We start from the raw sequence: 55,542 nt of genomic DNA on the forward strand, positions 1-55,542 counted from the left end.
ACTTACCGCTGTGCACCGCGACCAGCAGCACGGGGCCGGCGCCGGTGGGGGTCAGCCGCCACTGCTGGTTGGCCTGACCGTGGCACGGGAACTGTTGCAACCGCGCGCCGTCGTCACCGCTGCCGCCCTCGACATCGAGGCACTGCCCGTGGGCGGCGTTGGTCATCGTCACCGCTCCCGTCGCTACCGGGTTGACCACCCACTGCTGCTCCGGGCCGCCGGTGCAGGCGGCCAGTTCGGCCTCGGCCTTCTCGTCGTCGCCGTCGAGCCCGAGGCACAGCCCGGTGGGCGACCGCAGCACGTGGGCGCCGCTGGTGGGAACGGCCGGGGTGGCCGACGGGGTCGGCGACGGCTCGACCGAGGGCGTCGGGGTCGGCTCGGCCGCCGGGGTGGTCGGCTCGGCGGCGCTGGACGGCGTGCCGACGGCCGCCGGCACCACCGGCTCGTCGTCCCCGTCGAGCAGGCCGGTGGCGAAGACCACACCGAGGAGTACGCCCACCAGCCCGACCGCCAACGCCACCCGCAGCAGCGGGTCGGCCAGCGGGCCCGAGTTGGCTCGGCGTCGGCCGCCGTAGACGGTGCCGACGGGGTCGGGGCGTTCCTCGGGGGCGGGCATAGCCGCCATCCTCACCCACGGCGGCGGGCCGGAGCCAGCCGGACGACGGCAGCGGCGGAGTTTCAGCGGGTGGGCTGCGGGTCGGTGACGTCGGCCACAGTGGCGTCGAGGGCGGCGATCGCGGCGTCGGCGTCGACCGCCACGGCGAGACCCCGCTCGCCCGCGCCCAGGGTGATCTGCCGGCCCCGTAGCCGCTCGTCGGCGATCACCGGCCAGGCCGTGCTCGCGCCGAACGGGGTGATGGTGCCGCGCTCGTACCCGGTGGCGGTCAGCGCGCCCGCCGCGTCCGGCATGGAGATCCGCTGCACCCCGAGCAGGGCGCGCAGCTTGGGCCAGGAGATGACCCGGTCACCAGGGGTGAGCACGAACAGGTGGTCGTCCGCGCCACGGCGGACGACGATCGTCTTGACCACGTCCGGGATGGCCACACCACGGGCGGCGGCGGCCTCCGCGAGGCTGCCGACCGCGCCGTGACTGACCAACCGGTACGGCAGTCCGGCGGAGTCCAGGGCGGCGATCGCGGGCGACGGCATGTCCGCCACGGTAACCGTCGGGCCTGCTGTCGGACGGGAAACGGCAGGCGAGGACATCCCACGATTTCCCGGGTGCAGGCGTAAGGTGATCACATGCGCGCTGAGCGTGTGGATCACCCAATTGACCATGATCAAGCGGTGGACACGTTGCGGCGGTCGTACGCCGCGGTGCCCACGGGCGAGCCTGTCCGGCTGGCCAAACGCACCTCCAACCTGTTCCGCCCCCGATCCGCTCCCCGCACCCCGGGCCTCGACGTGAGTGGCCTGAACGGGGTGCTCTCGGTCGATCCGGCCGGGCGTACGGCCGACGTGCAGGGCATGTGCACGTACGAGGACCTGGTCGACGCGACGCTGCCGCACGGGCTGATGCCGCTGGTGGTGCCGCAACTGCGCACCATCACCCTGGGCGGCGCGGTGACCGGCCTCGGGATCGAGTCGACGTCCTTCCGCAACGGACTGCCCCACGAGTCGGTACGCGAGATGGACATCCTCACCGGCTCCGGCGCGATCGTCACCGCCCGTCCGGACTCCGAGCACGCCGACCTGTTCCGCGCGTTCCCCAACTCGCTGGGCAGCCTCGGCTACGCGACGAGGCTGCGCATCGAGTTGCAGCCGATCGGCCGGTACGTGGCGTTGCGCAACATCCGGTTCACCCAACTGGAGGCGCTCACCGACGCGATCGCCGAGGTGAGCGCCACCCGGTCGTGGGCCGGCCAGCCGGTCGACGTGCTGGACGGCGTGATGTTCAGCCCCGGTGAGGCGTACCTGGTGCTGGGGACCTTCACCGACACCGCCGATCCGCCCAGCGACTACACCGGCCAGGCGATCTACTACCGGTCGCTGCGTCAGCGCACCCGCGACGTGCTGACCGCGTACGACTATCTGTGGCGCTGGGACACCGACTGGTTCTGGTGCTCGGCGGCGTTCGGCGCGCAGCACCCGGTCGTGCGCCGGCTCTGGCCGGCGCGCTACCGACGCAGCGACGTCTACCACCGACTGGTCCGCCTCGAACACCGGCACCAGGTGGCGGCCCGGATCGACCGGCTGCGGGGCCAGCCGGCCCGGGAGCGGGTCGTGCAGGACGTGGAGATCCCGCTCGACCGCATGGCCGACTTCCTGCGCTGGTTCGCGGCCGACGTGGGGATGACCCCGGTGTGGCTCTGCCCGCTGCGGTTGCGCGAGCCGGAGGGGCCCGGTTCCGCGCGGTCGTGGCCGCTGTATCCGCTCCACCCGGGGCAGGACTACGTCAACATTGGTTTCTGGGGGAGCGTGCCGATCGCGTCCGGCGCCGCCGACGGCGACGTCAACCGCACGATCGAACGCAGGGTGTCGGAGCTGGGTGGGCACAAGTCGCTCTACTCCGACGCGTACTACGACCGGGACGCCTTCGATCGCCTCTACGGCGGCGAGACCTGGCGCGCGGTGAAAGACCGCTACGACCCGGACCACCGGCTGACGGGACTGTACGAAAAGGCGGTAGCACGAGCATGAGCCTGACCGACCGAGATCAGGGGGCGGCGAGCGTCCCCGCCACCCCGCCGGCGGGGGGCCGGCGCACCGGCCCGACCGTCGCGGACGTCGTCCGCGCGGTCACCGCCGGGCCGTTGCCGATCCGCATCACCGGGTACGACGGCAGCGCCGTCGGCCCGACCGATGCCGGCATCACCCTGGCGATCCGTACCGAGCGGGGTCTGTCGTACCTGCTCACCGCCCCCGGCGACCTGGGCATGGCCCGGGCGTACGTGAGCGGCGACCTGGCGTTGCAGGGGGTGCACCCGGGTGACCCGTACGAGGCGTTGCGGGTGCTCAAGGACGAGTTGCGGCTGCGCCCGCCGTCGGTGGCCGACGGCGTCGCGCTGGTGCGGGGGTTGGGTTGGGAGCGGCTGATGCCGCCGCCGGCGCCTCCGCAGGAGGCCCAGCCGCGCTGGAAGCGGGTGATGAACGGGCTTCGGCACTCCCGGGTCCGCGACAGCACGGCGATCTCGCACCACTACGACGTCTCGAACGCCTTCTACGAGAAGGTGCTCGGCCCGTCCATGACGTACACCTGTGCGGTCTTCCGGTCCCCGAGCGACACCCTGGAGCAGGCCCAGGCGGCGAAGTACGACCTGGTCGCCGGCAAGCTGGCACTCAAGAAGGGCATGCGGCTGCTGGACGTGGGCTGCGGTTGGGGCGGCATGGTCCGGCACGCCGCGCGCGAGTACGGGGTCAAGGCGCTCGGGGTGACCCTGTCGAAGGCGCAGGCGCAGTGGGCGCAGGCCGCGATCGAGCGGGAAGGGCTGAGCGAGTTGGCCGAGGTGCGACACCTCGACTACCGGGACGCGCCCGCGGAGCAGTTCGACGCCATCTCCTCGATCGGGCTGACCGAGCACATCGGCGTGCGCAACTACCCGTCGTACTTCGGGGCGCTGCGGTCGCGCCTGCGCACGGGTGGACGGCTGCTCAACCACACGATCACGCGCGCCGACAACCGGGCGCCGCACCGTTCGGGCGCGTTCATCGACAGGTACGTCTTCCCGGACGGCGAGCTGGCCGGCCCGGGTCGGCTGATCAGCGAGGTGCACGACGCCGGGTTGGAGGTGCACCACGAGGAGAACCTGCGCCAGCACTACGCGCTGACCCTCGCCGCCTGGTGCCGCAACCTGGTGGAGCACTGGGACTTCTGCGTCTCGGAGGTCGGCACCGGGACGGCCCGGGTGTGGGGTCTCTACATGGCCGGTTCGCGGATGGCGTTCGAGCGCAACGGCATCCAACTGCACCAGGTGCTGGCCACCCACAACGGCCCGGACGGCGTGAACGGCTATCCGCTGCGACCGGACTGGTTGCCCTGATCATCCGCTGAGCGTCGCCTGAGGGTGAGCGTCGCCTGAAGCTGAGCGTCGCCGGAAGCCGCGTCGAGAAAGTCGGCGCGGCTTCTCGCGAAGCGATTGACAAACAAGTTTTGTACGTACAAACTGATTTTGCCATGAGAGACGTCCTGTACCTGGAGCAGATCGAGCAGGCCGAGGTCCTGCTCAAGCCGCAGCGCGTGGAGGTGCTGCGGCAACTGGCCGAGCCGCGCACCTGCACCGAGGTCGCGGCCCGACTCGACCAGACGCCGCAGCGCGTCTACTACCACGTCAAGCAGCTCGTCGCGGCCGGCCTGGTCGAGCTGGTCAACGAGCGCAAGGTTCGCGGGATCACCGAGGGCATCTACCAGGCCGCCGCCCGGTCCTACTGGCTCTCGCCGCGGCTGGTCGGCCGCATCGGGCTGCGCCGGGCCCGCGACGAGCTGAGCCTGGGCTACCTGCTCGACCTGATGGAGGAGGTCCAGGCCGACATCGCCGCCCTGGACCGGGCGGCGCCCGAGCTGCCCTCGATCGGGGTCTCCGGCGAGATCCGGGTGCCCGCCGAGCAGCGCCAGGAGTTCCTGCACGACCTGCAAACCGCACTTCAGGACCTGTTCACCCGCTACGGCGGCAGCGAGGGAGATGCCTTCAAGCTGGCCGTCGCCTGCTATCCGAAAGGGAACGACAATGAGTGAACCGTTGAAGGTGCAGGCCCGCCTGACCGCCCCCGTGGCGCGCGTCCGCCAGGCCCTGACCGACCCGACCGAGCTGCGCCTCTGGCTGGCCGAGCACGCCGAGGTCGAGCTGCCCGAGCGGTACGAGTTCTGGGGCCGCTACACGCCCGAGGGTGACGCCCCGCACCAGCGGCTCCTGCACGCCGACGACGACTCGCTGCGCTTCGGTTGGCTGCTCGACGGGGTCGAGACCACCACCGAGTTCCAGCTCGCCGCCGATGGCCCGGACGCCACGGTGCTCACGCTGACCCAGAGCCACTTCGACTTCGCCGAGGCGATGGACGGCTCCAGCATTCGGGGCGTGCTCCAGACGTACTGGGCGCTGTCCATCGCGAACCTGGCCTCCCACCTGGAGGGCAAGCCGCTGCTGCCGCGCACCGACTTCACCTCCGCGGAGCTGCGCGGCGAGCTGGTCATCGCGGTCCCCGCCGACAAGGTCTGGGAGTCCCTGACCGACTCCGAGCAGGCCAGCGCCTGGTTCGGCTACCCCATCGGGATCGAGCCCTGGGTCGGCGGCCGGTACGCCATGGGTGGCTTCGAGCACGGCTACGCCGCCAAGATCGTCGACCTGGAGCCCGGCCGGCGGATGTCCGTCGACTGGGGACCGACCGGCGTCACCAGCTGGGAGCTGGCCGAATCCGGTGGCCGCACCACGCTGACCTTCGTACAGAGCGGCTTCGACGAGACCAACCCGCCGTACGCTGCCTGGTCCGGCTCGGTGGCCGGCCTGTTCGAGCTGCGCCGCTTCCACGAGATGGCGGCCTGGCAGCCGATCTGGCTCGCCGAGGAGGTCCCCGGCCTGGAGCCCCAGCCCACCCTCTGACCGTCCCGCCGTGATCGTGCTCGATCAAGGATTTAGTGGCCTCGTTCGCACCTCGAAGGCACTACATCCTGGATCGAGCACGATCTTGTGCGTGGGGAGAGGGTCCTGCCCGCACGCTCACGCGATGGCTGCGATATCACCGTCGTCGAAGTAGATCGCCTGGTGCAGTCGACCGCCGAGGGCGACGGCGTATCGGGCCACCACCTCCTGGCCGGAGATCCGGCCCTGCTCGATCTGGGACACCCGACCCTTCGTGACACCCATGCGCTCGGCGATCTGCTGCTGAGTGAAGCCGCGGGCTCGTCGTACCTCGGCGAGTCGGTGCCCGACGACCTGCGCGAGCAGTTCCTGCTTTCCGGCTTCGACGGCCTCCTCGCCACCGGCCCGCTGTACGTACTCCGACCGAATGTCCGACCACCGCACATGCCCACTCATCGTTGGCCCCCCTCCTGCTGCGCGCGTTCCTTCAAGTAGATCTCGTAGCGTTGCTCGGCGAGCGGGATGGCCTGTTGATACCAGCTCTGCCACTGGCCTGCCTTGTCGCCCGCGACCAGCAGAATGCTTGCGCGCCAAGGGTCGAAGACGAAGAGGATGCGGACGGTGCCAGGTCGCAGCTCCTTGAGGTTTGCCAGTGCCGACCCGCTGATCGTGTCGACCAGAGGGCGGCCCAGTCCGGGTCCTGCCTCGGCGAGCGCGTCGATCGCCTGGACGACCCGGACGAAAGTCGCCTCGTCCAGGCTGTCGATCCAGGCGCGGACCTCGTCGACGACGAAGACCTCCCACTCATCCTGCGGCATCCGGGGAGTATATCAATCGCTATACCGCCTTGTGCGGATCTTGCAGCTCGTGGGGCGGGTTCGGTGACTTTTCGGGGTGGAGTGGGTACTGCCGTGCGATGTTCCTCATCTTTGGTCTGCGTACCAAGGTCGACCGGTCCGGTGTCGTGCAGGAGGTCTGCCGTCACTGCGGCAACCACGCCGCACAGGTGATCACCCGCCGGTCGACGAAATTCACCCTCTTCTTCATCCCACTCATCCCGATCCGCACCCGGTACGCGCAGCAGTGCACGTTCTGCGGGGCGCAGTACGAGGTCGCCAAGTCCGACGCCCAGCGCCTCCCGGTCCGCTGAGCCGCAGATGGCCCGCTTCCTGTGCTGGCTGATCGGCCGACCCCCGTCGGCCGGATCCGTCGTGTACACCGCCACCCGCCCGCCGTGCACTCCCGGCCGGCGTAAACGGCGACCCGTCCGCCGTCCGCTGGCCGGCACCGCCTTACCCCGCTCACCCTGGAACCGCTCCGCCGGCCGCTGACCCGACCTGTCGCCGGCACCGGACACCGACCGCCAGGACAGCCCGGGGAGACCGCATCGGCCTGGATGTTCGGCCCTGGCGGCGTTCCCGGGCGCTGGCTAGGCTTTCGAGGTTTGCCGTGGACCGGTCCGCCCGACTGTGCACACCCGACGAAGAGCCGGAGCGACCGTGTCGCGACAGGACGTGAAGCAGGCCGCGGGGCAGCTCAAGCCCATCGGCCCGATCGTCGCGATCGCGGTCCTGGTCGTGGAGGCCGGCTGGTTGGCCGCCGCGCTGCCCGGCGCGGCGCTGGTCAGCGACGTGGGCGCGCTCCTGGTCGCCGGCTGGGCGACAGTCGCCTGTGCCGGCGTGGCCCGTCGACACCCGGCCCCGTTGCGCCGGTTCTGGACGCTGCTCGCCGTCACCATGGCGCTCGCCGCGCTGGGTCGGGGAATCTGGACGGCGCAGCGGCTCGTCGGCGACGACCTGCCGCACAACGCGCTGATCGGGGTCGTCTTCAGCGCCGGCATCCTCACCGGCACCGCCGCGCTGCTCAGCTCCCCGTCCGGGCCACGCACGGCCGTCGGGCGGGCCCGGACGCTGCTGGACGGCGTGATCGTCGCGCTGGCACTGGTGCCGGTCGGCTGGGTGCTGGTGTTCCGAGGGGTGGCCTCCGCCGAGCTGGCCGATCCGGCGCGCACGCTGGGGCTGCTCTACCCGATGTTCGACCTGATGCAGCTCACCATCCTGGTGGCGGTGGCCGGTCCGGCGCGGCCCCGGTGGCGGCCGATGCGCGTGCTCGCGGCGAGCCTGACCATCCGGGTCGTCGCCGACGTGGTGTACGTCTCGCTGGTCGCCCGGGGGGACTACGCCGCCGGCCACCCCATCGACCTGTGCTGGCCGCTGAGTTACCTCCTGATCGGGCTGGCCACCGCCAGCCGACCGCCGCCGGACTGCGACGGCACCGACGAGACCGCCGAATCCCCGCTGCCGCCGTGGTGGCGGGTGGCGCTGCCGTACCTGCCGGTCGGCGGGGCGATCATCGCGGTGCTGCTGGCCCGCCGGCCGACCGGCCAGACTCCACCGCTGGTCTTCGTGACCATGATGACCCTGCTCGCCGCCCTCGCCGTACGGCAGGGGCTGGCCGCCAACGAGAACCTGCGCCTGGTGGCGCGACTGCGCCGGCTCGCGTACGGCGACCAGCTCACCGGGCTGCCGAACCGGCTGCTGTTCAACCGACTGCTGCGGCTGGCCCTGCGGGACGGTCGGCCGGTGGCCGTCCTGCTGCTCGACCTCGACGGGTTCAAGCAGGTCAACGACCGGTTCGGGCACGCCACCGGCGACGCCCTGCTGACCGGGCTGGCGGCCCGGATGCGGGCTGCCGTGGACGGCGACGGCACGATCGCCCGCCTCGGCGGCGACGAGTTCGCGGTGCTGGTCGAGGGGGACCGGCCGGTGTCACCGGAGCACCTGGCCGAACGCCTGCTGGACGCGCTGCGCCCGTCCGAGGGGGAGGAGGACGTGGGTGTGCACCCGTCGGCGAGCATCGGCATCGCCGAGTACGGGCCGCAGCACGCCTCCCACTCCGACCTGCTGCGCGACGCCGACATCGCGATGTACGCGGCGAAGGCCGCCGGCAAGTCCGCGTACCGGACCTGCACCCCGGCGCTGCGTGAGTCGGCCGTGTCCCGGGCGGAGCTGATCGCCGATCTGCGCCGGGCCGTCGACGAGGAGCAACTGCACCTGGAGTTCCAGCCGATCGTCGACCTCGCCACCGGTGCGGTACGCAGCGCCGAGGCGCTGGTGCGCTGGCGGCACCCCCGACTGGGGATGTTGCCCCCGGCGCGGTTCCTGCCGCTGGCGGAGGAGACCGGCCTGATCCTCCCGATCGACCGTTGGGTGATCCACGAGGCGTGCCGGGCGGCGGCGACCTGGCGGGCCCGCGCGCCGGAGGCGACGGTCGCGGTGAACATCGCCGCCGCCCACCTGCGCCGGCCCGACCTCATCGCCACGGTCACGGCGGCCACCGCCGGCGCCGGGCTGGCACCCCGGGCGTTGACGCTGGAGCTGACCGAGTCGGCGTTGATCGAGGGGACCGACGCCGTGCTGGAACGGCTGCACCAGCTCCGGGAACTGGGCATCCAGATCGCCATCGACGACTTCGGCACGGGCTACTCGTCGCTGAGCTACCTGCACCGCATCCCGGCCACCGAGTTGAAGATCGACCGTTCGTTCGTGGCCCGCCTCGGCACGGACGACCGGGCGTACGCCACGGTGGAGATGGTCACCCGGCTGGCCGGCGCGTACGACCTGGCGGTGATCGCCGAGGGGGTGGAGACCGAGCGTCAGCACGACGCGGTCACCGCCATCGGCTGCCCGCGCGGCCAGGGCTTTCTGTACGGGCGTCCGGACAGCCCCGCCACGGTGGGTCAGAATCGGGCTTGACCCTGACGTAGCGGCAGGTAGGAGCCTGGTTTCCGGAAGGGAGGGGAACCATGGCGTACACGGTGGGTCAGGCGGCGAAGATCGCCGGCGTGACGGTACGGACGCTGCACCACTACGACGAGGTTGGTCTGCTCTCGCCGAGCGGCCGGACGTCGACCGGCTACCGCCGCTACGACGACACGGACCTGCAACGGTTGCAACTCGTCCTGTACTACCGCGAGCTGGGTTTCCCGCTTGAGGAGATCACCGCGATCATCGACGACCCGGCGGCCGATCCGGCCGCCCACCTGCGTCGTCAGCACGAACTGCTGACGGTACGGATCAAGCGGTTGCAGGAGATGGTCACGGCGATCGAGTTCGCGATGGAGGCGAGCAAGTTGAACATCCAGCTGACACCCGAGGAGCGGTTCGAGGTCTTCGGTGACTTCCGACCGGAGGAGTACGAGGCCGAGGCGGAGCAGCGTTGGGGAGGCACCGACGCGTACCGGGAGTCGAACCGCCGGGCCTCCCGTTACGGCAAGGAGGACTGGCTGCGGATCAAGGCGGAGAACGAGGACTGGGGTCGACGGATCGTCGCGCTGATGGCCTCGGGCGCGCCGGCCGACGGCCCGGAGGCGATGGACCTGGCCGAGGAGCACCGGCAGATCATCAGTCGCTGGTTCTACGAGTGCTCGTACGAGGTGCAGACCGGGTTGGCCGACATGTACATGGCCGACGAGCGGTTCACCGCGTACTACGAGAAGATCGCCCCGGGGTTGGCCGCTTACCTGAACGAGGCGATCCACGCCAACGCGATCAGCCGGGCCTGACCGGGGCTCACTCCTCGACCGCGCCGCCGGATGGGGTGACCAGGAAGTCGTAGACGGTCCTGGCCATCCGGCGGACGGTCTCGTCCCCGGTCGCCATCGGCCCGGCGGTGAGGAACGCGACGGCGGTCTCCGTGCCGGGGATCAGGTAGTAGCCGACGTCGTGGGAGGCGTCCGGCAGGTCACCGGTCTTGTGGGCCACCGGGACGCCGGGTGGCAGCGCCGCCGGGATCTTGGTGTTCAGGGTCTGCTCCCGCATGAAGCCGATCATCAGGTCCCGGGAGGCCGGGGTGAGGACCTCGCCGTCCCAGACCGCGCCGAGCAGCGACACGACGTCGTCCGGGCTGGTGTAGTTCTCCTCGCCGCGCTGCGCTGCCGCGCTGTCGAGCATCCGCCGGGCCAGGATGGTAGAGCGCTGGTTCATCGAGTCGATCAGCGCGTTGACCGGGGCGAACCCACCCAGGTAGGTGATCAGCACATTGGCCGCGACGTTGTCGCTGTACTTGATCAGATAGCGTGCGAGCCGGTACAGCGTGACCACCTGCGGGAACGTCTCGAACTGGAGCTGGCCGGTGCCGCCCACCACGTCGGCCGGCGTGACCAGCACGCCGTCGTCGAGAGACACCTGTCCACAGTCGACCCGGCGCAGGAGTTCGACCAGGATCCAGAGCTTGATGACGCTCGCGGCCTTGGGACGCAGCGACCCGTTGACCGAGACCTGCTGGTCCCCGTACCGGCCGGAGAGGTCCCGGACGGTTGCGCCAGCGGGGTTGAGGCTGGCGTCGGCGACCACCCGGGCGAGCTGTCCGCTGAGCGGGAACAGCCGTGCTCCCGCGACCGGGTCGGTGGGCGGCTGCGGGCTGGTGACCACCACTCCGGTGAGCGTCGTCGGCGGGCGGTGCCGCTGGATCACCTCAAGCGTGCCCTCGCTGCGCCCGACCAGCGGCACCCGGTAGCGGTAGGCGGTCCCTTCGACGACGACCGCCCCACTGGCCACCCCGGCGGCGACCCGCATGTCCGGGTCGGCGACCCGGCCGGTGTCGCCGTCGCAGGCCCGGTACCGCACGGTGTGCCCGAGCGAGTCCACCGCGAACGCCCCGCCAGGGAACGACAGCCAGGACACCTCGCTGGTCGGCGCCCGCTCCGGCGTCGGCTCCACGCCCGGCTCGTCGCTCCGCCCGCCCGTGTCGTTCGGCCCGCCCGTGTCGCTCCGCCCGCCCGTGTCGTTCGGCCCGTCCGTGTCGCTCGGGCCGTCCGTGTCCTTCGGCCCGGTGTCGGCGGTGGGTCCGTCGGCTGCGTACCCCAGGGTCGTTCGGTGGTTCGGGCCGGGACCGTCGGCGGTGGCCGGGCCGGTCGTCGCCGCGACGACCAGCGCGATCGCCGCCGCGAGCAGGGAAGATGAGCGCTTCTTGTCGCTTTTCCTCACGTTTGTACGATAAGAAGCGTTGGCGGCGGATGGGGCTGCCGGGGCGTGAGTCACCCGTCCGGGAGACCGCGCCCGCGAGAGCGTGATGCCTCAGTGGCATCAAGATGACTCACCGGCATCACGCTCAACGATGACTCACCGGCATCACGCTCAACACCGAACGGCCAGCCCCGCGCCGAGCCCGCCGCCGGTTGAGTCGCCCGCCGGTCGCGTCGCCCGCCGGTCGCGTCGCCCGCCGGTCGAGCCGGTCGCCGGTCGCGTCGCCCGCCGGTCGAGCCGGTCGCCGGTCGCGTCGCCCGCCGGTCGAGCCGGTCGCCGGTCGCGTCGCCCGCCGGTCGAGCCGCCAGCCGGTCGAGCCGGTCGGCGGTCGAGCCGGCTACATCGGCGGTCCCGGGGTGGGTGGCTCGGCGGGCAGGCCGGGTGCCAGGCGACGCATCGACGTGAAGGTCGGCACCAGCGCCTCGTACAGCTCGGCGAAGAGGGGCAGCAGCGCCGCGTAGGTGGCGGCGGCGGCCGGGTCGGGACGGATGGTCTCCTCCATCTGGACCAGGTCGGCGGCGACGTCGATGCTGGGGATCAGGCCCAGCGCCTGCATGCCGAGCAGCGCCGCGCCGAAGCTCGACCCCTCGCGTCCGGCGGGGAAGCTCACCGGCATGCCGAGCACGTCGGCGAGCATCTGTCGCCACAGGCCACTACGGGCGAAGCCGCCACCGGCGCGGATCTCGCGGACCTCGTTGCCGGCCGCGCGCACCGAGGTGAGGACCAGTGCGAGTTGCTGGCAGACCCCCTCCATGGCGGCCCGGACGAGGTGTTCGCGGCGGTGCCCGTGGGTCAGCCCGACGTACGCGCCGCGGGGCAGGGCGCTCCAGTGTGGAGCGCGCTCGCTGTGCAGGTAGGGCAGCATGATGAGCCCGCCCGAGCCGACCGGCGCCCGGGCTGCCAGGGCGACCAGGTCCTCCTCGGGATGCTCGCCCAACTCCGGCGCGAGCGCGGCGCCCGCCCACTTGAGGACGATGCCGCCGTTGTTGATCGCGCCGCCGACCGCCCAGCGGTCCTCGGTGAGCGCGTAGCAGAACACTCCGCCCAGCGGGTCGACGCCGGGGCGCTCGACCATGACCCGCATCGCGCCGCTGGTGCCGATCGAGCAGGCGACCATGCCGGGGTGCACCGCGCCCAGACCCAGGTTGGCCAACGGCCCGTCGCCCGCCCCGACCACCACCGGCGTGCGCCGCGGCACGCCGATGGCGTCGGCGGCCCGCGCGGTGAGGCCGGGCAGGACGGCGGTGGTGGCGACCAGTCGGGGCAACCGCTCCCCGGTGACGCCGGCGATGGTCAACGCCTCGGCGTCCCACTCGAGGGTGTGGATGTCCATCAGGCCGGTGGCCGAGGCTATCGAGTGGTCGGTGACCAGTTCTCCGCAGAGTCGCAGCAGCACCCAGTCCTTGATGCCGACCCAGTGCGTGACGCGTTCGAAGAGCTTGGGTTCCTGCTCGGCGAACCAGAGCAGCTTGGGCAGGGGCGACATCGGGTGCATGGGCGTACCCGTGCGCCGGTGCAGCGCCAGCCCGGACGGCACCGCCCGCAGCCGCTCGGCCTGCCGGGTGGCCCGGGAGTCGGCCCAGGTCACCGACGGCGTGAGCGGGTTGCCGGCCGCGTCGAGGCCGATGAGGCTGTGCATGGCGGAGCAGAACGCCAGGCCGGAGATCGGTGCGGCCAACTCGGCCACCACGGTCCGGAGCGACTCGACGACGGCGGCGAGGATCACGTCCGGGTTCTGCTCGGCGTACCCGGGGTGCGGGTCGTCGAGGGGATAGCCGACGAAGTGGCTGGCGATCAGCCGCCCGTCGGTGTCGTACGCCATGGTCTTGGTGCTCGTGGTGCCGATGTCGATCCCGATCACCACACCGGGCGGGGTAGCTGGCGGCATGACCGTCAGTATCGCCCTATCGTCCGGGTTGATCCGCCGTTCGGGTAGTTCGCCCGTCTTGGCGTGTCCCGGCCGACCGTCACAACTGTTAATCCGAGTGCACCCCAGATTGGTGGCCTACGCGGCGAAGGAGTCGGCGTGGCAAAGACTGATTCGACGGGTTCCACATGGCGGTACCGCTGGGCGCAGCGGCAGAACGTGCGGCGGATCAGCACGTACCGCGGCGCGGAGACGGCCTGGCGGCGACGCGACGACGAGTTACGGCGGCTGCGCGCCCTGGCCGCCGACTTCCACGGTTCCGCCGCGGCCGGCGCGGGCCTTCCACTCGAACTCGTCGACGACGAGGTGGTGCTGTGGGCGCTGCCCGCCGCGCAACTGGTCGAGGTGCGACACACGGCCGTGCTGCCCGCGCCGGACCTCACGGTCGCCGTGCCGGCCGCGCCGCTTCGTCCGCGCCGACCCGACGGCGTACGCGTCACCGACGCCGGCATGGCCGTCATCACCAGCCGCCGGTTGGTGCTGCTCGGCGGGCGCGGTCGGCGCGACTGGGCGTACGGCCGGATCACCGGCTTGACCCACGACCCGGTGGGGCCGGTGACCCTGATCCAGGTGCTGGACCGGCGTCGTACCTCCGGACTGTTGCTGCCCACCGACGCGGCGGCGGACTTCCGGTTCAAGCTGACGCTGGCCTTCGCCGACTCGATCGAGCAGCGAGCCGCGGTGCTCGCCCAGCTCGACGAATTGATCGCGGAGCACGACCAGCTCAAACCGTTCCGGCCGGCGGTGGCCACCCCGGCGCAGGCCCGGCTCTCCGCGGTCGTGCCCGGCGGTCGCCGGTCCATCGCGGTGGCGGCGGCGGTCGCGCTGCTCGTACCGGCGGCGCTCTTCGAATCGAACCCGTCGGACCCGACCGGGGGCGCGGAGGTCGCCGTGGCGGCCACGCCGGCACCGGCCGCCAGCGGGCCTCCCGCGCTGCTGCGGCCGGCGGTCCCGCGGCCCGCGCGCACCACCACGCCCAAGCGGAAACCGTCGCCACGCCCGTCGCCGAGCGCGACGTCCGGGCCGCGCTGCGGGGCGCCGGAGAACCCCCTGGGGTACGACTTCTGCGGCGGGACGAGGATTCGCCGGCCCGCCGTCGAGGTGTGCGACTGGTTCGACTGCGTGCCGCAGTTCTGGGCGGGCCGGGGCTACCTCGTGCAGTGCCGGGACGGCTCGGTCAGCCTCGCGGGTGGCCGGGCGGGCGCGTGCGCCGAGCACCGGGGCGTCCGGCGGACCGTCACGAAGTAGCGCGTTTTGACCCGAACGCTCGTTCAGGTCAGTCAGAATGATCGAGTGGAGATCCGTTCCGACGACGGTGCCCGGGTGCGGATCCGCCCGGTCGGCTACCAGCCCGGCATCGACCCGCCCGACGACCCCGAGTTGGCGGCGCCGGGCTGGCAGGACTGGCTGCTCATCGAGGTGGACGCCCGCACCGCCGACGGTCAGCTCTGGTCGCACCACTACCCGAGCCTGCTCGTCGAGGAGGCCCGCGCGCTGGGCAGTTGGCTGCACGGCCAGGCGGCGGCGGCCGGCGGTCCGAACCCGCCACCGGCGATGGTCCGCTTCACCGAACCCAACCTGGCGCTGCGTACCCGGGTTATCCGTCGACGTCGGCTGGAACTGATCGTCGAGTTCTCCGCCGAGTCGCTGCCCCCGTGGATGCGCCGGCCGGCCACCGCCATCTACCCGCTGGTGCTCACCGTTTCGGCCGACGCGCTCGCCGTCGCCGCCGCCCAGTGGGTCGGGCACTGCGAGGCGTACCCGCCGCGTACGCGATCGCGGTTCCCGGCCGACGATCCGCTGCTCGGCGCCCTGTCGCGTCGGCGACGAGCGGGCTGACCCCTATTACATCAAATCAGTTTGATGTAATCTGCGGGAGTGAGGTCATCCGGCACCAGCGCGCCACCGGGGTTCGTGACCGCCGCGGGGCACCCCGTGCGGTGGGGCCTGCTCAGCGAACTGGCCCGTGGTGACCTCGCCGTACGCGAGCTGACCGCCCGTCTCGGCCAGCCGCAGAACCTCGTCTCGTACCACCTCGGCAAGCTCCGTAAGGCCGCGCTCGTGACCGCCCGGCGCAGCAGCGCCGACGGGCGAGACACCTACTACTCGCTCGCCCTGGCCCACTGCGCCGGCCTGCTGTCGGACGCTGGCGCGGCCCTGCATCCCGGGCTGCGGCTCGCCCCGCCGTCGCCGGCCACCTCGGTGACCGGCCGGGTGTTGTTCCTGTGCACCGGCAACAGCGCGCGCTCGCAGATGGCCGAGGCGCTGCTGCGGGAACGCACCGCCGGCGCCGTGCAGGCGTACAGCGCCGGGAGCCGACCGAAGCCCGTCCACCCGCACGCGGTGACCGTCATGTCGGCGCGCGGCATCGACCTGCGCTTGGCCCGACCCACGCACCTCGACGAGTTCACCGGTCAACCGTTCGACGCCGTGATCACCCTCTGCGACCGGGTCAAGGAGGTCTGCCCCGACTTCCCCGGAGGCCCGCGCAGCGCGCACTGGAGCATTCCGGACCCGGCCGCGGACCCCGACGGGCTACCCGCGTTCGAACGGGTCGCCGACGACCTCGCCCAGCGGATCGACTTCCTGCTGCACACGCTCGCCACCCCAGGAGAGAGGGCATCATGACCAGCCCCATCGATGACAGCACGGTCAGCGTGCGGTACCTCGTCGACGACGTGGCCGCCGCGATCGACTTCTACACCGTCCACCTCGGCTTCACCTCGGCCAGCGCCTTCCTGCCCGCGATCGCCGACGTGCGGCGCGGCAACCTGCGGCTACTGCTCTCCGGTCCGGCCAGCTCGGCGGGCCGGGCCCTGCCCGACGGCCGCCGTCCCCGGCCGGGTGGCTGGAACCGCATCCACCTGATCGTCGCCGACCTCGACGCCGAGGTTGCCCGGCTGCGTACGGCCGGAGTGGGTTTTCGCAGCGACGTCGTCAGCGGCCCGGGTGGCCGGCAGATCGTCCTGGACGACCCCTCCGGCAACCCGGTCGAGCTGTTCGAGCCCGCTCAGGTACGGTGATCCCCGTCAGCGACGAGAAGGAGGTGAGCCCCGTGAACACCCGTTGTCACGCCTGGGCGCCCTTCTCGTCCGTCCCCCTCAGCTGACGCCTTCGGGTCGGGGAGCGCGCCCTCCCTTATCGGAGGATCAATGTCTGTCTCCCCGTTCCGCATCGACGTGTCCGATGCGGTCCTCGATGACCTGCGGGCTCGACTGGCCCGCACCCGCTTCACCGACCGCACCGGCCACCGACCGTGGCAGGGCGGCGTCGATCCCGACTACCTGCGGGACCTGGTGTCCTACTGGCACGACGAGTTCGACTGGCGTGCCCGGGAGGCCGCGCTCAACGCGTACCCCCAGTATCTGACGCTCGTCGGCGGCCGGAAGCTGCACTTCGTGCACGTCCGCGCGGACCGTCCGGCGGGTACGCCCGCACCGCCCCCGTTGCTCCTGAGCCACGGCTGGCCCAGCAGCTTCGTCGAGATGCTGCCCCTGGTCGACCGGCTGACCAGCCCGCTCGGGGGCGCGTTCGACGTGGTGGTGCCGTCCCTGCCCGGCTTCGGCTACTCGGAGCTGCCCGACGAGCCGCTGACCCGGGCGGTCCTCGCCCGGACGCTGCACGAGTTGATGACCGACGTGCTCGGCTACGAGCGCTACGGTGCCTTCGGCGGCGACGTCGGCGGGGTCGTCACCGGTTGGCTCGGTGCCCGGTATCCGGAGCGGGTGGCCGGCATCCACATGATCCATCCACCGTTCCCGGCCAGCTTCGACGACCGACCGCTGTCGGCGGCCGAGCAGGCGTTCCTGGACGCCGAGGCCGCGTACGACGAGACCGACGGCGGCTACAGCGCCATCATGGGCACCCGTCCGGACACCCTGGCAGCGGCGCTCGCCGACTCACCCGCCGGGCTGGCCGCGTGGCTCGTCGACAAGTACCGGGACTGGAGCGACAACCACGGTGACCTGGCGAACAGCATCGACCGGGACACCCTGCTCACCATCATCACGCTGTACTGGGTGACGGGCACGATCGGCTCGTCGTTCCGGCAGTACGCCGACTTCGACCACAACACGCCACGACCCGACATCACCGTGCCCGCCGCGTTCACGGTGAGCACCGAACCCTCGCAGGCGAACTTCCCCCGTTCGATCGCCGAGCGGGCCTGCACCGACATCCGGCACTGGAGCGAACCGGGCCGGGGCGGGCACTTCATGCCGCTGGAGGAGCCCGATCTGCTCGCGGCTGAGCTGAGGGAGTTCTTCACCTCGCTGCGCTCGTAGGGCTGCCCCGGCGGCTGCTCCGGTTCTCTGCCGGAGCAGCCGCCGGCAGCGGGCTACGCGCTGCGTTCCGTCAATACTCTTCTTTCGGGCGCAACGGGATACATCGATCCCGGTCGCGTTGCCTGTCACGTACGTGAGCGGTTGTAACGCGTGTGACCGTGACCTCTGTGGCCCACGTCCCCTGGCGGACCGCCTGGGCCGAGCGCGAGAACGAGCGCCGGCAGCGCGCGTACCGGCACGCCACCGACGCCTGGCAGCGCCGCGACGACCACCTGGTCCGGCTCCGCATCGAAGCCGCCAGCTTCATCGGGTGTACGCAGCCCCGCACCGGCCTGCCGGTAGAGCTCGACGACGACGAACTCGTCTTCCGCGTCCTTCCCGTCGCCACGCTTGTCGAGGCCGAGGCGCGGCACGTCCCCGGGCTGCCCACGCCGGGTTCGTGTTCCTTCGCTGAGCCGTCTTCCGAGGCGCTGCCGCCGGGCCTGCGGGCGGTCGACACCGGCATGGCCGTGGTGACCAGCCGACGGGTGGCCTTCGGCGGTCGGGAGCACCGGCGCGAATGGCGGTACGACGACCTGGTCGGCCCCGCCCACCACCCCGACGCCCCGGTCACCCTGCTGCCCGACCGCAGCCGACTGGACGGGCTGCTGGTCCCGTCCGGTGCCGTGGTGAACTTCCGCTTCTATCTCACCCTCGCGACCAGCGAGGATCGCGCCGCCGTCGTCGCCCAGATCGACGAACTGCTGACCGCCCACCGGGCCGCTCCGCCCACGCCTCCTCTGGTGGTAGGGCCCGACGACGCGCCGCTGACGGCGGTACGCCCCGACCGGCGCGCGGTCAGTGCCGCCGCCGTCGCCGCAGTGGTGTTCGTGACGCTCGGACCGGGCGCTCTGGGCCCTGGCGCGTCAGGTCCCGTCGGCCCGGTGCCCTCGGCGAAGATCGTCGCGATGGACCTGCCGAGGGCTGGGGCGGTGCTCGTGCCGCTCGGGCCCGTCGGGCCGGTGCCAGCCAGGACGCGGGTCGGCTCGGCCGTCAGTGCCGTATGGACCGCCCCGCCCGCCTCGACTGTCCGGCCGTCGGCCCCGACAGATGTCTCTACAGCGGTGCCCCCTGTCGTAGCGGTGGCCCTGCCACCGGTCGCCGCGCCGCCCGTCGTCCCGACCCGTTCGCCGAGTCCGGTGCCGACGCCGGTCCCCAGCACGGACCCGCCCGCGTCAGCCCTGCCGACGCCCCCCGTCGCGTCGGCCTCACCGACGCCGACCCCGACTCTGACGGCTACGCCCTCACCGAATCCGGAGTTGCTGGCTGTCTGTCTGGACCCTCTTCAACTGCCGGTGCTGGACCCGCTGCTCTGCCCGTCCCCGGCACCATGATCGGCGTCTTGGCTGTTTGCCGCCGCTTGCTCAGTCCATGGCGCTGAAGTCGGGGACGGTGAGGGAGCCGTCCTCCGCAAGGGCGAAGCCCGGGTTCCAGGCGATCTCCCAGAGGTGACCGTCCGGGTCGGCGAAGTAGCCGGCGTAGCCGCCGTAGAAGGTCTCCTCGGCCGGCTTGGTCACCGTCGCGCCTGCCTTGGTCGCGGTGGCGATCACCTCGTCGACCTCGGCTTCTGAGCGGACGTTCTGGGCGAGGGTCACCCCGCCGAAGCCGTCGGTGCCCAGGTCGTCGATGCCCGCGTCGGCGGCCAGCTTGTCGCGGCCCCAGAGGACGAGGGCCAGGCCGCCGGCCTGGATGAAGACCGTCCCCTCGACCTCCTGGCCCCGCCAGCCGAGCTGCTCGTAGAACGCCTTCGCGCGGGCCACGTCCGCGACTCCCAGGGTGATGAGGCTGATCCGCTGTTCCATGGTCTTCAACCTAACGCGCAGTTCCGCCGCCGGTTAGGCAGGCGGCCCCGACGATGTGGCCGCCCGAGCGGCCAGGGCAGCACCGAAATCATCGCCAACACGCGTTTGATGGAGTTCGGTGAGATCGACTTAACCCATAGCATCGATGCTATGGGTTGGGGTAGCGTGGAGCTGAAACCAGAGGTCCGAGACTGGCTGGAGGAACTATCAACTGCCGACTTCGCTCGAGCGGCGTTCTACATCGATCTTCTGGCCGGCCGAGGCGTCTTGCTCGGAGAGCCGCACAGCAGACAGCTTGACGGCAAGCTGCGTGAGCTGCGGTTTTATCTGGAGCGCGACGCAGTCCGCGTGACCTACTGGATTGCCTCCGACCGGAGGATCATCCTGCTCACGGTGTTCCGCAAGACGCGGATGCGGGAGGACCGGGAAGTCGAGCGGGCTCGCCGCGCATTCGAGCGATGTGTGGCGGAGCGGCACATCGTGGACGAGAGGGCAGAGCGATGAGTGATCGCCTGGACTGGAACGACCTGCGTGAGCACCGGATGGCGGAGCCGGGGGCGGCCGAGACGTACGAGGCCACCCGGATCGCCTTCGAGCTTGGCCAGGAGGTGCGCAACCTGCGCGAAGGGCACGGCTGGAGTCAGAGCCAGTTGGCGCAGGCCGCCGGCATGACGCAGTCCGCGGTGGCACGCTTCGAGGCGGGCGGGACTGTGCCGACCCTGCCGGTCCTGGAGAGGTTAGCCCGGGCTCTGGATCGACGGTTGGACGTCAGGTTCGCCTCAAACGCGGACGCAGCTTGACCAACCGCCGGTGAGGGCTAAGCGGCGATTGTTCGGGCGGTGGCGTAGACGTCGGCGGGTAGGGCGTGGTGGAGCTGCCACAGGACACGCATCGGCCGGTCACCGGTGTGCGACTCGTACGTCATGGTGCCGGCGTAGAGGTACGGCGGTGCGCCCAGGTCACGGTCGGCGATACGGGTCTCCCGAATGAAGAGGTGCACTGTCGAGCCGCCCGACGTATAGCGCCGCCCGGTCGCCGACGCCGCCGACGTGGTGCTCTGCGACTCCCACTGGAACAACGTGTCGGTGATGGCCCGGTCGGCGTACATGGTGGTGGGGGAGTAGTGCGCCTCCGACTTGACCAGGGTGACGAAGAACAGGTCGGCCTGGGCGTCCGGCAGCCACTTCACCCCCTCGCGCAGCGAGCCCGGATTGGGCATTCCGAAGGCGGCGCACGCCTCGTTGCGGCTGTACCGGGCGTGCACCCGCAGCGGCACCGCCCCCGCCGCGAGCGCGGGCGTGACCCGGTGGATGCGGTCCCGCAGCACCTCGGCGACCTGCCGCAACTCGGCGCAACGCGCCGGCTCCTTCCACAGTTGTGCCAGCCGTTCGCCGCGCGTCGCCAGCGGGGCGTTCGGCCCCCAGAGGCTGAAGTGCAGCATGTCTAGTAGTCGGCTGCTGCCTGCGTACCCCTGCTGACCTGGCGCGGGTGGTCCGGCCGCGACCTTCGTTAGTAGCTCTAGCCGGTCGGTGTCGTCGATGTGCAGCATGCGACCGATGGCGCGGCCCAGCTCGCGGTCGTTGGGGCCGGGCGCGGTCGTCTCGACGCCGGCGAGCCGCCGCAGGCCGGTCCAGCCACCGACGCTGGCCGATCGGTACACGTCCTCGATCTCCAAGCCGGTCTCGTGCAGGAACGTCGCCAGAGTGACGTCGCCGAGTTGCCGCAGCTCAGAGACCAGGCCAGCCTTCGAGGTGGGCAGTGCGCTCTTCAGGTTGGCGAGGACGAGATCCTTTGCCACCCGGTCCAGCTCGACGTGGCAGCCGCTGGGCAGACTCGGGAAGTCGTCGCGAACCGCCTCGGTGATCGCCCGCCGGCTCACCCCCGTCAGGGCACGCCAGCGCAGATCGAAGCGGAAGTTGGCGTTCTGCCCGCCGATGAAGTCGAGCACGGTCAGGCAGGGCTTGTCGTCGTCCAGTCGCAGACCACGGCCGAGTTGTTGCAGGAAGATCGTGGCGCTCTCGGTGGGTCGCAGCATCAGGATCGTGTCGACCATCGGCAGGTCGACGCCCTCGTTGAACAGGTCCACGGTGAAGAGCACCCGAAGCTTGCCGGCCTTGAAGTCCCGCAACAGCGTGGCCCGATCAGTGCCGGCTCGCGACGTCACTGCCGCAGACGCCACGCCGTGGTCGTTGAACCACCTGGCCATGAACTCGGCGTGCCCGATGCTCACGCAGAACCCGAGTGCCCGCATCCGCCCGACGTCCACCTTGTCGCTGACCGCACGCAACACCGACCGCGCCCGTGCGTGGTTGCCGGTGTAGACGACGTCCAGGTCGGCCGGGTCGTAGCCTTGGCCGCGCTTCCAGGCGAGGTGCGACAGGTCCACGTCGTCGTGCAGCCCGAAGTACTGGAACGGCGACAACAACTGCCGCTCCAACGCGTCCCACAGGTGCAGCTCAACGGACGCGCGCCCGTCGAACCACCGGCGCACGTCGCCGCCGTCGGCCCGGTCGGGGGTCGCGGTCAGTCCGAGGAGTACGCGGGGACGCAGCCGCTCCAAAAGCCGGGTGTACGTGGGCGCTTCAGCGTGGTGGAACTCGTCCACGATCACCATGTCGTACGCCTCGGGGTCGACCTCCCGCCGGTGCAGCGACTGGATGGAGGCGAAGACGTGCTTCCAACCGTTCGGCTTCTCGCCCGCGACAAGCGTCTCGCCGAAGCTGCCGTCCCCCATGACCTGCCGGAACGTAGACAGGCTCTGCCGCAGAATCTGCTCCTGATGCGCTACGAAGAGCAGCGAGTCCGCTCGCTTCGCCCTGTGCAGTCGGCGGTAGTCCAGGGCGGCGACGACGGTCTTGCCGGTGCCCGTCGCCATGACCACCAGATTGCGCCAACGCCCGTGCACCAGCCGTTCGGCGTCCAGGTCGGCGAGGATCTCTGCCTGGTACGGGTACGGGCGCACGTCCAGGTTCGAGATCTCGGTGGGTGTCTGATCGCGGCGTTCCCCGCTCAGCGCATGCCGAAGCCGCTCGGCGTCCCTGGTCGCGTCGTACGCCTCGAACGCCGGGTCGTTCCAATAGTCCTCGAACGTGGCCGTGAACGTGTCGATGACGTGCGGCTGCTCGATGTTCGAGATGCGCACGTTCCACTCGACGCCGTCCACCAGTGCGGTCTTCGACAGGTTCGACGAGCCGACGTACGCGGTGGTGGTGCCGTTGTTACGGCGGAACAGCCAAGCCTTGGCGTGCAGGCGAGTGGTCCGCGTCTCGTAGGACACCTTGACCTCTGCGCCCAGCTCTTTGAGCCGGTCGAGCGCTCGCTGATCGGTCGCGCCAAGGTAGGTGGTGGTGATGACCCGGACCTTGCCGCCTCGGTCGATCAGGTCGCGGATGGCGTGCTCAACGATGCGCAGGCCGTACCACTTGATGAACGCGCAGAGCAGATCGACGCTCTCGGCCGAGGCCATCTCGTGGTTGACCTCGTGGCCGATTCGGGGCTGGTGGCGGCCGTTGACCAGGAGTGCGCCGGTGGAGAGGGGCGTGGTGGGACGGTCCGGAAAGCTCGGCTGCGCGGGTGGCGTTGGCGGGGCGGCGATGGCATGGAGCAGGTGCTTGGCGTCGGTGACCTGGTCCTGTTCCGTTGCTGCCTTGGGACTCAGGGTGGTGATGGCGTCAGCGATCTGGTTCGCCATTGCGATCTGGTGGTGGAGCTTGTCGTCGCCATTGGGGACGGACTGCAGGGCTCGGGCGGCCAGGGTGGCGATGTGCCGGGCGAGGGCGGTGTGCGCGTCGGCCGGGTCGAGGTTGTGGTGCTGAACCAGGGCGGGGTCGACATGCTGGAGGCGATCAGCCAGCTCACGGGTGATCAGGTGCTCGTACACACCCCGCTCAAGATCCGTCATTCGAGCTACCTAACCACACGTTCCGTCTATGGATGGGGCGCGGCGACCGGTCGCATCGGCAGAACTTGTCGCGCAATCGGCGAGGCCACCTCACCCGACTGGCGACTCATGCAACGCGCACCGCCCGCAGCGCCTCGACGACCACGCCCCAACGTCCCGGCCCGTTCACCGAGTTCAGCGGCTTTCCGTCCGCCACGATCACGCCGGCAGCGCGCAGGACCGTCAGGTGACCCGCATAGGCGGGATGCGCGGCCAACTCATCCTTGGTGTGCGGGAACGCGATGATCGGCAGCCCCGCGCCCAGCGACTCGTTGAGGACGCCGAGCGCCAACGTGTCGTTGATGCCCAACGCCCACTTGGTCACCGTGTTGAACGTGACCGGGGCGGCCACCACCACATCGGCGGGCGGATGGGGCTCGGGGTCGCCGGGCATCCGCCACTCCACGCGTACCAGATAGCCGGTCTTTTCTTGCAACGCCGCTCGATCGAGCCACGGCGCGGCGGTCGGGCTGACGATCATGCAGACCCGCCACCCATCGACTAAGAGCAGATCGACGAGCTCGTCTATGTGTTCCGCCGGACCCGCGGCGCAGACGACCAGATACAGCACTGGGTGTTCCGTCATGCCCGCAGTTTGCCCGAGTCGGGCGATGTGCAGTGGAGCCGATGCTGAACTGAGCCGTCGCCGCACCGCTCAGACTTCGACGCCCACGTCGTCGGTGCTGATGAGCTGGTCGGCGCCGATGAACCGGCGGGCAACGAGCAACCCAGCGTCGTGTGCGGCTTGTCCACCGTGACTGGCGGACGCGTCGGTCACGAGCCAGGGCGTTAGGTCGCGCTCGAAGGCATCGACCGCGGACTTCAGTACGCAGCTCTCCGTCGCCACTCCGCAGAACACCAGGTCGGTCCACCCTTCCTGCGACGTCAAGGCGTCCCCCTCGAAGGAGAAGTACGAGTAGATCTTCTTGTCGATGACGGCTCGGGCGCGGCTCGCGTGCTGCGCCAGCTCAGGCACGAGCTCCGTCTCGGGTGGGTGCTGCACCGAGGTCCAATGGATCAGTCGCTCGAATGGGCTGCCGGGGTAGTTGTGGTAGCGAGTGAAGACCACTGGCCGTCCGGTCGCCTCCCAGCGATCGACGAGCTCAACGACCTTCGGGATGACGCCTCGGCTGCGGTTGTTGATGAAGCCGTTCTGCATGTCGATGACGATCAGGGCAGCGCGCTTCTCGCTCATGTGTCGACTCTGCCACTCAACCCGGCGGTCTCGCGAAGGGCAGTCTGGGCCTGCATCAGGCGTTCCGGGAGGCCGCTCGTTGAGAGCGTCGCCTCGCGCATCATGCAATGCTGCGAAGTCTCGCGTGCCCTGGCCGTCGTCAACCGCGAGTACGCAGCACGGAGGAAGCGCCAGCCGAATTCGGGTGGCATCGCAGGATCATCTCCGTCCTCGACCTGCCGCTGGATGTGACGGCAGTAGGCCCAGAGCATCTGCACGTCGATCTCACAGGACACCAGGTCATCAATCATGAGGGCCTGCTCGGGGGAGAGCGCGTGGTACGCCAGACCCGCCCAACTGGCGTAGCCCACGGAGAGTCCGTGCACTCCGAACGACTGGATTGACGGCTGATCGAAGCCTTGGGCTAGCAAGCGGCGTTCGACGTGATCGCGTACCGGTTTAGGTGAGGGGTGTGCGCGCCGGTTGACCAGTGCAGACGGCAGGCTCATGAGGCGTAGTGCGGTCTCCAATTCGGCGCCGGTCCAGGCCGGCTCTTCCAGGATGTACATCGACAGGACGTATTCGGGCGCGCCGCGATCGGATGACGGGACGGGCGAGCTGAGCCGCGCCACTTGTTCGGCCGCCCATGGCAGGTCCTGCTCGTAGCTGGCATACCGCCAAGCGGCGAGTAAGGCCAACGTGCGGAAGTACAGCTCTTGCCTGAGGTGCAACACCACGACACCGCAGGCGAAGACGTGCGCTGTACAGCTCCCTTCCGCATGAGGTACCCCAGCGGTCGAAACCTCTAGCCACTCGTGTGGTCGCGAGTGAAAGCCCTCCTGCGCAGCGAGTTCCGCAGCCGCCGCCGCACCTGTGTATACCGGTATGAACTTGTGCGACTGGACCTTGTACAGGTCGCCGACGCGGTTGGCATCGAGGTCAGTCCTGCTAGTGGCGGCGATGAAGCGATCTGCTGCCTCACCTCCGGCTCTGCTGAGCGCGGTGTCGAGCGCCGCCTGCATCTCCGGCCGAGGATGCACCGCGTCTCGGCCCGCTTCCCATTTGGAGACGGTCCGCTCACTAACGCCTAGGTTCTCCGCGAAGTCGCGAATGCTCATGCGTAGGGCTTGTCGCAGCGCACGGGTTTCGCGGCCTGTCCACGCCTGGACAGTAGGCAAGGTTTAGCCCCCGATCACGTCGTGGCAGCTCCGGTCAGCCTAACGACTTCGATGCAGCATAGGTACAGCGCAAGTACAGAGAGTGGTCATATCGCGGCATCAGATGCTTGAACAGGATGGATGCATGGCCCGGGGCGGGTGTTCGGCCTCGGAGTTGCGCCGGCCCTCATCGGCGCAGCTCTTCCCGCCCCGGTGCCAGCCCACGATTCGACGACTTGGAGCCGGCATGCCCATCGTGATCGACGACGACCTCCCGGCCCGCATGAGCCTGGCCGCCGCCTGGGAGTCGGTCGACGTGCGGGCCGCCGCCGACTTCTGGTGCACAGTCGAAGACCGCCGGACCGGGCTGCTCCCACGCCGCGACGCGCCGCTGTTCTTCACCGCGCTGGGCCGCCTCCTGGTCGGCGGCGACGACCAGGCGAACCGGGCGGCGCTGCTCCAGGTGCTCGGCCGCGCGTACCGTCACTTCGACCTGCTCCCGCACGTCACCACCGTCGGCGACGCGTTGCTCGCGACGGTGGCCCGTCACGCCCAGCCGGTGTGGACGCCGCAGCTCACCGTCATCGCCGAGCGCGCCCTGTGCCGCGCCACGCAGGCCATCCGCCGGGCCGCCGCGCTCGCCGGCGACGGCCGGGCCTGGTGGCACGTCGAGGTGATCGGGCACGATCGGCCGTCGCCCGACATCGCCATCCTGACGGTACGTCCCTTGCGGCGACTGCCGTTGCTGCCAGGTCAGGCCGTGCCGGTCTGCACGCCGCGTCGGCCGGGGCACTGGCGTTGGCTGTCGCCGGCCAACGCCCCACGCGCGGACGGCACCGTCGAGCTGCACGTCCGCGCCGTACCCGCCGGCACCGTCTCCCACCGCCTGGTTCATCAGGTACGCCCCGGTGAGCTGCTCTGGCTCGGCCCACCCGTCGTCACCGGGCTGAGCCTGGACCCGGCGCGTACCGATGATCTGCTGCTCGTCGCCGGTGGCACCGGGCTGGCGCCGCTGCGCGCCCTGGTCGAGCAGGTCGCCGCCGCACCGGACGGTCGGCGGGTGACGCTTGTCGTCGGCGCGCGTACGTTCATCGACCTGTACGACGCGATCGCCCTCGACAAGCTTCAGTGCGCCCACGACTGGCTGACGATCGTGCCGGCCCTCTCCGACGACCCCTGCGCCGAGCCGGGCGAGCAGGGCGACGCTCTGACCATCGCCCTCGACCATCACCGGCCCGGCCAGGACATCTACGTGTGCGGCCCACCCGCGATGGTGGCCGCCGCCCGGGCGCGGCTGCTGGCCCTCGGCATACCGAACGCCAGGGTCCACATGCCCCAGAGCTTCGGCCGACGCGCCAGCGGACCGTGTGGTCCCTGAGTGGGTGATGCCGGTGAGTCATCAAGATGACGCACAGGCATCAGGCTCGTCAGGTCGGGGCCGACTGCGGACCGGCCTCCCGCGCGTGTCAGGTGTTCGTGTCGCCGAACTCGCGTACCCCGTCGACGTCGAGCGTGATCCGCCCGTTCTCGGTCCACTGGCCGGTGGCGGCGAGCCAGCTCGGGTCGTCGCGCTCGTCGATGTCACTCCAACTGTGCCGGTGGTGCCGCAGCTGGATCGGCCCGGTCGACTGGCCCGGCGCGAGCGTACCGTCGGTGAAGGTCAGCTCCACCCAGCCGGGGACGGCGGTGCCCGGCTGGGGATTCGGCGGCGCCGGCGTCGAGAGCCCGGCCGGCCCGCCTGGGGGGACGAAGAACTGCACGGTCTGCCGGATCCGTTGGCAACCCAGCGCGGCCCAGTCGCAGTTCGGCACCAGTGAGGTGTTGCCGCCCTCGAAGCGCAGGTGGTAGCGCACCCGCACCGTGCTCAGGTCCAGCGGCGCGGTGCCGGTGTTGGTGACCTTCAGGAGGTGCTGGATCTGGTTGTTCGTCGGTGACCAGTCGAGGTTGAGATAGCTGACCGTCGCGCGACCGCTGGCGGTGCGCACGGTCGTCGTGAGCGAGGTGTCGGAGTAGCCGCCGAGCGCGCGGGCGGCAACCGCGATCCGGTACGTCGTGCCGGGTGCCAGGTCGGTGAGAGTGATCGTGGTGTCCGTGGTGGAGCCGAGGAAACGGTACGTGTTGGGGCCCAGCGGCACCTGCACCTCGTAGTTGATCGGCTGCTCCGCCCCGGGCTCGACCCAGGCGGAGGGCGCCCAGCTGAGCGTGAGCCGATGCGGCTCGTTGGCGACCACGGTCGGAGTGCCGGGGGTGCTGATGGCCGGGCCGTCGGCACGGGCCACGCCGACGGCGAGCAGGCTCGCCAGCGCGGCAAGGGCGACGGCGGCGGTGACGCGGCGAGCGGGCATAGCCGAATGGTAGCCGCCATTCATAAAAATCAATAAATATCTCCCTCGGCGGTGAACCACCGGGTCGTCCCGGGCGTAGTGGTGGCGCGCACGACACCACTCCCACCGGAACAGAAAGGACCCCGCGTAGATGAAGACGCGCGTCAAGAAGATCGCCCTCGGTGCGGTGGCGGGCCTCGCCCTGACCATCGCGCTCCCGGCCAGCCCTGCCCTGGCCATCAACTCGGTCGGCTGTGGCACCCGGACGGACTTCCTCAAGCTCGACATCACGCTCGGCACCGTCGGCATGTCCAAGTGCTTCGCCAGTCGGGGCGTCACGGCCGTGAACATCGGCGGCGTCCACCACTACACCTCGGGCAACAACAAGGTGACTGTCAACTACGAGGCCGGCGGCCAGTACCACACGAGCACTGTCGACAAGTGGTACGGAGTGGACTTCGGCCGCACGGTAAGGGTGTACGAGGTGCGGATCTGGTGACCACTGGCCGGCCACGCCGGTCGCGTCCGTGATCGGGGGGCGTCCTCACCGCACGTCAGCGCGGCGGAGGGCACCCCTCATGGTCCGCTACGCGACGTAGTCGGCTTGGAGATAATGCCTGGTCAGGTGGCTACCTAGCGTGAACCCGTCATCACGAACGGCCTCGACGTCGGCTTCGCACTGCCGCCCCGTCCGGCCTCAGACGGGAGAAACACATGCGTACTCAGAACACGGCCCGCCGGTTCGGCGCTCGCGCGTCCGTACCCGTGCTCATTCTTCTCGCGACCGGAGCGGTGCTCGCCCCGGCGAGCCCGGCGTCCGCCGCGGTCCCCGGCCTGGTGCGGATCGCCGCGACAAGCGTCAGCGACTCGGCCGACTTCCGCAGCGTCACAGCGACATGCCCGGTCGGGAAGGTGCTCACCGGCACCGGTTACGAACTCAACGGCGTCACCGGCGAAGGCGTCGTCGACGACCTGCGCCCCAACGGCGGTGTCGCCACGGCACCGACAGCGGTCACCGTCGGCGCCTACGAGACCGAGGCGTTCGCCGGAAACTGGTCGGTGACGGCGTACGCGATCTGCGCCAATCCGCTGCCCGGCCTGGTCCGGGTCACCACGGCCGGCGTCAGCAACTCGGCCGACTTCCGCAGCGTCACAGCGACGTGCCCGGTCGGGAAGGTGCTTACCGGCACCGGTTACGAACTCAACGGCGTCACCGGCGAAGGTGTCGTCGACGACTTCCGCCCCAACGGCGGTGTCGCCACGGCACCCACAGCGGTCACCGTCGGCGCGTACGAGTCGGACGCCACGACCCTGAACTGGTCCGCTACCGCGTACGCCATCTGCGCCAACCCCCTCGCGGGCCTGGTGCGCGCCTCCACGGTGGGTGCCAGCACCTCGGCCGACTTCCGCAGCGTCACGGCGACCTGCCCGGTTGGGAAGGTGCTGACCGGCGCCGGCTACGAACTGAACGGCGTGACCGGCGAGGGCATCGTTGACGACTTCCGCCCCAACGGCGGCCCCGCGACCGCCCCGACGTCCGCCGCGTCCGGCGCGTACGAGGAGGACGCCTTCGCCGGCAACTGGTCCGACACGGCGTACGCCATCTGCGCCACGCCGTAACGGCCACGTGCGGTGGCCGTCCCGAAGGCAGGGGCGGCCACCGGCGTGTTCGTTCCCCCCATATGGAGTCAGCGGGCTGTCGTCGGTGTGCCTCGGCCATAGCGTCCGGACAGGGACGCGAGTCGAGGGAGGCCACCATGATTAATGCTGTGCCGCAGGAGCGAACCCCGGTCACCGTTCGGGTGGATCGTTGGCGGGCCGGACTGCCGCCGGACGCGTGGCCCGACGCCTTCCCGGCGAGTGGCGAGGTCTGGCGGCGCGACGTCTTCGCGGTCGCCGAGGCGTGCCGTGCTGGCGTCGCGAGTCCCCGTCACCTGCTGGCGGCCGTACTGGCCTGGGCCTACGGCCCCATCGGGTACGGCCCGTGGCGCGCCGCCAGGTCACTCGCCGCCGACCCCGACGGCAAACGCCTGGCGTACGCGCTGGAGGGGGTGTGCACCCCGAAGCCCGACGAGGAGGCGTTGCGGACGGCGTACCGCCGATTCAGCGACCCCAACCACGCTCGTCTGCCGTGGTTGGGGCCGGGCCTGTTCACGAAGGTTCTCTACTTCGCGGGGTACCGGCGCGGCGCGGGCGGGGTGCAGCCATTGATCCTCGACCGTGTGGTGGCCGGCCAACTCCCCGCCGAGGCGGGTGTCGACCGCCGCAACGGGTGGTCGTCCGAGGAGTGGCTCGCCTACCTGCGCTGGGCGGCCGAGGCGGCTCGGGTCAGGCGGGTGGAGCCGGACGCGGTGGAGATGGCGGTCAGGCCCGACCGGTGAGCGGGCTATCGGGCGGCGCGCAGTCGATCGTCGAGGGCGTCCAGGTCCGGCACGAACCAGATCTGTTCGCCCCGGTTCGACTCGTGCACCAGGGCGCGCAGCGCCGAACTTCCCGCGAGCTGCGTCGAGATGTCGCCGACCACGGCGAGCCGCAGCCGGTAGTTGACGAACTTCTGCATCACGTCACCGGCGAAGCGGGTGCCGAGCGAGAAGAAACGGTCGTCGAGCCGGTGGGCCGGCACGGCCACCACCTGGGCGCCGAGGAAGGCCGCGCCGATCAGGTCCAGCGCGTCCTGCTCGGTGACGATCGGCGGGCCGGCCGGGTCGCAGACCAGCACCGGCACCCCGGCGCGTTCCTGGATCTCGTCAGGCATCGTGGACCTCCCGGTCGAGCAGGCCGTTGTCGGCGTTGAGGACGGCGTCGAGCAGGTGCAGCACCTCGGCGGTGCCGGCGGGATCACCGAGGATGATGATCTTCAGGCGGCGGCGGTCATCGTCGTGCACGGTCTGCACCCGCAGCGGCCGGGCCGGGTCGTGCCCGGTGTTGACGCTGGCCAGTACGAGCGTGCCGAGCCGGTCGGCGGCGGCCCGGTCGACACCGTCGATCTGCACGATGCTCGACACCTCGGCGTGCCCGGCCACGACGGCGGCGGGCGGCCGTCCGGTGAGCGCGTCGAGATCGCTGGCGGCGATCCGATACTGCTTGCCGATCCGGACGGCGCGCAGCCGGCCGGCGCGGATGTAGCCGCGCACCGTTCGTACGTGTAGGCCGAGCCGGTCGGCGACCTGTTCAACCGAGTACATGTCTTCCGTCATCGTTCCTCATCCTACCTTCATAGGGAAGGATGAGGACTAATAGGGGTGACCGCAGCAGCGTCACTGGAATCAGCGTCAGGTGGTGACCGGCCATCGGCCGTGGTCAGGTCACCCCGCGGAGCGGATGATGTCCGCGACCGGGCGGCGTGCCGCGGCGACGGCGGGAATGGCGGTGACCATGGCGACCGCGAGCAGGACTCCGAACGCCGTGGTGAGCGTCCAGGCAGCGGGTGGGTATCGCTCGCCATCGAAGAACAGGTAGAGGCCGATGCCGAACGGGATCCCGAGCGCGACGCCGGGCACGGCGGGGAGGAGTTGTGCCACGGCCAGGCCCAAGCCGGTCTGGGCGGGGGTCGCGCCGAGCGCGCGGGCGACCGCCAGCGGTTGCCGGGTGTCGAGGACCGCCGTCCACGTGCTCACGATGGTGTTGAGCAGCGCGAGGAAACAGGCCATCCCGGCGACGATCAGCATGGCCTGGAGGGTTCGTTCGTTGCGGGGGTCGGGGAGTTCCGCGTAGCCGAGATTCAGCGGATCGTCGTCCTGCGCCAGGATCGTGAGGACCGCGGCCAGGGCGGCCGTGGTGATCAGGGTGTTCACGGTGACGAGCCGGGCGCGGTGTGCCCGCCGCGCGTTGATGCGTACGCCGATCAGGAGGGCGGTGGGCAGCCGGCGCGACAGCCAGATGGCCCAGCGCCGACGGCGCGGTGGCGTGGGCGCGTCGGCCAACGCGTGCACGGTGGTGGTGACGGCGGCGCGGAGCACCGGTGCCAGGGTCGCCGCGACGGCGATCGAGAGGGCGAGCGCGGTGCTGGCGATCACCACGCGCAGCGGCGGGCTCATGACGCCGACGCCGACGAATCCGGCGCTGGTGCGGAACAGCAGAGGTGCCGCGACCCAGCCGGCGGCCAGGCCGGCCCCGGCGGCGGCGAGCCCGATCACGAGGTATTCGGCCAGGTGGACGGCGGCGATCACGGCGGGCCCGGCGCCGACGGCCTTGAGTAGCCCCACCCGGCGGCGGCGGGCGATGACGCGGCCCGCGACGATACCCGCGACGCCGATCACCGCGAGGCCGGTCAGCAGCCAACTGCCGACCACCAGGGCCGTCTCGGCCTGCCCGTTCTGGCGACCACTGCTGTCGGCGATGTCCCGCGCCGAGCGGAAGCTCCAGCCGCGGTAGTAGGGATTGCTGCCCGAGGGGTCGACGACGCCGGCGCCGACCTCCGGGTCGGCCAGTTTGAGGTTCAGCGTGTACGACAGCGGCTGGTCCCCGGCGATGGTGGCGATGTCACGACGATCGACCCAGACCAGGCCGCCCTTCTCCACCAGGTTCGAGCCCGGCAGGTGCCAGTGGACCTGCGGGTACACCGGCCGGGCGGCGGTCACCGCGAGTCCGGTCACGTGCAGGGGGTGGCCGCCGACGCTGACCGTCTCGCCGAGGTGTAGGCCGAGCGCGTCGGCGAAGGTGCGCTCGACGACCACGCCGTCGGGGCGTACCCAGGTGCCGTCGGTCACGGCCGGTCGGTTGACCGCGGCCGGCGTGCCGTCGCGGCCCTCGACGATGACCCGGACGGTTGTGTCGCGGGCGGTCAGCGCCAGGAAGGCCAATGGATACGGTCCGCTGTGGTCGGTGACGCCGGGCAGGGTGGTCAGTGGCGCGAGCGCGTCCAGGGCCCGCGGACCGGGGAAACCCGTCTCCACCACGAGGTCCGGGCCTGCGGTGGCGTCCCGGGTCCGCTCGTACGGGCGGGTCACGAGTTCGTTGAGTGTGAGGCCGAGGGTGAGTGTCGCGGTCGCCGCGGTGATGGCGACCAGCAGCAGCACGGTCTCCGTCCGGTGCCGACGCAGGTCCCGCACCAGCAGTCGCCACACGAGCAGCAGGCGGCCCGCCACGTCAGCGCACCCCGTCGTGGACGCCGGCGAGCATGCTGTCGTCGGCGAACGCCCCGTCACGCATGGAGATCACCCGGTCGGCGACCGCCGCGATGCGGGCGTCGTGCGTAACCACCACGAGGGTCTGCCCGGCGCTGCGCAGGTCCTCGAAGAGCCGCAGCACCTCCAGGGTCGCGGCGCTGTCGAGGTTGCCGGTGGGTTCGTCGGCCAACACGACCTGCGGTTCGTTGCTCAACGCGCGGGCGATGGCGACGCGTTGACGCTGACCGCCGGACAGCGCCGAGGGCAGGTGCGTGGCGCGGTCGGCCAGCCCCACCTGGTCGAGCAGGTGCAGGGCGCGTCGGCGGGCGCGGCCAGGCGACCGACCGGCCAGCAGCGCGGCCATCTCGACGTTCTCCACGGCGGTGAGTTCGTCCATCAGGTGGAAGGACTGGAAGACGAGACCGATGTGGTCGCGCCGCAGCCGCGCCAGGGCGCGCTCGCTCATCGTGTCGATCCGGTGGTCGGCCAGCCACACCTCGCCGTCGGTGGGACGCTGGAGCCCGCCGAGCAGGTGCAGCAGGGTCGACTTGCCGCATCCGCTGGGGCCCATGATCGCCACCGCCTGGCCGGCGGGCACGTCCAGGTCCACCTCGTCGACCGCGCGGACCAGCGCGTTGTCCCAGCCGTACCACCTGCTCAGCCCGCGTGCCCGCAGCGCCAACGACCCGTTCATGCCCCCGCCTTCCGTTCCGCGCGACCGCGCTCGGTCCACATGCGTTCGCACGCCTCCAGCCACTCCAGGTCAGCCCGCAGCCGCAACACGACGCCCTCCAGCAGCAATCCGGCGACCGGATCCACCGACCGCTCCAACGCCGCCCGTTGGGCGTCGCGCAGCCTGCGCAGCACCTCCCGCCGCTGGGCGTCCACCAACGCGACCGGATCGGCAAGCCGGGCAGCCGCAGCGGCCACCAGCTTCAGGTGAAACTCCGCGAGGTCCGGCTTCGGCCAGCTCACCTCGATCAGCCAGCCGGCGACACGCTGCTGCCCGGCGGGCGTCAACGCGTAGACCCGGCGGTCCGGCCGATCCGGCAGGCCGTCGGCCCGCTCGGAGGTCACCAGGCCGGCCTTCGCCAACCGGGCCAGCGTCACGTAGATCTGCCCCGCGTTCATCGTCTCGCCGAGGGGGCCGAGCGCACCGCGCATCCGGTTGCGCAGCTCGTACCCGTGCGCCGGCTCCTTGGCCAGCATGGCCAGCACCACGTCCTGCACTCCGGCACGCCCCTTCAGATTGACCGCTAATAGATAACCGCTAGCTATGGCACTGTCAAATCTCGACGGTCAGCGTCGGTGGGGTCCAGTACCGTCTGGGAACCATGGACGCGCGCGTCGGCGACGCCATCATCGGGCGGGATCACCCCGCGGGTCTGCTGCGCGCCGAGTTGGATCGGGCCGCCACGAGCCACGGTGGTCTCGTCCTGGTCACCGGCGAGCCCGGCATCGGCAAGACCACCCTCGTCACGTCTGTGGCGCGGGAGGCCCGCCGGCGCGGCGCGCTCGTGCTCGGCGCGGCCTGCTGGGATTCCGACAGCGCCCCCGGCTACTGGCCGTGGGTGCAGGTCCTGCGCGCCCTGCGCCGCTCCGCCGACGACTGGGCGCTCGCCCGACCGGACGCCGAGCCGGCCCTGGCCGCCCTGCTCGGTGAGACCGGCACCGGTGACGTGCCCAGCCTCGCCGCCGCCTGGGCCGGCTCGGACGACGGCAGCCACGTCGCCGAGCAGGAGGCGTTCGCCCTGTACGACGCGGTGACCGCCGCGCTGGTCGCGGTCTCGGCGCACCGGCCGGTGGTGGTCGTCCTCGACGACCTGCACTGGGCCGACCCGGCCTCGCTGCGGCTGCTGGCGTTCGCCGCCCAGCACACCTGGTTCGAGCGGCTGTTGCTGATCGGCACGTACCGCGACGCGGAGGTCGAGGCGGGCGAGCACCCGTTGCGCCCGCTGCTGATGCCGCTGGTCGCCAAGGCCACCACGATCACCCTCACCGGTCTCGCCCGCGACGAGGTGGCCGCGTTGATGGCGCGTACCGCCGGTCGGGAGCCCGCCCCCGACCTGGCGGACGAGGTGCACCGCCGCACCGGCGGCAACCCGTTCTTCGTCGAGGAGACCGCGCGGCTGTGGCACGCCGACGGCACCACCGGCACGATCCCGCCCGGCGTACGGGAAGCGGTGCGACAGCGGCTCGCCCGGCTGCCCGCCCCGGTGGTCGAGGCGCTGACCGTCGCCGCCGTGCTGGGGCGTGAGTTCCACCGGCAGGTCCTGGCGGCCAGCGCGGCGATACCGGTGGCGTCTGTCGACCGGCTGCTCGACGACGCGGTGACCGCCCGGCTCGTGGCCGCCCGGGGTGCCGGCCGGTTCACCTTCGCCCACGACCTGGTCCGCGAGACCCTGTACGACGGGCTCACCACCGACGACCGGCAGGCCCGCCACGCCGCGGTGGTCCGGGCGGTGGATCCGCCGACCGCGCTCACCGACCGGCTCATCCCGGCGGATCTGGCCCGCCACGCCTACCTGGCCGGCGCGGCGCTGGACCGGACCCGGGCCGGCGAGCTGCTGGTCGCCGCCGGGCGGGACGCGTTCGCCCGGCTCGCCGCCGACGAGGCGGGGGTGCACTTCCGCCGGGCACTGGAGATCGTCGAGGACCCCGCGCAGCGGATTCGCCTGCTCGTCGACTTCGGCGAGGTGCAGTACCACCACGCCGGCCGATCCGAGGCCGCACGCCTGTTGGCCGAAGCCGCGACGCTCGCCCGTACGCTCGACGACCCGGTGCCACTGGCCCGCGTCGCGCTCACCGTGCACCGCGCCCGGCAGGTGGACACCACCATCGCCGTTGACACGACGGACCTGGTGCGCGAGGCGTACCAGCGGTTGATCGGCGAGCCCGCCCCCACCGCGTCGACGGGCGCGCTGGTGGCGGACCTGATCACCGCGACGGAGACCATCGCCCGTCGTGGTCGCGACGACGAGGCGCTCACCTTCAGCCTGTGGGCCCGCCACGACACCACCTGGGGGCTGGGCACCGCGGCGGCACGGGCCGCACTCACCGCCGAGATCCGGGACGTGGCCCGCCGCTCGGGCGACCGGGAGACCGAGCTGTGGGCCACCTCGCTGCGCTGGGTGGCGTTGCTGGAACTGGGCGACCCGCGCTTCATGGAGGAGTTCACCGCCTTCGTCACCGTGGGTCAGCACGGCGAGTTGGCCCGTCCCCGGATGGCGGCGGCCGTCGACGGCGGGATCATCGCGGCGTTCCGGGGCGACTTCGCCGAAGCGGACGAGCGATTTCGCGTCATCGTCGACCTGTCCGACCCGGGGCATGCCGAGTTCGCCTTCATGGGCCACCACCTGCGCTGGGCCCGGCTGCTGTTGCAGGGGCGCTTCGACGAGATCGACACGCTGCTGCACGAGTGGGCGCCGACCGACTACCCGTACCGGGAGCTGCTGTCGGCCATCACGGCGGCCGAGCGTGGCGACGACGAGCAGGCGGTGCGGTTGACCGCCGGCATCGAGGCGGCCGGCATCCACTACCCGCGTCCGGTGTCGCCGCTGTGGCTGCGGCTGCGCGCCCAGGCCGCCGCCGCGTCCCGCGATCCACGGCGCTGCGACGACGCGCGGGCCGCGCTGGTTCCGCACCGTGGGCAGTGGGCGGTGGGGCTGTTCGGCTGCGACATCAGCGGGCCCATCGACCACTGGCTCGCCGTGGTCGACGCCGCGCAGGAGCGTTGGGACGACGCGGTCACCGGATTCACGGCGGCCCGTGACGCCGCCGACCGGATGGGCTCCCGACCCTGGTCGCTCATCGCCCGCGCGGGGCTGGTGAACGCCCTCGCCGGCCGCGACCAGCCGGGCGACGCCGCCACGGTTGCCCAGTTGCGCGCGAGCACCGTCCGGGACGCCGCCGCCCTCGGCATGAGGCAGGTGCTCCTCCGGCTCGCCGACCCGGACCCAACCCACGCCGAGCCGGACCAAGGCGGGCTGGCTCACGCCGTGTCGGGGCCCGCCGTGTCGGGCCACGCCGTTTCGGGGCCCGCCGTTGGGTGGGCCGAGGGCAGCGTGCTGGGCGATGTCGCGCTCGCCGGCCAGGCCGGCGGGAGAGGCCACGCAGGCGAGGGCGACCAGGTCGTCGGGGGCGGCCCGGCCGTCGGCCGGCGTCAGGTGACGCCGCCCGACCCGACGATCGAGGGGTACGCGTTTCGACGCGACGGGCCGGTCTGGCGGCTCGCCTACGCGGGCGTGGTGGCGCACCTGCCCGACGCCAAGGGCCTACACGACCTGCACCTGCTGTTGAGCCGCCCCGGCGGCGACGTCCCGGCGGTGGAACTGCTCGACCCCGCCGCCGGGCCGGTGCTGGTGGCCGCCCGTCGGATGGGCGGCGACCCGGTCCTCGACGACGAGGCGAAGGCCCGCTACCGGCGGCACCTGACCCGCCTCGACGACGAGATCGACCGGGCCGTTGCCCGCGACGACACGGCGAAGGTGTCCGCGCTGGACGCCGAACGCGGCGCGCTGCTCGAGGAGCTGCGCGCCGCGGCGGGATTGGCCGGCCGGAGTAGACGGCTGGGCGACGAGGCCGAACGGGCCCGCAAGACTGTCACCGCGCGAATCCGCGACACCCTGCGCAAGCTCGACGAACGCCATCCCACGCTCGCCACTCATCTGCGCGATTCGGTCTCCACCGGCGCCACCTGCCGCTACCTCCCACAAACCCTCCCACCCTGGCACCTCTAACCCCCGCCCCCCGCCCCCCGCCCCCCGCCCACGCCCCCGCCCACGCCCGCGCCCCGCCCGCGCCCCGCCCACGCCCGCGCCCGCGATCTTGCCCGCGCCGCCCACGCCCCGCCCACGCCTTGCCCGCGCCGCGATCTTGCACTTTCGGTTGTGGATCTGGGTGCTCTCGTGGCTTTTGTCGCCACAGAAAATGCAAGATCGCGGGGAAGTCGCCATCAGGTCCTGTCGATCATGGAGTTGTGGTGCCTGGTTTGAGCATTTACAGGCCGCTTTGTCACCCACCACAACTTCATGATCGGCGGCCCGGGTGTGGGGGCGGGGAGCGGCGGCGCGGGTGTGGGGCGGCGGCGCGGGTGTGGGGGTGGGGGAGCGGCGGCGCGGGTGTGGGGCGGCGGCGCGGGTGTGGGGGTGGAGGGGCGGGGAGCGGTGGCGCGGGGGTGGGCGGGGCGGGGGTGGTAGGTGGGGGGTGGGGGTTAGCGGCGGTTGTAGCGGTGCATCGTCAGGGTGCCGAAGACGATGACGAAGCCGGCGCTCCACACCAGGAGCCACATGGTGGCGGAGGCGTCCGAGTGGCCGGACATGACGGCGCGTACCGCGGCCACCAGCTGCGTCACCGGGTTGACCTTCACGAACGCCTGGAGCCAGCCGGGCATGGTGCTCGGCTCGACGAAGACGTTGCTGAGGAACGTCAGCGGGAACAGCACCATCATGCTGACCCCCATCACCGATTTCTCGCTGCGCAGGATCAGCCCGAAGAACGTCCACACCCAGGAGAACGCGAACGAGAAGACCACCAGCAGCCCGATCCCGGCGGCCACCCCGGCGACGCCGCCGGCGGGCCGGAAGCCGAGCGCCAGCCCGACACCGAGGATGACCAGGGCGGCGAGGATGTAGCGCAGCACATCGCCGAAGATCATGCCGACCAGCGCGGCGGGCCGCCAGACGGGCAGCGTCCGGAAGCGGTCGAAGATGCCCTTCTCGATGTCGGTGTTGAGGCCGACCCCGGTGTACATGGTGATCATCACGACGCTGGTCACCATGATGCCGGGCAGGAAGAACTGCAGGTAGTCACGCGGGCTGTCGGCGAGAGCGCCACCGAACAGGTACGTGAACATCAGCACCATGATGATCGGGAACGCGGTCACGTCGAAGAGCTGCTCCGGCACGTGCTTGATCTTCAGCAGGGCCCGCCAGCCGAAGGTGAGCGACGCGCCCAACGCGCTCGGCCGGGCCGGTCGGGCGCCCGGCGCGAGGACGGTCGCCAGCGCCTCGGCGGACGGTACGTAGACCGACGGCGCCCGCTCGGCCGTGCCGGCGGTCGTGGTCGTGTCACTCATCGGGCTGCCTCCAGCTCGTCGTCGCGCTCGTCGGCCGACACGGCCGGATGGTCGGTCAGGGCCAGGAAGACCTCGTCCAGGCTGGGCTGGCCGAGGGAGAAGTCGTCGACGACGATGCCGGCGCGGGCCAGGTCACCGAGCGCACGCGCCGCCTGCGCGCTGGCGTCCAGGTCGGTGCCGGCCTCGCCGACGCGGGCGGTCAGGGCCACCGGATCGGCGGCGAGCTGCACCGGCACGTTCAGCGCCTCCCGGAGCACCTGCTCGGCCTGGGGCCGCTGGCCGGGATCGCGCAGTCGCAGGTGGACGGTGCCGGAGCCGACCGACGACTTCAGTTCGCCCGGCGTGCCCTCCGCGATCACCCGGCCGTGGTCGACGACCGCGATCCGCCCGGCGAGCTGGTCGGCCTCGTCGAGGTACTGCGTGGTCAGCAGCACGGTCGTACCGTGCGACACCACGGCCCGGACGATCTCCCACACCTGGTTGCGGCTGCGCGGGTCGAGGCCCGTCGTCGGCTCGTCGAGGAAGAGCAGGTCGGGAGTGTTCAGGATGCTCGCGGCGATGTCGATGCGCCGTCGCATGCCGCCCGAGTACTTCTTGACCTGGCGGTCGCTCGCCTCGGTCAGACCGAACGCGGCCAGCAGCGCCGCCGCGCGGTCGCGGGCTTCCGGCTTGCGCAGGCCCAGCAGGCGGGCCAGCAGCACCAGGTTCTCGGTGCCGGTGAGGTCCTCGTCGACCGAGGCGTACTGGCCGGTGAGGCTGACCCGGCTGCGAACCTTGTCGGCCTCGGCGACCACGTCGTGCCCGAAGACCCGCGCCGTGCCGCCGTCCGGGCGCAGTAGCGTCGCCAGCACCCGGACCGCCGTGGTCTTACCCGCCCCGTTCGGGCCGAGCAGGCCGTAGACGGTGCCGGCGGGCACCCGCAGGTCCATGCCGGCCAGCGCCCGGGTCTCCCCGAACGTGCGGGTGAGCCCTTCGGCCTCGATGGCCAGGCCGGTGGCGCGTCTGTTCATCATTTCTACCTCTCGTCCGATGGCCGGCGACGTCGTGGTCGGTGTGACCAACGACCCCGCCGTCCTACAGGCGCGAGGTGGCGACCGCCGGCCCGCTAGATCGGAACTAGCGAGTGCCGTTCCGGGTCGGAATGTCGGTGGGACCGGCTTGACTGGAGTCGACGAGGGGACGGGATGACGCAGGTACGCATCGAGCCGTGGCACGAGGATGATCTCGAGCTGCTGCGGCAGCTCAACTCACCGGACACGCGCCGACACACCGGCGGCCCGGAGACCGACGAGCAGGTGCTCGCCCGGCACAACCGGTATGTGCACTTCGCCGAGGGTGGGCAGGGGTGCATGTTCACGGTGGTGCTGCCGGACGGCACGCGGGCGGGCAGCGTCGGCTACTGGCGTCGCGAGTGGCGCGACCAACCGGTGTACGAGTTGGGCTGGGCGGTGCTGCCCGCGTACCGGGGGCAGGGGCTGGCCACCGCCGCGGTGCGGGCGGCTCTCGACGTGGCGCGCGCCCGACGGGACCGGCGTCACGCGCACGCCTACCCGTCTGTCGACAACCCCGCCTCGAACGCGGTCTGCCGCAAGGCGGGCTTCACGCTGCTGGGTGAGACGAATTTCGAGTATCCGCCCGGGCACCTGATGCGGGCCAATGACTGGCAGTTCGACCTGACCGCCCCGCCGGCCGACGGGTGAGTCGGCGGGACGGCCGTCGCAGGTCACCAGGTGGTGTCGAGACGCTGCCGCTGCTCGGCGGTCAACTCCAGCTCCACGGCGGCCAGGCTTTCCTCGAGTTGGGCCACCGAGGAGGCCCCCACCAGCGGAATCGTCGGCAGGTCGCCGCCCAGCAGCCAGGCGAGCACCACCTGGTTCACCGTCGCGCCGGTCTGTCCGGCGACCTCCCGCAGGGCGGCCAGTCGCCGGGGCGCGCTCGGCAGGTCGTACGCGGCGCCCAGCGGCGTGTCCGCCCGGCTGTACGCCCCCCTGAGCAGCGGCGAGTACGCCACCAGGGTCAGCTCCGGCTCGGCGCGCAGGTAGCTGAGCAGGTCCGGGCCGACGCCGCCCGGATCGCCGTCCGGGTCCAGCTCGCTGACCAGGTCGGTGCGGTTCAGCAGGTAGCTGCGGCGGTACTGGAGCACCTCGTACCCCGGGAGGCCGGCGGCCGCGGCGAGCGCGCGGGCGCGCTCCACCCGCCAGGCGCGGTGGTTGCTCGCGCCCAACAGGCCGACCGTGCCCTCGGCGACCAGCTCGGCGAAGCCCTCCACGGTCTCGGCGAGCGGCACCGTCCGGTCCTCGATGTGTGCGTAGAGCAGGTCCAGCCGTTCCACGCCGAGCTGGTCGCGGCTGCGCTCCGCCGACTCGCGGATCACCTTCGCCGACAGGCCCTCGGCGTTGTCCAGGTAGCTGGTGCCGGGGGCCAACGGACGGGCGCCGAGCTTGGTGGCGATGACGATCTCGGCGCCGATGCCCCGGCTGCGCCGCCACCGCCCGAGCAGCTCCTCACTCTGGCCGCCCTGTGAGCCGTCGACCCAGAACGCGTAGTTGTCCGAGGTGTCGATGAAGGTGCCGCCCGCCTCGACGTACCGGTCGAGGATCGCGTACGAGGTGGCCTCGTCGGTGGTGCTGCCGAACAGCATGGCCCCGAGGCTGAGCACGCTGACCTCGCGTCGGGTCGCCGGGTCGGTGCCGATCGTGCGGTACCGCATGGGATCTCCTTCCGGGCGTCCTGCCGGCGGGCGCCCGAAGACCACCCTGCTACCTGGAGTGCGCTCCAGGTCAAGCGTCCGTCTCACCAGGGGAGGACGCCGTACCCACCGCCGGCGTCCATCTGGAAGCCCCAGAGCAGACCGCTCGGCCCGTCCGCCGGCAGGGTCGCCAGGTGCACGCTCACCTCGGCGCCCTGCTCGGGCGTACGGAAGCCGCTGTTGCCGTTCAGGTCGGTGGCGCAGTAGCCGGGGTTCGCCGCGTTCACCTTGATCGGGGTATCCCGAAGTTCCTTGGCGTACATGGCGGTGAGCATGTTCAGCGCCGCCTTCGACGACGGGTACGGCACGGAGGTCAACTCGAACAGCGCGCCGTCCGGGTCGGTCATCACCGCGATCGAGCCGACCTCGCTGGAGACGTTGACGATCCGCGCCGCCGGTGCCCGGCGCAGCAGCGGGAGCAGCGCGTTGGTGACCGCCACCGGGCCGAAGACGTTCGTCTCGTACAGCCGGCGCATCGTCGCCACGGTCGTCTCGCTGGGCAGCCCCCGCGTACCGTCGGCGAGCACGATGCCGGCGTTGTTGACCAGCACGTCGAGCCGGTCGTACTCGGCTTCGACGAATTTCGCGGCGGCGGCCACCGACGTCGCGTCGGTGACGTCCAGCGGCACGAACACCGCGTCCGTGCCGCCGTCGCGCAGCTCCCGCTCCGCGGCGCGGCCCCGCTCGGCGTCCCGCGCGCCGAGCAGCACGGTCATCCCGAGGCCGCCGAGCTGACGGGCGGTGGCGAGGCCGATTCCCTTGTTGGCCCCGGTGACCAGGGCGATCATGTTCGTCATGCCGTCGAGCCTGTGCCCGACGACGGCCGGTGGGGAGAGACGCCGCGAGGCTGGGACCGGCGGTACCACCCTGATCGATGCCTCCCGGGGCATCCTGGGGACATGACGAGCAGCGGCCTGCGACGTGACGAACTGGCGGCGTTCCTGCGCGCCCGCCGCGCCCGCCTGCGGCCCGCCGAGGTCGGCCTCCCCGACGGGGTACGGCGGCGTACGCCCGGACTGCGTCGGCAGGAGGTCGCCCAGCTCGCGGGCATGTCGATCGACTACTACATCCGGTTGGAGCAGGGCCGGGGCCCGCACCCGTCCCGGCAGGTGCTCGCCGCTCTGGCGCGGGCGCTGCTGCTGAACCGCGACGAGCGGGAGTACCTGTTCCGGATCGCGGGGGAGAACCCGCCGTCGGCCGTCGGCCCGAGCCGCGAGGTGCCGCCTGGGCTGCGGCACCTGCTCGACGCCATGACCGAGACTCCGGCGTACCTCGTCGACGCCGCGTACCACGTGCTGGCCTGGAACCGGCTGGCCACGCACTTCGTGGGGGATCTCGCGGCCGTGCCGCACGCCGAGCGCAACATGATCCGCTGGACCTTCCGGCAGCCGATGACCGACGCGCACTGGTCCGATGCCGACGCGCGACGGTTCGTGCACACCACGGTGGCGGACCTGCGGGCGGCCTACGGCCGCTTCCCGGCCGACCCGGCGATCCGCGAGCTGGTCACCGAGCTGCTCGGCACCTCGCCGCACTTCGCCCGGCTGTGGGCCGAGCACGAGGTCGGGGAGCGCCGTCCCGTCGTGAAACGGGTGGCCCATCCCGAGCTGGGGCCGCTGGAGTTCGAGTGCCGCGTGCTGCTGGTGCCGGAGACCGAGCAGCGGCTGATCGTCTACGTCGCCACGCCCGACACACCGACCCAGGCGGTGTTCCGCCGGCTTGCCGAGCGCGTCGACGGCTGACCCGGCCGCGAACAGCGCGCTGCCCCGGAGTCATCGCCCCGGGGCAGCGCGCGCAGGTCAGCGGGGCACGTAGGCGAAGGTGTCCGGGTTCGGGCCCTGCCGCCCGGCCTCGCCCTTGTCCAGGCCGGTGATCCGCTCCATCGCCGTGTCGTCCAGCTCGAAGTCGAAGATCCCGGTGTTCTCCTCGATCCGCTTCGGCGTGGTCGACTTCGGGAAGATGATGTCGCCGCGCTGCACGTGCCACCGCAGCACCACCTGCGCCGGGGTGCGACCGACCTGATCGGCGATGTCGACCACCGTCGGGTCGTCCAGCACCTTGCCCTGCGCGATCGGCGACCACGCCTCGGTGAGGATGTTGTGCTCGCGGCCGTACGCGCGGACCTCGTCGTTGGTGAAGTACGGGTGCGCCTCGATCTGGTTGACCGCCGGCACCACGCTCGCCTCGTCGGCCAGCCGCCGCAGGTGCGCCACCTGGAAGTTCGACACGCCGATCGAGCGGGCGCGGCCGTCGCGCTGGAACTCCTCCAACACCTTCCAGGTCGAGACGTAGTCGCCGTCGTACAGGGTCGGCAACGGCCAGTGGATCAGGAACAGGTCAATGTAGTCCATCTTCAACGCCGACAGCGTCGAGTCGAACGCCTTGCGGGCGTCGTCCGGCCGGTGAAAGCCGTTGTTCAGCTTGCTGGTCACGTACACCGAGCCGCGGTCGAGGCCGGACGTGCGGATGGCCTCGCCCACCTCGGCTTCGTTGCCGTACATCTCGGCGGTGTCGATGTGCCGGTAGCCCACCTCAAGCGCCGTGGTCACCGCCGCGGCGGTGTCCTTCGGCTCGATCTGGAACACCCCGAAGCCGAGCTGCGGAATCGTGGTGCCGTCGTTCAGGCTGATGTCAGGAATCGTGAGTGCCACTGCGGCTCCTTCGCGTCTTCGTTACCCGTCATCCATACCCGGGCGGATGGACGATTCACGCTTGGAACGAGTGACGGACGCAACGGCGGTCCGGTTCACCCGGTCGTGTCGAACAACACCGGCCAGGGCCGCGCCGCCGGACCCGGGGGCGACGTGGGTGGCGTCGGCTCGGCGGCGGCCAGCACCTCGGCGGCGAGCTGCCCGACCATCGCCGCCGCCGGGTGCGCCGACCGCTTCGGCCAGGCCGCCGACGTGCGCTTGGTCAGCGCCGCGTCGGCGAGCGGTCGCCAGGCGATCCGTGGTTCCCGGCGGGCCAGGGTCGCCGGCTCCACGGCGACGCCGCCGCCGGCCAGCACCAACCCGAACAGGAACTCCGGGTTGCGCGCCGGCCGCACCCGCGCCGGCCGCCACCCGTGCTGTCGACACACCCCGAGCAGGTGGTCGTGCCAGCCCGGCGCGGTGGCCCGGGGTGCGGTCACCAGGTCCAGGCCGGCGAGCGCGGCGAGCGGCACCTCCCGCCCGCGTGCCAGCGGCGAGGTCCGCGGCAGCAACACCCCCAGGGGTACGTCGACAGGGGCGCCGAAGCGCAGCCCGTCCGCCTCGACCGGATGGTGCACGAGCCCCACGTCAAGGCTCCGCTCGCTGAGCATCCGCACCTGCTCGGCGGTGGTCAGTTCGTGCAGCTCCACGTCGAGGCCGGGCGCGTGGGTGGCGAGCTGGTCCAGCAGCGCCCGCAGCGTCACCGCCGGTGTCTCCGGCGGCACACCGGCGCGCAGCACGCCCAGCTCGCCCGCGCGGACCTGGCCCATGAGGTTGCGCAGCCGGCCCTCGCCGGCGAGCAGCTCCTCGGCCTCGGCGAGCAGCAGACCGCCGGCGGTGGTGAGCCGCACCTGGCGGCGGGAACGGTCGAACAGCTCGACGGCCAGCTCCCGCTCCAACCGCTGGATCGACTGGCTCAACGGCGGCTGGGCCATTCCGAGCAGCTCGGCCGCCCGCCCGTAGTGCAGCTCGTGGGCGACCACCACGAAGTGCCGCAGATGTCGGAGCAGGTCCACGGCCGGACCCTACGGCAGCGACGGAGTGTCACTGGATACCGTGCCGGGGTGGACGTGGGGGAGCGGATCGAGGCCATCTTCGCCGACGCCGGGGTGACCGGCAGCCTGCACGTCGTGGACCTGGGCGCGGCGGACCGGGAGGTCGGGCTGCGGGCCGACGAGCAGGTGGTGATCGCGTCGATCTTCAAGATCCTGCTGGTGCTGGAGTTCGCCCGGCAGGTCGAGGCGGGCCAGGTCGACCCGACCGAACGTGTCCTGGTCACCGCCGCCGACCGGCTCGGCGGGTGGGGACTGGCCGGCTGCGCCGACGACGCCGAGGTGTCGTTGCGGGACCTCGCGTACTTCGCCATGTCGGTCAGCGACAACACCGCCGCCGACGTGCTGCTGCGCCGGGTCGGTCCGGACCTGCTGCCGATGCTCGCCGCCGAGCTGGGCCTTCGCCGAACCCGCGTTCTCGGCGGCCCACGGGAGCTGGTCGAGATGATGCTCGCCGACGTGGGGGCGCGTACCGAGGCAGAGTTCGCGCGGATCTTCCCGACCCTGCCGGCGGACCAGGTTCGGGCCATGCGGGTCTTCGACCCGCAACGCACCACCTCCAGTACGGCGCGGGACATCACCCGGTTGCTCACCCTGATCTGGCGGGACGAGGCCGGGCCGGCATCGGCGTGCGCGATGGTCCGCGCCTGGATGGCCCGGCAGCTCTTCTGGACCCGCCTGGCGGCCGGTTTCCCGCCCGCCGTGCGGGTGTCCGGCAAGACCGGCACCCTGCCCGGACTGCACCTGGAGGCCGGAGTCGCCGAATACCCCGACGGCGGCCGGTATGCGATCGCCGTCTTCGCCCGCGCCGAGGATCTCGCCCCGCGCCGGATCGACGTGGACCTGGCCATCGGGCGGGCCGCTCGTACGGCCGTTGAGGCGTTACGCGGCGACTGATTTTTCGCCGTGTCGAGCGACGGGACAGCACCGTCGAGCAGGCCTGATATGCGCTGGCGTATCGGAGGCGACAGCGTTCGATCTTGGACCTGGGCCCGAGGGCGCTGGTTGGCTCGGGTCGACCGATCAACCGACACGGGGAGCAGATCCGCATGTCCCACCTCGACCGCCGTCGCTTCCTCCGCGACGCCGCAGCCACCACCGCCCTGGTCTCGGCCGGCGGACTCGCCGCCTCGACCACCCCGGCCCAGGCCGCGCCCCCGGCCGCCGCGCCCACGCCGACCACCCGCGCAAAGGGCGCGGTCAGCTTCCGCTGGTGGGGTACGGCCGGCTGGCGCATCGACATCGCCGACCGGACCATCCTGGTCGACCCCTTCCTCAGCCGGATCGACACCGGCCTGTTCGCCGGCGCGTTCAAGACGGACACCCCGTTGACCGTGCGCACCGACGTGATCGACCAGCGCGTCGAGAAGGCCACGACCGTGCTGGTCACGCACACGCACTGGGACCACTACATGGACGTGCCGTACATCGCCGGGCGGACCGGCGCGCGGGTGTTCGGCACCCTCACCGCGTACCACCTGGGACTGGCGTACGGGGTGCCGTCGGCGCAGCTCAGCGCCGTGAAGGGCGGGGAGGTGCTCGACTTCGGCGACCACACCGTCGAGGTGGTCGGCTCGCTGCACAGCCGCAACGCGTCGTACTCGGTGGCCTTTCCCGGGGTGCGGGTGAGTCAGCCGGCGCGGCCGGCGACCATCGCGGACCTGCCGGAGGGCGACACGTTGGGCTACCTGCTGCGGGTCGCGGGCGGCCCGTCGGTCTACCTCACCGGGGCCAGCGACGTCGCCGAGCGCAACCTCACCGGCCTGACGCCGGACGTGGCGATGGTGGCCATGCAGAGCGCCACCACCACCGCCGACTACCTGCCCCGGCTGCTGGCCGGTCTGGACTATCCGAAGGTCGTGGTGCCGGTGCACTGGGACAACTTCGAGACGCCGTTGCGGAACCCGCCGGTCGTCGCGCCGGCCGACCGGGCCCGGCTCGACGAGATGATCGCGGCGGTGCGTCGGATCTCGCCGCGCAGCCGGGTGCTGGTCCCCGAGTACGAGACCGCGTACCACTTCTGACCGGTCCCGGGCGGGCGTCGCACGCCCGCCCGGTCAGCCGGCGGCCATCTCCGCCAGCGTGCGCACCGACTTCCAGTTGCGGGTGGTGCCCACCACGCCGAGCTGCTTCTCCAGGTACGCGTTGGTGAACTTCGTCCGCCCGTAACCGCCGTCGGGAAAGTGCAGGAAGACCTCGCGGCCGGTCACCGTGAACGCCACGTTCTCGCCACCGGGCACGGTGAGCGCGTCGACAAGCGGCTTCTTCGGAGCGGTCGCGAGGAAGGCCACCAGCAGCCGCTTCGGGTCGTCGTCGATCTCGGCGTACGGGTTTCCGCCGGCCACCGCCGCCAACTCCCGGCCGCTGCGCACCAGCACCGGCACGGTGAGCCCCAGCTCGTCGGTGAGCGCCCGCTCGATGCCGGCGGCGAGCTTCTCCGCGTCGCGCACCGTGCTGCCGAAGACCACGTTGCCGCTCTGCAGGTACGTCGTGACGTCGTCGTGGCCGAGGTCGGTGACGATCCGGCGCAGGTCGGCCATCGCGAGGCGGGTGCTGCCGACGTTGACCCCGCGCAGCAGGGCGACGTACCGGGTCATGGCTCCTCCGTCCACATGGGTACGACGTCAGCCTAGCGGGGTGGACGTAGCTGTCGGACCCGATCGGTAGGCTCCCACTGCCGGCCGCCACGAAGCGAATCGCCGGTCCTTCCTGGAGGTCAGTTTTGATCCGTTCCCGTTTTGCTGTGGCGGTCGCCGTCGCCGCAGCGACCGCGATCGTGGGGCTTCCCGCGACCGCACACGCCGACGAGATTCCGATCGTCACGTCCGCGCACAGCGACTACGACCTCGATCTGGGGACGTTGCTGGTGTCCATCACGTCGCCCAGCGACGTCACCGACGTCCGTGCGCACATCCGGGAGTACAACACCGGGGCAGAGGTCGCCGTTCAGGAGGACTTCTACCTCCAGTCCGGCACCGAGCGTGACGGGGTGTGGCGATCCAACCCGATCATCCTCGACAAGCTCGGTTACTACCGGGTCGACGTGGAGGTCACCGACGAGGCCGGTCACCACGTCACTCAGACCGATGCCGGCGACCTGAACTACTCGGTGGTCACGTTCTTCGACAACGTCACGCTGAACCGCACCACGGTGACCTACGAGAACCGCAACGTGACAGTGCGGGGATGGCTCAAGGGTCGCTGGCCGGGCAGCGGCGAGATCAGGTCCCTGGGGAGGTTCCCCATGTCGGTGAACGCCGACTCTAGTTGGGAAGCGGTCACCACCAGGGCCGATGGTTCCTTCACCGGCACGGTCACGATCGGTCGCAAGGACGAGATGGTGTACGCGGCCTACAGCTACGACAACGACCATCTCTTCCACGGCTCGTCGCGGTCGGGCGAGACCACCATCGCGATCAACAAGCGGCCGATGCGGATCACCATCGAGGCGGATCGACCCAAGATCCTCAAGGATGAGACCGTCACGGTTAGCGGCCAGCTGACCTGGCGGACGCCGGAGGGTTGGGTGCCGGTGCCTGGTGCGCAGCCGGGGGTTTCCCTCTGCATGAGCGCCGACTACTGCCGCACGTTCCTCGGCTCTGCCACCACGGCCGCGGACGGTCGTTACTCGCTGACCACCTCGCCGTACGAGTCCGGCCGCCTCCAGGTCGGTTACTCGATGAGCGACGAGTTCGTCAGCCCCGCGATCGCCAGCACGAACATCTCCGTGCTCCAGCCGGCGGCCTTCCGGAGCTTCTCGGCGGTCCGGGAGAACGCGACGACCGTGACCCTCAGCGGTGAGATGGAGTTCACCGGTGGGTTGTCCCCCGGGACGGTGCCACTGAAGGTGCAGTTCTCGGCCACCGGCGAAGACGGCACCTGGGCTACGCCGGCCACCATCTATGCGGGCGGCAGTTACGACTTCGCCACGTCGATCTACAAGAAGACGGCCGGTTACTGGCGTGTCGTCTATCCCGGCACATCGACCGACTTCCAGTCGGCGACCAGCGCGCCGGTGTACGTCAGCTGATCTTAGTGAGCGCGGGAGCGTCCGGACCGGATGCTCCCGCGCCGACGACCGTAGGCAGCCCACTCAGCTCACTCGACGACCGGCAGCACGACCTCGTTGCGGCGCAGGAACCACGGCTTCCACGGCGGGTCGAAACGCGCGTACCGGATGGCGCCGGTGGGCTGCAGCCCGGCGGCCGTCACCGACCGGCCCAGCATGGTGGCCCGTTGGCTGAACGCCCGCTCCGTCCACCGGCCGGAGAACCGCATCGCCGCCGCCAGTTGGGCCGGGACCTCGTGGATCCGTACCCGGGCGTCCACCGGCTCGGGCACCGTCGCGGCGGTGACGGTGGCTGGCAGAACGAACTGGATCAGGTACGCGCCCGGCCACTCGCCCTCGACCTGGACGACCGGCAGCGTCATCGGGATCTTCGTCGCGCCGTCGGCCGTGGACGTCGCCGGCAGCGCCGACCCGACCGGCTGTCGGGCCCGGTTGGCGCCCCCGACGTACGCGGCCAGCGGCCGGAACGCCTCGATCGGCGCCCGGGTGAACGACGCCTGGATCCGCATCTCGGCCACCAGGTGAGCCGGATAGCGGCGCAGCTCGAAGCCGGGGTGTCGGGACACCACCCGGTACGGCTGCTGCTCGGTCATCGCGCGCTCCCAGAATCTCCTGGGACTGACGCTACCGCCCCTACGGCTCCCGCCCGGTCGAAGTCGGCCGTCCCGCCCGCCCGGCGACGGTCCGGCAGTACTGGCGTCCGCCCTCGTCGCGCAGCACCACGCCGAGCCGGCCGAGTTCGCGGCGCAGCTCCCGTACGTCGTCGCGGCGGTCCCGTTCTTTAGCCCGCTCGCGAGCGCGCAGCAGGGCGTCCGCGCCGACCGGCAACCCCGGCAGGTCGGGCACCCACAGCCGGTACGCCGAGCGGTGCGGGTCGTCGTCCGTCCAGGCCCAGCCGTGCGCGCGAAACGCCGTCGCCAGGTGGGCTGCCGGGAGGTCCGTCGACTCCCGGACGAGTTCCGCGCCGTCGCCGTCGAGCAGCACCAGGTGCTTGTCGGCCAGGAAGGCGGCCCGGGTGTCGGCCCGTGCGACGGTGCGTACCTGGTCGGCGCGGCGCAGCCGGACCTGCGTGGAGTCCACGGTGACGATCAGCCGTTCGGCGGTGCCGACCCCGGCGACGACCAGGCCGCCCAGGACGCCGACGGCCATCGCGCCGAGGGTCGCCTGCGGCTCGGGCAGCCGGTCCAACCACCTGATGAGGTCGCCGAACGGCACCCACGACAACCGGGCCAGCCACCCCGTCGACGCGGCGAGGAGCCAACCGGCGCCCGCGCCGAGGAGCGGAAAGCCACCCCACAGGACGACCAGCTCCAGCGGACCACCGGTGACGACCGTGCGGGGGCGGTAGTCGGCCGTGTCCATGGTCAGGACACCTCGCGGCGCAGCGTCCGGACCAGGCCGGCGGCCAGCGGAAGGACCATCCAGACGAGCAGGGACACCGCCAGCCGCCCCCACTGGTCGCCGGTGAGCGCATCGCTGCTGAACAACGGGTCCATGGTCCGGCTGGTGTCCAGCCATCCGGCCGGACCGCGCAGGGGCCGGACCATCCCGCCGAGCACCGACCAGAGCGTCGGCAGCAGCAGGTAGCCGACGATCGCCAACGGCGGGTTGAGCAGCAGCAGACCGAAGGCGGCACCCATCAGCACCACGGCCACCTGGACGATCACCCCGTTGACGATCAGCGTCGCGCCGACCTGCCAGGTGCCCGCACCGCCCGTGGCCGACGCCACGAGCGTCCCGATGCTGGCGACGGCGAGGGCGACCAGCACGGAGGCGATCGCGGCCAGCACCACCGCGATCAGCTTCGCGGTCACCACCCGTTCCCGCCGGGGGACCAGCGCGTACGTGGTGAGGGCGGTGCGCTGGGACCACTCGCTGGTGATCGACAGGATGCCCAGCACCGGCAGGAGCACGTTGGCGGGCAGCAGCGAGGTCACGAAGAAGGTGCCGAAGGTCTGTTCGGCGTCCTCCGCGTAGATCAGCAGGAGGGTGACGACCGCGACGACGACGAGGCCGATGGTGATCAGCAGCCAGCGGCCGGCCCGGGTGTCGACGAGCTTGCGCAGTTCGACGGCGGTGAGCCGGAGCAGTGACGGTCGGCGTACCGGGGAATGGTGCCGGGGCGCGACGGCCCCGGCGGTGGGTGCGGCGGTGGTGGTGGTCATCGGACGGCCTCTCGGGTGGATTCGCCGGCGGTCAGGGTGAGGAAGAGCTGTTCGAGGCCGCCGCTGCCGGCCGGGCGCAGCTCGGCCAGCGCGACGCCGGCGTCGGCCGCGGCCTGGCCGACCGTCTCGGCGTCCGCCGGCACGAGCAGGCCGTCGGGGCTGTCGGTGGGGGTCAGGTCGGCCGCCTCCAGCGCCCGACGCAATGCCCCGTCGTCGCGCGCCCGCACCACCGTGCCGCCGCCGGCCAGCAGCTCGTCCTTGCGGCCCTGGGCCACGATCCGGCCACCCCCGATCACCACCAGCCGGTCCGCGACCGCCTCCACCTCGCGCAGCAGGTGGGAGGAGAGCAGCACCGTGCCGCCCCGGTCGGCGAAGTCGCGCAGCAGACCCCGCATCCAGAAGATCCCCTCCGGGTCCAGGCCGTTCGCCGGCTCGTCGAGGATCAACACCCGGGGGTCGCCGAGCAGCGCCTGCGCCAGGCCGAGCCGCTGACGCATGCCCAGCGAGTACGCCCGTACCCGACGCTTCGCCGCCACCGCGTTCAACCCGACCAGGTCGAGCTTCGCGGCGACCTCGCGCCTGCTCAAACCCAGGGTGTACGCGGACAGCGTCAACGCCTCGCGGCCCGTGCGGCCCGCGTGCTGGGCGGAGGCGTCCAGCAGGACACCGACCTCCCGTCCCGGGTTGGGCAGCTCCCGGTAGGGGTGCCCGGCGACGGTGGCGCGACCCGCGGTCGGTGTGGTGAGCCCGCAGATCATGCGCATGGTGGTCGACTTGCCGGCCCCGTTGGGACCGAGGAAGCCGGTGACGGTGCCGGGCTCGCACTGGAACGACACGTCGTCCACCGCCGGGTGCGGCCCGTACCGCTTGGTCAGGTTCTCCACGGTGATCATGCGGTCGAGCCTGCCGCCGCCGGCCGGCCATCCGCTGCGGCCGCTGGTCGGTGCCGCAGCTACCTTGGTCGACGCCCGGGTCGAGACTTTGGTAGCTGGTTGTCCGGGCCGGTAGCTGCCTAGCATGGGCGCGTGACCAGCATCGCCGTCCCCGAGCACCCCTGGCTGTTGCCCGGGGAGCTGGTGGTGCCGGCGGAGCCCGAGCGTGCCCGTCCGCGTCGCACCACCCGGGACTGGGTGGTGGACAGCCTGGCCTTCCTGATCAGCCTGCTCTGGGTGCTGTTCGCCACCGTCGACAGCCTCTCGCCCACCCCTGAGGCGGCCGTCCCGCTTCCGCACGACTGGATGGTCGGCGTGGACGCGCTGATCGGGCTGGTCTGCTGCGGTCTGCTCTGGGTGCGTCGCCGGTGGCCGCTGGGGCTGGCGCTGGCCACCCTGCCGCTGAGCATGTTCTCGATGGCCGCCGCGATCCCGCTGGTGATCGTGTACTTCACCGTGGTGGTGCACCGCCGGACGGCCGTCGCGGTGGCGGTCACCGGTGTCGGCCTGCTCACCAACCTGGTCTTCAGCTGGGCGCGTCCCGATCCGGCCATGCCGTACTGGCTCACCGTGTCCTGGGGTGCGGTGATCACCCTGGCCGTGCTGGCCTGGGGGATGTTCGTGCGGGCCCGGCGGCAGTTGATCGTCTCGCTACGCGAACGCGCCGAGCGGGCCGAGGCCGAGCAGCAGTTGCGGGTCGCCCAGGCCCGCCACCTCGAGCGCACCCGCATCGCCCGGGAGATGCACGACGTGCTGGCCCACCGGATCTCCCTGCTCAGCCTGCACGCGGGAGCGCTGGAGTTCCGCCCCGACGCGCCCGCCGACGAGGTGGCCCGAGCCGCCGGGGTGATCCGGGGCAGCGCCCACGCGGCCCTGCAGGACCTGCGGGAGGTCATCGGGGTGCTCCGGGCCGAGGGCGACGGCGACGGCGACGGCAACGCGCCCGAGCCGCCCCAGCCCACCCTCGCCGACCTTCCGGCCCTGATCGACGAGTCGCGGACGGCCGGCGTGCGGGTCAACGTCAGCGACGGTGTGGCGCGGCCGGCGGAGGTGCCGGCGGCGCTGGGCCGGGCCGCCTACCGGATCGTGCAGGAGGGTCTGACCAACGCCCGTAAGCACGCGGCCGGCGCGGTCGTCACCGTGGACGTGACCGGTGGTCCGGGCAGCGGGCTGACCGTGGCGATCGCCAATCGATGGCCGGTGGGCACTCCGGTCGGCGGCACGCTCCCGGGCGCGGGCACCGGCCTGGTCGGCATCAGCGAACGGGTCGCCCTGGCCGGCGGCCGGCTCGCCTACGGGCGGGACGACACCGGCGACTTCCGACTGGCGGCCTGGCTGCCGTGGCCGGCGTGACCGCACAGCCCAGCGGTCCCGGCTCTCCTGACGTGCCCAGCGCCCACGACGCTGGTCCGACCGGCGGGGCGGGGCCGGAGCCGGTGCGGGTGCTGATCGTGGACGACGACGCGTTGGTCCGGGCGGGGCTCTCGATGATCCTCGGCGGCCTGCCGGACCTGCGGGTGGTGGGCGAGGCGGCCGACGGCGGCGAGGTTCCCGCCGCGGTCGCCGCGTACGCCCCGGACGTGGTGCTGATGGACATCCGGATGCCCCGGGTGGACGGGCTGGCCGCCACCGAGGCGCTGCGCGGGCAACCGAACCCGCCCGAGGTGCTGGTGCTGACCACCTTCGACGCCGACGAGCAGGTGCTCCGGGCATTGCGCGCCGGAGCGGCCGGTTTCCTGCTCAAGGACACCCCGCCGGTGGACATCGTGCACGCGATACGCCGGGTCGCCGGGGGCGAGGCGATGCTCTCCCCGTCGGTGACGCGCACGCTGATCAACCACGTGACCGCCGCCAACCCGGGCCCGCCCGGCCCCGATCCGCGACGCGAACGGGCGCTGCGCCTGCTCGCCGCGCTCAGCGAGCGGGAACGGCAGGTCGCCATCGCCCTGGGCAGGGGCTACACCAACGCCGAGATCGCGGGGGAGTTGTTCATGAGCGTGGCGACGGTGAAGGCGTACGTCTCCCGGCTGCTGACCCGACTCGACCTCAACAACCGGGTCCAGGTGGCCCTGCTCGTGCACGACGCCGACCTCGTCTGAGCTTGCGAGCTGGCTCGCGCCACTGTCGTTGATACACTCATTTTTGAGTGTTCCAAAAATGACAGCATCAAGGGTGGTTCATGGACGGTTTCGTGGGACGAGAGCGAGAGCTGGCCTTGCTCGACGGAATGCTCGCCCGGGTAGCTCGCGGTGGCCGGGCTGGTCGGCCGGGGCGCGCGCTGCTCATGCGCGGCCGCCGCCGGGTCGGCAAGTCCCGGCTCGTGGAGGAGTTCGTCGAGCGGGCTGAGGTCCCCCACCTCTTCTTCACCGCCTCCGCGCAGCCCTCTGCCGCCGCCGACCTCGCCCTCTTCGTGGAAGCGGCGGCCGCCTCCACGTTGCCCGAAGCGCAACTGCTGAGCGAGCAGCAGCCACGGACCTGGGACGCCGCGCTCACCCTGCTCGTCGCCGCCCTGCCGA

The 55,542-nt window shown here is 71.6% G+C and carries 56 protein-coding genes (2 of these 56 running past the window's edge); 28 read left to right on the forward strand and 28 right to left on the reverse strand.

Annotated features, from left to right (window positions below; genetic code table 11):
- Positions 1–616, reverse strand: partial view of an RICIN domain-containing protein gene (locus AB0B55_RS20250; protein WP_357172859.1) — the 5' portion only. 95 nt of this gene lie to the left of the window's left edge; the window shows 616 of its 711 coding nt (coding positions 1–616); it begins with the start codon at positions 614–616; its stop codon lies off the left edge, out of view.
- Positions 617–678: 62 nt separating this feature from the next.
- On the reverse strand, positions 679–1,149 hold the full coding sequence (locus AB0B55_RS20255; protein ID WP_357127927.1) for a YbaK/EbsC family protein: 471 nt from the start codon (positions 1,147–1,149) through the stop codon (positions 679–681).
- A 93-nt stretch (positions 1,150–1,242) separates the two neighbouring features.
- Between AB0B55_RS20255 and AB0B55_RS20260 the strand changes: the two genes are divergently transcribed.
- From AB0B55_RS20260 to AB0B55_RS20275, 4 genes are all read left to right on the forward strand, one after another.
- On the forward strand, positions 1,243–2,640 hold the full coding sequence (locus AB0B55_RS20260) for an FAD-binding oxidoreductase (RefSeq protein ID WP_357172862.1): 1,398 nt from the start codon (positions 1,243–1,245) through the stop codon (positions 2,638–2,640).
- Entirely contained in the window at positions 2,637–3,980 is a 1,344-nt protein-coding gene (locus AB0B55_RS20265) for a class I SAM-dependent methyltransferase (RefSeq protein WP_357172865.1), read from the forward strand. The genes AB0B55_RS20260 and AB0B55_RS20265 overlap by 4 nt, the downstream gene beginning before the upstream one ends.
- Positions 3,981–4,114: 134 nt before the next feature.
- Positions 4,115–4,672 carry a helix-turn-helix domain-containing protein gene (locus AB0B55_RS20270; RefSeq protein ID WP_355051970.1) on the forward strand — a complete coding sequence of 186 codons (558 nt, stop codon included), beginning with the start codon at positions 4,115–4,117 and terminating at the stop codon, positions 4,670–4,672.
- Positions 4,665–5,534 carry an SRPBCC family protein gene (locus AB0B55_RS20275; protein WP_357172868.1) on the forward strand — a complete coding sequence of 290 codons (870 nt, stop codon included), beginning with the start codon at positions 4,665–4,667 and terminating at the stop codon, positions 5,532–5,534. Before AB0B55_RS20270 ends, AB0B55_RS20275 begins: the two co-directional genes overlap by 8 nt.
- Positions 5,535–5,651: 117 nt before the next feature.
- Here AB0B55_RS20275 and AB0B55_RS20280 read toward each other — a convergent pair whose 3' ends face one another.
- Together AB0B55_RS20280 and AB0B55_RS20285 are read right to left on the reverse strand one after the other, a co-directional pair.
- Entirely contained in the window at positions 5,652–5,969 is a 318-nt protein-coding gene (locus tag AB0B55_RS20280; RefSeq protein WP_357172870.1) for a helix-turn-helix transcriptional regulator, read from the reverse strand.
- A complete protein-coding gene (locus AB0B55_RS20285; protein WP_357172872.1) occupies positions 5,966–6,331 on the reverse strand; it encodes a type II toxin-antitoxin system RelE/ParE family toxin in 366 nt (121 codons plus the stop codon). Before AB0B55_RS20285 ends, AB0B55_RS20280 begins: the two co-directional genes overlap by 4 nt.
- 98 nt (positions 6,332–6,429) lie before the next feature.
- On the opposite strand from AB0B55_RS20285, the gene AB0B55_RS20290 reads away from it, so the two are divergent.
- The 3 genes from AB0B55_RS20290 (at position 6,430) to AB0B55_RS20300 (ending at position 10,077) form a co-directional block, all read left to right on the forward strand.
- Positions 6,430–6,663: a zinc-ribbon domain-containing protein gene (locus tag AB0B55_RS20290; RefSeq protein WP_357172874.1), complete on the forward strand. Its 234-nt coding sequence runs from the start codon at positions 6,430–6,432 to the stop codon at positions 6,661–6,663.
- A 349-nt stretch (positions 6,664–7,012) separates the two neighbouring features.
- Complete coding sequence (locus tag AB0B55_RS20295; protein ID WP_357172876.1) at positions 7,013–9,268, forward strand: EAL domain-containing protein; 2,256 nt, start codon at positions 7,013–7,015, stop codon at positions 9,266–9,268.
- Positions 9,269–9,318: 50 nt separating this feature from the next.
- On the forward strand, positions 9,319–10,077 hold the full coding sequence (locus AB0B55_RS20300; protein ID WP_357172878.1) for a MerR family transcriptional regulator: 759 nt from the start codon (positions 9,319–9,321) through the stop codon (positions 10,075–10,077).
- Between the two features lie 7 nt (positions 10,078–10,084).
- Here the strand turns inward: AB0B55_RS20300 and AB0B55_RS20305 are convergent, their stop codons facing one another.
- Both AB0B55_RS20305 and AB0B55_RS20310 read right to left on the reverse strand, forming a co-directional pair.
- Complete coding sequence (locus tag AB0B55_RS20305; RefSeq protein WP_357172881.1) at positions 10,085–11,500, reverse strand: serine hydrolase; 1,416 nt, start codon at positions 11,498–11,500, stop codon at positions 10,085–10,087.
- Positions 11,501–11,876: 376 nt separating this feature from the next.
- Positions 11,877–13,427, reverse strand: a complete 1,551-nt coding sequence (locus AB0B55_RS20310) for a gluconokinase (protein ID WP_357172884.1) — start codon at positions 13,425–13,427, stop codon at positions 11,877–11,879.
- A 138-nt stretch (positions 13,428–13,565) separates the two neighbouring features.
- Between AB0B55_RS20310 and AB0B55_RS20315 the strand changes: the two genes are divergently transcribed.
- From AB0B55_RS20315 to AB0B55_RS20340, 6 genes are all read left to right on the forward strand, one after another.
- On the forward strand, positions 13,566–14,714 hold the full coding sequence (locus AB0B55_RS20315; protein WP_357172888.1) for a hypothetical protein: 1,149 nt from the start codon (positions 13,566–13,568) through the stop codon (positions 14,712–14,714).
- A gap of 45 nt (positions 14,715–14,759) precedes the next feature.
- Entirely contained in the window at positions 14,760–15,305 is a 546-nt protein-coding gene (locus AB0B55_RS20320) for a hypothetical protein (RefSeq protein ID WP_357172891.1), read from the forward strand.
- A 39-nt stretch (positions 15,306–15,344) separates the two neighbouring features.
- Positions 15,345–16,094 (forward strand): MarR family transcriptional regulator, encoded by a 750-nt coding sequence (locus AB0B55_RS20325; protein WP_357172894.1) that lies wholly within the window; start codon positions 15,345–15,347, stop codon positions 16,092–16,094.
- On the forward strand, positions 16,091–16,489 hold the full coding sequence (locus AB0B55_RS20330) for a VOC family protein (RefSeq protein ID WP_357172897.1): 399 nt from the start codon (positions 16,091–16,093) through the stop codon (positions 16,487–16,489). The genes AB0B55_RS20325 and AB0B55_RS20330 overlap by 4 nt, the downstream gene beginning before the upstream one ends.
- Positions 16,490–16,618: 129 nt before the next feature.
- Positions 16,619–17,749: an epoxide hydrolase family protein gene (locus AB0B55_RS20335; protein ID WP_357172900.1), complete on the forward strand. Its 1,131-nt coding sequence runs from the start codon at positions 16,619–16,621 to the stop codon at positions 17,747–17,749.
- Between the two features lie 167 nt (positions 17,750–17,916).
- Positions 17,917–19,122 carry a hypothetical protein gene (locus tag AB0B55_RS20340; RefSeq protein ID WP_357172903.1) on the forward strand — a complete coding sequence of 402 codons (1,206 nt, stop codon included), beginning with the start codon at positions 17,917–17,919 and terminating at the stop codon, positions 19,120–19,122.
- A gap of 30 nt (positions 19,123–19,152) precedes the next feature.
- On the opposite strand, the gene AB0B55_RS20345 is transcribed toward AB0B55_RS20340, so the two are convergent.
- Positions 19,153–19,590 carry a VOC family protein gene (locus AB0B55_RS20345; RefSeq protein ID WP_357172906.1) on the reverse strand — a complete coding sequence of 146 codons (438 nt, stop codon included), beginning with the start codon at positions 19,588–19,590 and terminating at the stop codon, positions 19,153–19,155.
- 108 nt (positions 19,591–19,698) lie between these two features.
- On the opposite strand from AB0B55_RS20345, the gene AB0B55_RS20350 reads away from it, so the two are divergent.
- Positions 19,699–20,094: a type II toxin-antitoxin system RelE/ParE family toxin gene (locus tag AB0B55_RS20350; protein WP_357172909.1), complete on the forward strand. Its 396-nt coding sequence runs from the start codon at positions 19,699–19,701 to the stop codon at positions 20,092–20,094.
- Positions 20,091–20,390: a helix-turn-helix transcriptional regulator gene (locus tag AB0B55_RS20355; RefSeq protein WP_357127877.1), complete on the forward strand. Its 300-nt coding sequence runs from the start codon at positions 20,091–20,093 to the stop codon at positions 20,388–20,390. Before AB0B55_RS20350 ends, AB0B55_RS20355 begins: the two co-directional genes overlap by 4 nt.
- Before the next feature lie 17 nt (positions 20,391–20,407).
- Here the strand turns inward: AB0B55_RS20355 and AB0B55_RS20360 are convergent, their stop codons facing one another.
- The 4 genes from AB0B55_RS20360 to AB0B55_RS20375 form a co-directional block, all read right to left on the reverse strand.
- Positions 20,408–23,491, reverse strand: coding sequence for a DUF3427 domain-containing protein (locus AB0B55_RS20360; RefSeq protein ID WP_357172913.1), 3,084 nt, complete (start codon positions 23,489–23,491; stop codon positions 20,408–20,410).
- A 106-nt stretch (positions 23,492–23,597) separates the two neighbouring features.
- Positions 23,598–24,101 carry a flavoprotein gene (locus AB0B55_RS20365; RefSeq protein WP_357172916.1) on the reverse strand — a complete coding sequence of 168 codons (504 nt, stop codon included), beginning with the start codon at positions 24,099–24,101 and terminating at the stop codon, positions 23,598–23,600.
- A gap of 84 nt (positions 24,102–24,185) precedes the next feature.
- Positions 24,186–24,725, reverse strand: coding sequence for an isochorismatase family cysteine hydrolase (locus AB0B55_RS20370; protein ID WP_357172919.1), 540 nt, complete (start codon positions 24,723–24,725; stop codon positions 24,186–24,188).
- Positions 24,722–25,882, reverse strand: a complete 1,161-nt coding sequence (locus tag AB0B55_RS20375; protein WP_357172922.1) for a helix-turn-helix domain-containing protein — start codon at positions 25,880–25,882, stop codon at positions 24,722–24,724. Before AB0B55_RS20375 ends, AB0B55_RS20370 begins: the two co-directional genes overlap by 4 nt.
- A 226-nt stretch (positions 25,883–26,108) precedes the next feature.
- On the opposite strand from AB0B55_RS20375, the gene AB0B55_RS20380 reads away from it, so the two are divergent.
- Positions 26,109–27,239 carry an FAD-binding oxidoreductase gene (locus AB0B55_RS20380; RefSeq protein WP_357172925.1) on the forward strand — a complete coding sequence of 377 codons (1,131 nt, stop codon included), beginning with the start codon at positions 26,109–26,111 and terminating at the stop codon, positions 27,237–27,239.
- Positions 27,240–27,327: 88 nt separating this feature from the next.
- On the opposite strand, the gene AB0B55_RS20385 is transcribed toward AB0B55_RS20380, so the two are convergent.
- Complete coding sequence (locus AB0B55_RS20385; RefSeq protein ID WP_357172928.1) at positions 27,328–28,206, reverse strand: cellulose binding domain-containing protein; 879 nt, start codon at positions 28,204–28,206, stop codon at positions 27,328–27,330.
- 130 nt (positions 28,207–28,336) lie between these two features.
- Here AB0B55_RS20385 and AB0B55_RS20390 point away from each other — a divergent pair, with 130 nt between their 5' ends.
- From AB0B55_RS20390 to AB0B55_RS20400, 3 genes are all read left to right on the forward strand, one after another.
- A complete protein-coding gene (locus tag AB0B55_RS20390; protein WP_357172931.1) occupies positions 28,337–28,684 on the forward strand; it encodes a beta/gamma crystallin domain-containing protein in 348 nt (115 codons plus the stop codon).
- Between the two features lie 215 nt (positions 28,685–28,899).
- A complete protein-coding gene (locus AB0B55_RS20395) occupies positions 28,900–29,805 on the forward strand; it encodes a hypothetical protein (protein ID WP_357172934.1) in 906 nt (301 codons plus the stop codon).
- 137 nt (positions 29,806–29,942) lie between these two features.
- Positions 29,943–30,566, forward strand: a complete 624-nt coding sequence (locus tag AB0B55_RS20400) for a hypothetical protein (protein ID WP_357172937.1) — start codon at positions 29,943–29,945, stop codon at positions 30,564–30,566.
- Between the two features lie 5 nt (positions 30,567–30,571).
- Here AB0B55_RS20400 and AB0B55_RS20405 read toward each other — a convergent pair whose 3' ends face one another.
- The 5 genes from AB0B55_RS20405 to AB0B55_RS20425 all read right to left on the reverse strand — a co-directional run bounded on the left by AB0B55_RS20405 (position 30,572) and on the right by AB0B55_RS20425 (position 34,523).
- Positions 30,572–30,940: a DUF4180 domain-containing protein gene (locus tag AB0B55_RS20405; RefSeq protein ID WP_357127844.1), complete on the reverse strand. Its 369-nt coding sequence runs from the start codon at positions 30,938–30,940 to the stop codon at positions 30,572–30,574.
- Entirely contained in the window at positions 30,933–31,382 is a 450-nt protein-coding gene (locus tag AB0B55_RS20410) for a helix-turn-helix domain-containing protein (protein ID WP_357172940.1), read from the reverse strand. The genes AB0B55_RS20405 and AB0B55_RS20410 overlap by 8 nt, the downstream gene beginning before the upstream one ends.
- A 108-nt stretch (positions 31,383–31,490) precedes the next feature.
- Positions 31,491–33,272, reverse strand: a complete 1,782-nt coding sequence (locus AB0B55_RS20415) for an FtsX-like permease family protein (RefSeq protein ID WP_357172942.1) — start codon at positions 33,270–33,272, stop codon at positions 31,491–31,493.
- Position 33,273: 1 nt separating this feature from the next.
- Positions 33,274–33,987, reverse strand: coding sequence for an ABC transporter ATP-binding protein (locus AB0B55_RS20420; RefSeq protein WP_357127835.1), 714 nt, complete (start codon positions 33,985–33,987; stop codon positions 33,274–33,276).
- A complete protein-coding gene (locus AB0B55_RS20425) occupies positions 33,984–34,523 on the reverse strand; it encodes a PadR family transcriptional regulator (RefSeq protein WP_357172945.1) in 540 nt (179 codons plus the stop codon). Before AB0B55_RS20425 ends, AB0B55_RS20420 begins: the two co-directional genes overlap by 4 nt.
- 104 nt (positions 34,524–34,627) lie before the next feature.
- Here AB0B55_RS20425 and AB0B55_RS20430 point away from each other — a divergent pair, with 104 nt between their 5' ends.
- Positions 34,628–38,032, forward strand: coding sequence for an AAA family ATPase (locus AB0B55_RS20430; RefSeq protein WP_357172948.1), 3,405 nt, complete (start codon positions 34,628–34,630; stop codon positions 38,030–38,032).
- Between the two features lie 473 nt (positions 38,033–38,505).
- On the opposite strand, the gene AB0B55_RS20435 is transcribed toward AB0B55_RS20430, so the two are convergent.
- Both AB0B55_RS20435 and AB0B55_RS20440 read right to left on the reverse strand, forming a co-directional pair.
- The gene (locus AB0B55_RS20435; protein WP_357172951.1) at positions 38,506–39,369 is read right to left on the reverse strand and encodes an ABC transporter permease; all 864 of its coding nucleotides are present in this window, start codon (positions 39,367–39,369) and stop codon (positions 38,506–38,508) included.
- The gene (locus AB0B55_RS20440) at positions 39,366–40,379 is read right to left on the reverse strand and encodes an ATP-binding cassette domain-containing protein (RefSeq protein ID WP_357127823.1); all 1,014 of its coding nucleotides are present in this window, start codon (positions 40,377–40,379) and stop codon (positions 39,366–39,368) included. The genes AB0B55_RS20435 and AB0B55_RS20440 overlap by 4 nt, the downstream gene beginning before the upstream one ends.
- A gap of 174 nt (positions 40,380–40,553) precedes the next feature.
- On the opposite strand from AB0B55_RS20440, the gene AB0B55_RS20445 reads away from it, so the two are divergent.
- Positions 40,554–41,069, forward strand: a complete 516-nt coding sequence (locus tag AB0B55_RS20445; protein ID WP_357127820.1) for a GNAT family N-acetyltransferase — start codon at positions 40,554–40,556, stop codon at positions 41,067–41,069.
- A 23-nt stretch (positions 41,070–41,092) separates the two neighbouring features.
- Here AB0B55_RS20445 and AB0B55_RS20450 read toward each other — a convergent pair whose 3' ends face one another.
- Both AB0B55_RS20450 and AB0B55_RS20455 read right to left on the reverse strand, forming a co-directional pair.
- Entirely contained in the window at positions 41,093–42,079 is a 987-nt protein-coding gene (locus tag AB0B55_RS20450) for an aldo/keto reductase (RefSeq protein WP_357127817.1), read from the reverse strand.
- Between the two features lie 83 nt (positions 42,080–42,162).
- Positions 42,163–42,915, reverse strand: coding sequence for an SDR family oxidoreductase (locus tag AB0B55_RS20455; protein WP_357127814.1), 753 nt, complete (start codon positions 42,913–42,915; stop codon positions 42,163–42,165).
- Positions 42,916–43,017: 102 nt separating this feature from the next.
- On the opposite strand from AB0B55_RS20455, the gene AB0B55_RS20460 reads away from it, so the two are divergent.
- On the forward strand, positions 43,018–43,860 hold the full coding sequence (locus AB0B55_RS20460; protein ID WP_357127811.1) for a helix-turn-helix transcriptional regulator: 843 nt from the start codon (positions 43,018–43,020) through the stop codon (positions 43,858–43,860).
- 57 nt (positions 43,861–43,917) lie between these two features.
- On the opposite strand, the gene AB0B55_RS20465 is transcribed toward AB0B55_RS20460, so the two are convergent.
- Positions 43,918–44,769 carry an aldo/keto reductase gene (locus AB0B55_RS20465; RefSeq protein ID WP_357172954.1) on the reverse strand — a complete coding sequence of 284 codons (852 nt, stop codon included), beginning with the start codon at positions 44,767–44,769 and terminating at the stop codon, positions 43,918–43,920.
- Between the two features lie 95 nt (positions 44,770–44,864).
- On the reverse strand, positions 44,865–45,824 hold the full coding sequence (locus AB0B55_RS20470) for a LysR family transcriptional regulator (RefSeq protein WP_357172956.1): 960 nt from the start codon (positions 45,822–45,824) through the stop codon (positions 44,865–44,867).
- 48 nt (positions 45,825–45,872) lie between these two features.
- Here AB0B55_RS20470 and AB0B55_RS20475 point away from each other — a divergent pair, with 48 nt between their 5' ends.
- Positions 45,873–46,757, forward strand: a complete 885-nt coding sequence (locus AB0B55_RS20475; RefSeq protein ID WP_357127802.1) for a serine hydrolase — start codon at positions 45,873–45,875, stop codon at positions 46,755–46,757.
- Between the two features lie 152 nt (positions 46,758–46,909).
- Complete coding sequence (locus AB0B55_RS20480) at positions 46,910–47,884, forward strand: MBL fold metallo-hydrolase (protein WP_357172959.1); 975 nt, start codon at positions 46,910–46,912, stop codon at positions 47,882–47,884.
- Between the two features lie 33 nt (positions 47,885–47,917).
- Here the strand turns inward: AB0B55_RS20480 and AB0B55_RS20485 are convergent, their stop codons facing one another.
- Complete coding sequence (locus AB0B55_RS20485; RefSeq protein ID WP_357172962.1) at positions 47,918–48,457, reverse strand: DUF1697 domain-containing protein; 540 nt, start codon at positions 48,455–48,457, stop codon at positions 47,918–47,920.
- Between the two features lie 146 nt (positions 48,458–48,603).
- Between AB0B55_RS20485 and AB0B55_RS20490 the strand changes: the two genes are divergently transcribed.
- Positions 48,604–49,890, forward strand: coding sequence for a hypothetical protein (locus AB0B55_RS20490; protein ID WP_357172965.1), 1,287 nt, complete (start codon positions 48,604–48,606; stop codon positions 49,888–49,890).
- Between the two features lie 68 nt (positions 49,891–49,958).
- Here the strand turns inward: AB0B55_RS20490 and AB0B55_RS20495 are convergent, their stop codons facing one another.
- The 4 genes from AB0B55_RS20495 to AB0B55_RS20510 are packed head-to-tail and all read right to left on the reverse strand — an operon-like array spanning position 49,959 to position 52,987.
- Positions 49,959–50,522, reverse strand: coding sequence for a heme-binding protein (locus AB0B55_RS20495; RefSeq protein ID WP_357172968.1), 564 nt, complete (start codon positions 50,520–50,522; stop codon positions 49,959–49,961).
- 40 nt (positions 50,523–50,562) lie between these two features.
- Positions 50,563–51,291: a hypothetical protein gene (locus tag AB0B55_RS20500; protein WP_357172971.1), complete on the reverse strand. Its 729-nt coding sequence runs from the start codon at positions 51,289–51,291 to the stop codon at positions 50,563–50,565.
- 2 nt (positions 51,292–51,293) lie between these two features.
- Complete coding sequence (locus AB0B55_RS20505; RefSeq protein WP_357172974.1) at positions 51,294–52,094, reverse strand: ABC transporter permease; 801 nt, start codon at positions 52,092–52,094, stop codon at positions 51,294–51,296.
- Positions 52,091–52,987: an ATP-binding cassette domain-containing protein gene (locus tag AB0B55_RS20510; RefSeq protein WP_357127781.1), complete on the reverse strand. Its 897-nt coding sequence runs from the start codon at positions 52,985–52,987 to the stop codon at positions 52,091–52,093. The genes AB0B55_RS20505 and AB0B55_RS20510 overlap by 4 nt, the downstream gene beginning before the upstream one ends.
- A 132-nt stretch (positions 52,988–53,119) precedes the next feature.
- Here AB0B55_RS20510 and AB0B55_RS20515 point away from each other — a divergent pair, with 132 nt between their 5' ends.
- The 3 genes from AB0B55_RS20515 to AB0B55_RS20525 all read left to right on the forward strand — a co-directional run.
- Positions 53,120–54,379: a histidine kinase gene (locus AB0B55_RS20515; protein WP_357172977.1), complete on the forward strand. Its 1,260-nt coding sequence runs from the start codon at positions 53,120–53,122 to the stop codon at positions 54,377–54,379.
- Between the two features lie 32 nt (positions 54,380–54,411).
- Entirely contained in the window at positions 54,412–55,125 is a 714-nt protein-coding gene (locus AB0B55_RS20520; RefSeq protein ID WP_357128038.1) for a response regulator transcription factor, read from the forward strand.
- A gap of 80 nt (positions 55,126–55,205) precedes the next feature.
- On the forward strand, positions 55,206–55,542 hold the 5' portion of the coding sequence (locus AB0B55_RS20525) for an AAA family ATPase (RefSeq protein ID WP_357172980.1). Its footprint extends 122 nt past the window's final position; 337 of the gene's 459 nt are visible here — the first part of the coding sequence; its start codon is at positions 55,206–55,208; its stop codon lies off the right edge, out of view.

This window comes from Micromonospora sp. NPDC049107, from assembly GCF_040648595.1.
In the GTDB taxonomy this organism is placed as follows: domain Bacteria; phylum Actinomycetota; class Actinomycetes; order Mycobacteriales; family Micromonosporaceae; genus Micromonospora.

Coding starts and splice junctions, on each gene's coding strand:
- AB0B55_RS20255 (WP_357127927.1), bottom strand. CDS start 1,149: ATGCCGTCGCCCGCGATCGCCGCCCTGGACTCCGCCGGACTGCCGTAC.
- AB0B55_RS20260 (WP_357172862.1), top strand. CDS start 1,243: ATGCGCGCTGAGCGTGTGGATCACCCAATTGACCATGATCAAGCGGTG.
- AB0B55_RS20265 (WP_357172865.1), top strand. CDS start 2,637: ATGAGCCTGACCGACCGAGATCAGGGGGCGGCGAGCGTCCCCGCCACC.
- AB0B55_RS20270 (WP_355051970.1), top strand. CDS start 4,115: ATGAGAGACGTCCTGTACCTGGAGCAGATCGAGCAGGCCGAGGTCCTG.
- AB0B55_RS20275 (WP_357172868.1), top strand. CDS start 4,665: ATGAGTGAACCGTTGAAGGTGCAGGCCCGCCTGACCGCCCCCGTGGCG.
- AB0B55_RS20280 (WP_357172870.1), bottom strand. CDS start 5,969: ATGAGTGGGCATGTGCGGTGGTCGGACATTCGGTCGGAGTACGTACAG.
- AB0B55_RS20285 (WP_357172872.1), bottom strand. CDS start 6,331: ATGCCGCAGGATGAGTGGGAGGTCTTCGTCGTCGACGAGGTCCGCGCC.
- AB0B55_RS20290 (WP_357172874.1), top strand. CDS start 6,430: ATGTTCCTCATCTTTGGTCTGCGTACCAAGGTCGACCGGTCCGGTGTC.
- AB0B55_RS20300 (WP_357172878.1), top strand. CDS start 9,319: ATGGCGTACACGGTGGGTCAGGCGGCGAAGATCGCCGGCGTGACGGTA.
- AB0B55_RS20310 (WP_357172884.1), bottom strand. CDS start 13,427: ATGCCGCCAGCTACCCCGCCCGGTGTGGTGATCGGGATCGACATCGGC.
- AB0B55_RS20330 (WP_357172897.1), top strand. CDS start 16,091: ATGACCAGCCCCATCGATGACAGCACGGTCAGCGTGCGGTACCTCGTC.
- AB0B55_RS20335 (WP_357172900.1), top strand. CDS start 16,619: ATGTCTGTCTCCCCGTTCCGCATCGACGTGTCCGATGCGGTCCTCGAT.
- AB0B55_RS20345 (WP_357172906.1), bottom strand. CDS start 19,590: ATGGAACAGCGGATCAGCCTCATCACCCTGGGAGTCGCGGACGTGGCC.
- AB0B55_RS20350 (WP_357172909.1), top strand. CDS start 19,699: ATGGAGTTCGGTGAGATCGACTTAACCCATAGCATCGATGCTATGGGT.
- AB0B55_RS20355 (WP_357127877.1), top strand. CDS start 20,091: ATGAGTGATCGCCTGGACTGGAACGACCTGCGTGAGCACCGGATGGCG.
- AB0B55_RS20360 (WP_357172913.1), bottom strand. CDS start 23,491: ATGACGGATCTTGAGCGGGGTGTGTACGAGCACCTGATCACCCGTGAG.
- AB0B55_RS20370 (WP_357172919.1), bottom strand. CDS start 24,725: ATGAGCGAGAAGCGCGCTGCCCTGATCGTCATCGACATGCAGAACGGC.
- AB0B55_RS20380 (WP_357172925.1), top strand. CDS start 26,109: ATGCCCATCGTGATCGACGACGACCTCCCGGCCCGCATGAGCCTGGCC.
- AB0B55_RS20385 (WP_357172928.1), bottom strand. CDS start 28,206: ATGCCCGCTCGCCGCGTCACCGCCGCCGTCGCCCTTGCCGCGCTGGCG.
- AB0B55_RS20390 (WP_357172931.1), top strand. CDS start 28,337: ATGAAGACGCGCGTCAAGAAGATCGCCCTCGGTGCGGTGGCGGGCCTC.
- AB0B55_RS20395 (WP_357172934.1), top strand. CDS start 28,900: ATGCGTACTCAGAACACGGCCCGCCGGTTCGGCGCTCGCGCGTCCGTA.
- AB0B55_RS20400 (WP_357172937.1), top strand. CDS start 29,943: ATGATTAATGCTGTGCCGCAGGAGCGAACCCCGGTCACCGTTCGGGTG.
- AB0B55_RS20405 (WP_357127844.1), bottom strand. CDS start 30,940: ATGCCTGACGAGATCCAGGAACGCGCCGGGGTGCCGGTGCTGGTCTGC.
- AB0B55_RS20410 (WP_357172940.1), bottom strand. CDS start 31,382: ATGACGGAAGACATGTACTCGGTTGAACAGGTCGCCGACCGGCTCGGC.
- AB0B55_RS20420 (WP_357127835.1), bottom strand. CDS start 33,987: ATGAACGGGTCGTTGGCGCTGCGGGCACGCGGGCTGAGCAGGTGGTAC.
- AB0B55_RS20430 (WP_357172948.1), top strand. CDS start 34,628: ATGGACGCGCGCGTCGGCGACGCCATCATCGGGCGGGATCACCCCGCG.
- AB0B55_RS20435 (WP_357172951.1), bottom strand. CDS start 39,369: ATGAGTGACACGACCACGACCGCCGGCACGGCCGAGCGGGCGCCGTCG.
- AB0B55_RS20440 (WP_357127823.1), bottom strand. CDS start 40,379: ATGAACAGACGCGCCACCGGCCTGGCCATCGAGGCCGAAGGGCTCACC.
- AB0B55_RS20445 (WP_357127820.1), top strand. CDS start 40,554: ATGACGCAGGTACGCATCGAGCCGTGGCACGAGGATGATCTCGAGCTG.
- AB0B55_RS20450 (WP_357127817.1), bottom strand. CDS start 42,079: ATGCGGTACCGCACGATCGGCACCGACCCGGCGACCCGACGCGAGGTC.
- AB0B55_RS20455 (WP_357127814.1), bottom strand. CDS start 42,915: ATGACGAACATGATCGCCCTGGTCACCGGGGCCAACAAGGGAATCGGC.
- AB0B55_RS20460 (WP_357127811.1), top strand. CDS start 43,018: ATGACGAGCAGCGGCCTGCGACGTGACGAACTGGCGGCGTTCCTGCGC.
- AB0B55_RS20480 (WP_357172959.1), top strand. CDS start 46,910: ATGTCCCACCTCGACCGCCGTCGCTTCCTCCGCGACGCCGCAGCCACC.
- AB0B55_RS20485 (WP_357172962.1), bottom strand. CDS start 48,457: ATGACCCGGTACGTCGCCCTGCTGCGCGGGGTCAACGTCGGCAGCACC.
- AB0B55_RS20495 (WP_357172968.1), bottom strand. CDS start 50,522: ATGACCGAGCAGCAGCCGTACCGGGTGGTGTCCCGACACCCCGGCTTC.
- AB0B55_RS20500 (WP_357172971.1), bottom strand. CDS start 51,291: ATGGACACGGCCGACTACCGCCCCCGCACGGTCGTCACCGGTGGTCCG.
- AB0B55_RS20505 (WP_357172974.1), bottom strand. CDS start 52,094: ATGACCACCACCACCGCCGCACCCACCGCCGGGGCCGTCGCGCCCCGG.
- AB0B55_RS20510 (WP_357127781.1), bottom strand. CDS start 52,987: ATGATCACCGTGGAGAACCTGACCAAGCGGTACGGGCCGCACCCGGCG.